Source organism: Williamsia maris (assembly GCF_024171815.1).
Classification (GTDB): Bacteria; Actinomycetota; Actinomycetes; order Mycobacteriales; family Mycobacteriaceae; genus Williamsia_A; species Williamsia_A maris.
In genome coordinates this window covers 342,962-400,632 of record NZ_JAMTCJ010000004.1, presented here as the reverse complement: position 1 = coordinate 400,632, position 57,671 = coordinate 342,962, and the positions used below count along the sequence as shown (strand labels likewise).

Sequence of the window (57,671 nt, the reverse complement as noted above, 5' to 3'; positions counted from 1 at the left end):
TCGTGGACCCGGTCCGGATCCAGGTCGTCGACGGGGCGAGCTATCTCGAGGGCTGGTGCCGCGAGAGCGAGGGCATCCGACTGTTCCGGCTCGACCGGATCGACGACGCCCGTCTGCTCGACGAGAAGGCCGTGGTCCCCGCGTCCCCCGATTCCGGCGCGACCCTGGCGTTGTTCAACGCTGACCCGCAGTTGCCGACGGCCGAGATCGAGATCGACCCGTCCCTCGCCTGGGTCATGGAGTACTACCTGATCGACCCGGTGGCCGATCCCCACGACGCAGCACCGGATCCCGACGCACCGATCGCGGCGACCATGACCTACGGGTCGCCGGACTGGCTGACGCGATTCCTGCTCGGCTTCGGCGGTCGGATCCGGCTGCAGAACGCGCCCCAGATCGCCCTCGACGTGTCCGACCGTGCGTCGGCCGCCCTGGCCGCCTACGGCGACGACACCTGACCCCTGCGTGGCGACATGACGCCACACCGACGGCCCGGTCCGGTCCGGTAGCATCGAGAACAGTCAACTTCGGAGGTACGACAATGGGCGCCATCCAGCCGTGGCACATCATCATCGTGGTGATCGTGTTCCTGGTCCTGTTCGGATCGAAGAAACTTCCCGACGCGGCCCGCGGTCTCGGTCGGTCGATGCGCATCTTCAAGAGCGAGGTCAAGGAGATGCAGAACGACGGCAAGAAGTCCGACGCCGACACGAAGGACGAGACCGACGACCCGGCCTCCCGTCAGATCTCGGCGCCCGCACCCACGGACTCCGCGCACGTCACCGACAACGAACGTCGTAGCGCCTGATCCTCGCGGCATCGCGGCCGATCCACACCTCGCGTGAGGAACCGAGAACCACACTGTGCGCATATCCCTTGATCCGCGCCGTCGGCGGCAGAAAGTCAACCCCGAGGGCACGATGTCGCTCGTCGAGCATCTCTACGAGCTGCGGCGACGCCTGCTGATCTCCGTCATCGGCATCCTCTTCACCACCATTCTCGGATTCGTCTGGTACTCCTACGGGTTCTGGCATGTCGAGTCGCTGGGCAACCTGCTCCGCGGACCGTATTGCGACCTGCCGCAGAGTTCCCGCGCGACGCTGACCCCCGGCGACGAGTGCCGGTTGCTCGCGACCGGTCCGTTCGACCAGTTCACGCTGCGCCTCAAGGTCGCGGTCACCGCGGGTGTCGTGATGGCGTGTCCCATCTGGTTCTTCCAGATCTGGCAGTTCATCACGCCCGGTCTGCATCAGAACGAGCGGAAGTACGGCGTCTCGTTCGTCGCCGCGGCCGCGTCGCTGTTCGTCGCGGGCAGCATCCTGGCGTACCTGGTGGTCGCGAAGGCGTTCCACTTCCTGCTCACCGTCGGCGACAACGTGCAGGTGACCGCCCTCGACGGTGGGCAGTACTTCAGTTTCATCCTGCATCTGCTGATCATCTTCGGCGTCAGCTTCGAGGTGCCGCTGATCATCGTGGCGCTCAACCTGATCGGGGTTCTCAGCTACGCACGACTCAAGGCATGGCGGCGCGGCCTGACGTTCGGCCTGTTCGTGTTCGCCGCCGTGGTCACCCCGGGGTCGGACCCGTTCACCATGTTGGCCCTGGCGCTCGCACTGACCGTCCTGTTCGAGTTCGCGGTGCAGTTCGCCCGCATCCACGACAAGCGCAAGGCCCGGCGCCTCGGCGAGAACTGGGAGCACCTCTCCGACGACGAGGCGTCGCCGATCGAGCATCGCCCCGACACGGTGAGCGCGTCGACCTCGGTGGGTGCATCGAGCGGCCCGATCGCGACCCGTGTCGGCGAGTTCGATGACATCCTCTGAGACCGCGCCGACACCGACGCCCATCGACCGACCCGCGTTGCGGGAGTTCACCGATCGTCTCGACTTCGCGCTCGACCCGTTCCAGGTGGAGTCGTGCGCCGCGCTCGAGGACGGCCACGGGGTTCTGGTGTGCGCGCCGACCGGTGCGGGCAAGACCATCGTCGGTGAGTTCGCGGTGCACCTGGCGCTCGCGGCGGGCACCAAATGCTTCTACACCACCCCGATCAAGGCGCTGAGCAACCAGAAGTTCTCCGATCTGGTCGCCGTGCACGGTGCCGAGAACATCGGCCTGCTCACCGGTGACAGTTCGATCAACCCCTCGGCGCCGGTGGTCGTGATGACCACCGAGGTCGTCCGCAACATGATCTACGCGAACTCGCCTGCGCTGAACGGGTTGTCGCACGTGGTGATGGACGAGGTGCACTTCCTCGCCGACCGGTTCCGCGGCGCGGTGTGGGAGGAGGTCATCCTCCACCTCGAGCCGTCGGTGAAGGTGGTCAGCCTGTCGGCGACGGTCAGCAACGCCGAGGAGTTCGGCGACTGGATCAAGACCGTCCGCGGCGACACCACGGTGGTCGTCGACGATCACCGTCCGATCCCGCTGTGGCAACACATGATGGTCGGCAACCGGATCTTCGACCTGTTCGAGCGCACCCCGCGCAACGGTGAACGCCCGCAGGTGAACTCGGAGCTGACCCGCTACATCAAGCAACGCGAGATGGTCAGCGACCACGAGAGTCCCCACGGTCGTCGTGGGCGTGGCGGGCCGCCGCGTCGCGGACGTCCGGCCGGCATCATCTCCCGCCCCGATCTCATCGCACGTCTCGATCGCGACGGACTGTTGCCCGCGATCGGCTTCATCTTCTCGCGCGCCGGGTGTGAGGCCGCGCTCGACCAGTGCGTCCGGTCGGGGCTCAGCCTCCTGCAGCCGGCCCAGTCGGCGCAGGTCGAGGAGGTCGTGAACCGGTACGTCGGTGACCTCACCGAGGCCGATCAGGACGTCCTCAACGTGGACACGTGGCGCGCCGGGCTGATGCGTGGGCTCGCCGCCCACCACGCCGGGATGCTGCCCGCGTTCCGGCACGCGGTCGAGGAACTGTTCGTCCGTGGCCTCGTCCGAGCCGTGTTCGCCACCGAGACCCTCGCGCTCGGCATCAACATGCCGGCGCGGTCGGTGGTCCTCGAGCGCCTCGTGAAGTACAACGGCGAGGCCCACGTCGACCTGACCCCGGGCGAGTTCACCCAGCTCACCGGTCGCGCCGGTCGCCGCGGGATCGATGTCGAGGGGCACGCCGTCGTCGTCTGGATGCCCGAACTCGACCCGACCCGGGTCGCCGGGCTCGCCGGAGCACGCACGTTCCCGCTGCGCAGTTCGTTCGCGCCGGAGTACAACATGGCGATCAACCTGATCGGTCGCCTCGGTCTGGCCGGCGCGAAGAACCTGCTGGAACGCTCGTTCGCGCAGTTCCAGACGGACCGTTCCGTGGTGGGACAGCACCGCAAGATCGACACCGCGCGGCGGACGCTGGGCAAGATCGACGTCGAACTCTCGGGGCGGGCGTCGAGCGTCGGTGTGGAGCCGGGCGATCTGGCGACCGGAGACGCCGCCGCAGCCGACGATCACACACCCACCGACGACTACGACGGTTTCCTCGGGTACATGCGGCTGCGCGAGGTCATCCGGACCCGCGAACGCGAGCTGAAGTTCGAGAAGCGGATGACCGCGCAGGCGAACACCGTCGACGAGCTGTCCGCGCTCAAGCGCGGGCACGTCATCGCCCTACACGGCGGTCGGCACCGCGGGCTGGCCGTGGTCATCGAACCCGCCACCGACCGTCGCGACCCCAAGCCGATGGTGCTCTGCGAGGACGCCTGGTGTGGGCGTGTCGGCACCGCCGACTTCCTGAACCCACCCGAGGTGCTCGGCAACATGCGCCTGCCCCGACAGGTGGACCGTCGGACCGGTCGCGGCCGGCGCGACCTCGCGTCGTCGTTGCGGGCCACCGGGATCGACGTACCCCGCGGGCGGCAGTCGCGACGGTCTCCGGCCGCAGACGACCGCGAACTCGGCCTGCTCCGTTCCCGGCTGCGCGCCCACCCGGCGCATCAGCTGCCCGCAGGCGACGAGCTGTTCCGCCTGGCCGAACGCCGCAACCGCGTCGAGCGTGAGATCACCGCCCTGACCGAGTCGGTCAGCACACGCACGTCGACGCTGAGCATCACCTTCGACCGGATCGTCGGGGTGCTCACCGAGCTCGGCTACCTCGTCGACGGACCCGAGGGTGTCGTGGTCACCGATTCCGGGCGCACACTCAGTCGCGTCTACAGCGAGAGCGACCTGCTGATCTGCGAATGCATCCGCGCGCAGGTGTGGGACGCGTTGACCCCACCCGAGCTCGCCGCGGTGGTCTCCGCGGTGGTCTACGAGTCCCGACGCGATTCCTACTCCGGGCCCGATCTGGTCACCGGACACCGCGAGGTCCGTGACGCGCTGCAGGACACCCACCGGGCCTGGCGGACGCTCGCACATCTGGAGAGCCGACACAACGTCGGTGTCACCCGTGAGCCGGACGCCGGGTTCGCCACCGCGATGTACACGTGGGCGTCGGGCCGGTCGCTCGCCGAGGCGTTGGCCGCGGCCGGTGAACGTGGTCGGCCGTTGCCTGCGGGCGATTTCGTGCGTTGGAGCCGTCAGGTCATCGACCTGCTCGAACAGATCCGGATGAGTGCCGGGGGAGAGGGCCGTCTGGCCCGCTCGGCGAAGTCGGCGGTGGGGTGCATCAAACGCGGTGTGGTCGCGGTGGAACTGGGCTGATCCGGCCTCGGGACACGGCGCCGACGACGCCGATCACCCCCGGTGCGGTGCGGTATGTTCTCCTCACGAGAGCGGGCCGCGGCGCGGACGCCGACGGCCATCCTGATCCACGGAGGGAACCATGAGCGACCCCCACAACCCCGACGAACCCCGGCAGCAGGGGGACCAGGGCGCTCCCGCCGGCGGCCCGGACGCCGGCAGTCCGTGGTCGGGTGGATACCAGCAGCCCGATCAGACCCAGCCGCAGTACGGACAGCAGCCGTACGGTCAGCCCCAGTACGGACAACCGCCCGCGTACGGGCAGCCGCAGGCGGGTTCGTCCCCGTACGGTCAACCCGGTTCCGAGCAGCCCGGCCCGTACACGGGCCCCAGCCAGCCGCAATACGGACAGCAGCCCTACGGCGACCCGCAGTACGGACAGCCGCCGTACGGTCAGCCCGGCTACGAGCAACAGCCCTACGGTCAGCAGGCACCCGGTACCTACGGTCAGCCCGGGTACGGGGCGCCGGGCCAGCAGCCGTACGGACAACCGCCCGCCGGTGGGCCGGCAACCCCCGGCCAGGACCAGTTCGCCGCGATGAACCGCCCTCTGCGCGACCGGAAACCGTTCCGGATCGCGGTCGTCGGCGCAGTGGTGGCGATCGTAGTCGTGATCCTCGCCATCACCGCGTTCGTCGCCCCCGGCTTCGCGGTGAACAAGGAACTCAACCAGTCCGCGGTACAGGACGGCGTCAAGTCGATCCTCGAGAAGGACTACCAGGCAACCGAAGTCGGCAACGTGAGCTGCCCGGACGGTCAGAAGGTGGAGAAGGGCAAGACCTTCGACTGCACCGCCACCGTCGCCGGCGCGCAGCAGAAGGTCACGATCACCTTCCTCGACGACAGCGGACGCTACGAGGTCGGTCGACCCACCGCCAACTGAACCGGGTCGCGGGTCACCACCGCTCGTTCCATCCGAGTGCCGTGGCCAACCGGTTCACCGACGAGCCGATCCCGAGTTCGGCGACCAGCGCGGCGATCCGGTCCGGGTCGGCGGGTCCGGCCGGGATGATCCCCTCGCCGTCTCCCTCGATCTCGGCGTCGGTGCGTACGAAGACCACGGTCCGGGCGGCCTGCAGGTAGTCCGCCGAATCGACGATGGACGCCCGGATGCGCGGACTGATGGACTTGTCACCGGATCGTGCCGCGGCCTCGATGTCGTCCAGGGTCCCGAACTGCGCCAACAGTTTTGCGGCCGTCTTCTCGCCGACACCGGTCACACCGGGCAGCCCGTCGGACGGGTCGCCACGCAACATCGCCAGCTCCGCGTACGCGGTGCCGGGTCGCGCAGGCGGGACATCGTATCGCTCCGCGACCTCCTCGGGACCGAACATCTCCGCACGATTGACGCCCTTGCCGACGTAGAGGACGCGCACCTCGACGGGGTCGTCGACGACCACCTGCAGCAGATCCCGGTCGCCGCTGACGACGACCACCCGATCCCGCGTCTCCGAATCGGCCAGGGTGCCGATGACGTCGTCGGCCTCACATCCGTGCGCCCCGGCGCTCGCCAGACCCGCTGCGGTCAGGAAGTCGGCGATCATGTCCACCTGCGGGGTGAGGGTGTCGGGCACCTCTTCCACGGAGTTGCCGTCCGCGACCACCTCCGCGACGCGTTGCGCCTTGTACGACGGGATCAGGTCGGTACGGAACTTCGGGCGCCAGTCGTAGTCGAGGCAGACCACCAGTCGACGCGGGTGCTCGCGGTTGACGAGCACGGCGATCATGTCGACGAACCCGCGGATCGCGTTGACCGGGCGGCCGTCGGGGGCGGTGATCTTCTCGGGGATCCCGTGGAAGGCGCGGAACCAGAGGCTCGCGCCATCGAGCAACATCACCGGAGCTGTCATAGCTGATCACTGTGCCAGATGGTCGCGGGCACAGATCGCCTACGGTGGAAGCCATGACTGAGCAACGGTTTTCGAGTCAGGTGTACGCCGACCGTCTCACCAGGGCGGCCGCGGTCGCAGGCGAGGCGCAGGTGGAGGCGTTGATCGTCGGCCCCGGGCCTGATCTGGAGTACCTCACCGGGTCGACGGCCAGCACGTTCGAGCGCCTGACAGCGCTGGTCGTGCCCGCGTCCGGCGCACCCTGGGTGGTGGTCCCGCGTCTCGAACTCGCCGCGCTGCGGGCGTCGGCGGTCGGCGAACTCGGCATCGACACCCGCGACTGGGTGGACGGCGAGGACCCGTACGCGCTGGCCCTGGACGGGATCGCCACCGGTGCGGCCGTGGCCGTCTCGGATGCATTGCCCGCCCTGCACCTGATCCCGTTGGCCGACCGGCTCGGGTCCGCACCGATCCTCGCGACGCCGGTGCTGAGTCGGCTGCGGATGATCAAGGACCCGGCCGAGATCGACGCCCTGCGACGGGCGGGAGCGGCCATCGACCGGGTGCACGCCCGGATGGGTGAGTTCCTGATCGCCGGCCGGACCGAACGTCAGGTCGCCGACGACATCACCGTCGCGATCCTCGCCGAGGGCCACACCGAGGCGGCGTTCGTCATCGTCGGTTCGGGTCCGAACGGTGCCGACCCTCATCACGAGGTGTCCGAGCGCGTGATCTCCTCGGGCGAAGTCGTCGTCATCGACATCGGTGGACCCGTTGCGCCGGGCTACAACTCGGACTCCACCCGCACCTATGCCGTCGGTGCGCCGTCGGAGGACATCGCGGCTCAGGTCGCCATCCTGGAGCGGGCCCAGCAGGCGGCGGTCGACGCGGTCCGTCCCGGTGCGCGGGCGCACGACATCGACGCCGCCGCGCGCGATGTCCTCGTCGACGCCGGACTCGGTGAGCAGTTCATCCATCGGACCGGTCACGGGATCGGTCTGTCGGTCCACGAGGAGCCGTACATCGTCGCCGGCAGCGACGTCACGCTCGAGACAGGGATGGCGTTCAGCATCGAACCGGGCATCTACTTCGCGGGGAAGTGGGGAGCGCGCATCGAGGACATCGTCGTGGTGACCGACAACGGGTGCGAGCCCGTCAACACCCGGCCCCACGGACTGACTACGCTCTAGCGGGGAGTCACAGATCCGGACGTGCGGTGACCTCGTCGACGAGGTTCTTGGCGTCGAGTAGCCCGAGGCCGGGGTGGTTCTCCCGCAGCAGGCGGATCGAGTCGATCCGGTCCTCACCCTCGGCCATGGCCGCGACGACATCGTCGAAGGGGACCGTTGCCGGATTCTTGCGCGGGTAGGTCATCGCCGGCCGTTGACGGCCGGTGACCCTGCGGTAGGTCGACCAACACACGCTGATCGACAGACCGACCCCGACGATCGCGAGACTGACGCGGTACACCGACGGGTGGTCGAACGCTTCGCTGACGTAGCCGACGGTGAGCACGACGATGGCCACGTTGGCGATGCAGCCTGCCCATGTCTCCAGTCGTTCCCGACGCTGTGACACGCGGTCAGTTCTCGGTCGAGAGCAGGCTCTGCGACCCCAGGATGCGGGTGACGCTGATCTCGATGACCACGCGACGCGGGTTCACCTTGGGCTGGCGGTAGCGCAGCGCGTAGCGGCGAACCGCCTCGGCGATGTCGTCGGCGTCGCGGCTGATGCGAGCCGGGCCCTCGAGGGTGAGCCACCGCGGGCCGTCGACATGGGTAACCGAGGCGTACTGACCGCGGTCGGTGTTGCGGACCTTCTGGCTGCCCTCGAAGGTGATGACGCGCGCCAACTGGCGTTCGGCATCGTAGGTGACGCCGACCGCGACCGAGTGCGGCGTGTTGTCCGCGCGCAGCGTCGTGAGGCTCGCGAGATGTCGGTCGGTGAGGAACTCCAGGGCGGCAGGGGTCAGATCACTCGCGGTACGGGGCACGAACCCAGCGTATCCGCGCTCCGCGGAGCGCGATCCCACCCCCGCCGACCGTGCCGAAACCACCCGCCCACCGTGCCGAAACCACCCGCCGAGTGGGCCGAAACCACCTCTCGACCGTGCCGACACCGACGACCTACCGCTCAGATGCGCATGGCGCAGTCGGTTGGGCACGGTCGGTGCGTCGCTTGGGCACGGTCGGTGCGTCGTTTGGGCACGCTCGGTGCGCTGTAAGGGCACGGTCGGCGTTGGTCGCGGGTCTGAGATGCGGGGTGGAACAATGACCTCCGTGAGCAGAGCCGGACGACCCACGACCCCCGACGGTGTGATCCTCCTGTTGGGTGGGCGCAGCGAGATCGGCCTGGACGTCGCTCGCCGCCTCGCCGACGGAGCGGTCGTCGTCCTGGCGGCACGACGTCCCGACGACCTCGACGCGCAGGTGCGGGTCATCCGCGACGCGGGAGCGACCGCCGTGCACACGGCCGGGTTCGATGCGGATGACATCGCGAGCCACACACCGTTCATCTCCTCCATCGTCGCCGAACACGGCGCCATCGGGGTCGCGATCGTCGCGTTCGGGATCCTCGGCGACCAGGAGCGTGCCGAGACCGACGTCGCCCACGCCCTGCAGATCGCCCACACCGACTACATGGCCCAGATCAGCGTGCTCACCCCGCTGGCGCAGGTGATGCGGGCCGCCGACGCCGGGTCGATCGTCGTCTTCTCGTCGGTGGCCGGGATCCGCGTCCGCCAGGCCAACTACGTCTACGGCTCGACGAAGGCCGGCCTCGACGGATTCGCGTCCGGACTCGCTGATTCCCTGCACCACACCGGTGTCCAGGTCCTCATCGCCCGGCCCGGTTTCGTCATCGGGGCGATGACCAAGGACCTCATGGACTCCGGCGTGAAACCCGCACCCCTGTCCAGCACACCGGAGCAGGTGGCGGCTGCCGTCGTGACGGCGCTGCACCGCGGCCGACGCACCGTCTGGATTCCCTGGGCCATCCGTCCGGCGATGTTCGGCATGCGGCTGCTGCCGCAGGCCGTGTGGCGGCGGATCCCGCGGTGACGCAAACGTGAGCGAAGCAGCTGTCGTCGTCATCGGTATCGGTGCGGACGGGTGGAACGGGCTCGGCGACACCGCCCGTGACGAACTGCGACACGCGACCCTCATCGCGGGGTCGACGAGGCAGCTCGACCTGCTTCCCGAACTCGACGCACGACGTCACGCGTGGAGTTCGCCGATGCTCGACGACCTCCGCGCGGTCCTCGACGCGCCGCCGGAGACACCCGTGCACATCCTGGCCAGCGGCGACCCGATGTTCCACGGCGTCGGGACGACGATCATCCGCCACGTCGGAGCCGACCGCGTCCGGGTCGTCCCCACCGTGTCGAGCGCGTCCCTGGCGGCCGCACGACTCGGATGGGACCTCACCGACACCCGCATCGTCAGCCTGGTCACGGCTCCGGTCACCTCGCTGGCCCGCGACGTCAGCGACGGGGTGCGGCTGCTGATCCTGAGCCGCGACGCCACCACCCCGGGCGCGATCGCGGACCACCTCACCCGGTCCGGGCACGGGGAGTCGCACGTGACCGTGCTCGAACAACTCGGCGGCGCCGACGAGACGATCGCGGACGGAACCGCGAACACCTGGAGCCGAGCGCCCGGGGACCGGCTGAACATCGTGGCGGTGGAGTGTGTCGGCCCGGCATCGTCGCGGCAACCGGGTCTGCCCGACACCGACTTCGACAACGACGGGCAGTTGACCAAGACCGCCGTCCGCGCCCTGACGGTCACCGCGCTACGCCCCGCGCCCGGGCAGCTGCTGTGGGACATCGGCGGCGGCGCGGGTTCGGTCGTCATCGAGTGGCTGCGCACCGAGAACAGTTGTCGCGCTGTGGTGTTCGAGACCGACCCCACGCGTCGCGAACGAATCCTCGGCAACGCCGACCGTCTCGGCGTCGGCACCACGATCACCGTGGCCGGCGAGGCACCGCAGGCCCTGCACGGCGCACCGACACCCGACGCGGTCTTCATCGGGGGCGGGCTGTGCACCGACGGCATCGTCGAGGCGAGCTGGTCGGCGCTGCGCCCCGGCGGCATCCTGGTCGCGAATGCGGTCACCATCGAATCCGAAGCCGCGGTGCTGCACTGGCATCGAACACACGGTGGTGAACTGCGGCGAGTACACCTCGAGCACGCCGCCCCACTGGGGTCCATGACGACGTGGCGCCCGGTACTGCCGGTCACGCAGTGGATCGTCACCAAGGAGCAGTCATGACCGTTCACTTCATCGGTGCCGGCCCCGGTGCCGCCGACCTGATCACCCTGCGGGGTGCACAGACCCTGGCGCGGTGTCAGACCTGCCTCTACGCCGGGTCTCTCGTCCCCGACGAGATGCTCGAGCACTGTCCGACGGACGCGGTGATGATCGACACCGCGCGGATGCCTCTGGACGAGATCATCGGGCACATCCGGACCGCGGACGCCGCCGGTCACGACGTGGCGCGACTCCACTCGGGTGACCCGTCGTTGTACTCGGCGGTCGCCGAACAGATCCGGGCCCTCGACGCCGTCGGGATCGGTCACACCATCGTTCCCGGCGTGCCCGCCTTCTCGGCGGCCGCCGCGGCGCTGGGACGGGAACTCACGGTTCCCGGGATCGGCCAGTCGCTGCTCATCACTAGGGTCTCCACATTGTCGACGGACATGCCGGCGGGGGAGACGCTCGCCGAACTCGCCGCGACCGGCGTCACGCTCGCGTTGCACCTGGCGGCGCACCGCGTCGACCAGGTCCAGGCCGACCTCATCGAGCACTACGGACCGCAGTGTCCCTGTGCGGTGGTCGCTTTCGCCAGCCGCGACAACGAACAGATCCTCCGGTGCACACTCGACCGTCTCGCCGCCGAGACCACGGCCGCCGGCATCGTGCGGACCGCGGTGATCTTCGTCGGACCGGTGCTGGCGGCCAGCGGGTTCCCCGACAGCTACCTCTATTCACAGGCGAGGATGACCAAGGTCGCCGGCGAGAACGGTTCCGCCCGAACATGAACGGTCGGGGTCCGGTACTGATCCTCGGCGGCACGGCCGAGGCGCGTGCACTCGCCGCCGAACTGGACGACCGCGACGTTCCGTACATCTCCTCGCTCGCCGGGCGGGTGCAACAACCCCGACTTCCAGTCGGGGAGGTACGCATCGGTGGATTCGGTGGCCCGACGGCGCTGCGTGCATGGATTGTCGACCACGACTGCCGCGCCGTGATCGACGTCACCCACCCGTTCGCCCAACAGATCTCACGCAATGCCGCGGACGCCACCACACCGCTGGACGTACCCCTCATCGCGTTCCGCCGTCCGGAGTGGGTCCCCACGGCCGCTGACCGCTGGACGATCGTCGACGACATCACCGCCGCCGCGGCCGCGGTGTCCGGTCACGGCCGTCGGATCCTGCTGACCACCGGGCGTCAGGACGTGACCGCGTTCGCCGGTGACGACTCCGCCCTCTACCTGATCCGCGTGGTCGACCCGCCCACCGGTGACCTGCCCCCGCACCACCGGATCATCCGTAGTCGCGGCCCCTACGATCTCGATTCCGAGCTGACACTGCTGCGCGACAACGACATCGACACGCTGGTGACGAAGAACAGCGGCGGGGAACACACGCGGGCGAAACTGGTCGCCGCACGGGAACTCGGCGTGGCGGTGGTGATGGTCGCACGACCGCCGTCGCCGGTCGGGGTCGATGTCCTCGACACCGTCGACGCCGTGATCAGTCGGCTGCTGGACCGTAGCGCCGAGAGGTGAAGACGGCCGCGCCGCCGGCCCGGTCGACCACACGGGTGGTCGACGACCCGACGATGATCAGGGTGCGCATGTCGACCTGAGCCGGGATCAGCGCACCCGCGCTCGTCACCGACACCGCCTCGTCCGGCCCTCCGACATCGCGACCGAGGACCACGGGCCGATCGACACCGACGATCTCGACCAGAATGCGTTGCAGCGCCTCGACCTGCCACGTGCGGCTCGCCGATCCCGGGTTGTAGATCGCGATCACCAGGTCCGCCTCGAGCGCAGCACGGATACGCCGTTCGATCGTCTCCCACGGCTTGAGTCGGTCCGAGAGCGAGATGACGGCGTAGTCGTGTCCGAGCGGGGCTCCCACCGCCGCGGCCACCGCATTGGCCGCGGTGACGCCCGGGACCACCCGCACACCGACGTGCTCCCATGCCGGTTCGGCCGCCATCTCGACCACCGCCGACGCCATGGCGAACACCCCGGGATCACCCGACGAGACGACGACGACGCGCGCACCGCGGGCGGCGAGATCGAGTGCCATGCAGGCTCGTTCGGATTCCACCTTGTTGTCACTGGCGTGCATCCGCTGGCCGGTGCGGGGCGTGACCCGCGCCAGATAGGTCTTGTACCCGACTATGTCGGTGGCCCGGGCGAGCTCGCCCGCGACCTCCGGCGTGGTCCACCGGTCGGCGCCGGGGCCCAGGCCCACGACGACCACCTCACCGACCGCGACATCGCCCCCTGCGTCACCGCCGGTCACGGATTCGCTGACGGGACGGTTGAGTGCACCGGGGACGACGACCATGGAGAAGTAGGGGACCGACGTCGGATCGACCTCACGGACCGGGATGACCCGCTGGGTGCCGGTGGACGCGCGTTCGACATACCAGGCCACGTCGGCGAGACCTGCGGTCTCCAGCGCATCGAGCACCCGGGGGAACGTCCGACCCAGCTTCATGATCGCCACGGCGTCGCTGTCGCGCAGTCTGCGAACCAGTTCGTCGTCGGCCATCGTGCCCGGCAACACGGTCACGGTCTCGTCGGCCTCGACCCACGGGATACCCACCGCCGCGGTGCTCGCGCTGACCGACGTGACCCCGGGGACGATCTCGGCCTCGAAGTCGGCGGACAGGCGTTTGTGCATGTGCATGTAGCTGCTGTAGAACAGCGGATCACCCTCGGCGAGCAACGCGACCGAGCGCCCGGCGCGCAGATGCACGGCCAGCCTCTGCGCCGCCGCGGTGTAGAACTCCTCCAGCGCGCCCCGATAACCACCGGGGTGGTCGGTCGTCTCCGTGGTGACCGGATACATCAATTCCTCGAAGACCTGCTCGTCTTCCCGCACATAGGGTTTCGCGATACCCAACGCCACGCTGCGACCGTGCCGCGCACAGTGGTAGGCGACCACATCGGCCTCACCGATCACGCGAGCGGCCTTGACGGTGACGAGTTCGCTGTCACCGGGGCCGATGCCGACACCCCAGAGTTTCCCGGCCACGTCGCTCATTCCACCGGGCTCGCCAGAGCATTCACCGCGGCGGCGGTGATGGCCGAACCACCGCGTCGGCCCAGCACGGTGATGAACTCCAGATCGGCACGCTCGGCGAGTGCCGCACAGGATTCCGCCGCACCGATGAACCCGACCGGCGCACCGACCACGGCCGCGGGACGGGGACCACCGGCGTCGATCTGTTCGAGCAACGCGAACAGCGCGGTGGGCGCATTGCCGATCGCGACGACGGCACCCTCGAGCATCGGTTCCCACAGGTGCACCGCGGCAGCGGTTCTCGTGGTGTGCAGTTGCTCGGCCAGCCCCGGGGTGCGGGGATCGCCGAGCAGACACAGGACGTCGTTGTCGGCGGGCAGGCGACGCCGGGTCACCCCGGAGGCGACCATGGTCGCATCGCAGAGGATCGGTGCGCCTGCGTCGAGTGCCGAGCGCGCCGCACGGACGAGGCCCGGGGTCGCGACGACATCGGCGGGCAGGTCGGTCTGTCCGCACGCATGGATCATGCGGACGACGACCCGCTCGACGTCGTCGTCGTAGGACGACAGGTCGGATTCGGCCCGGATGGTGGCGAAGGACTGCCGGTAGATCTCGGCGCCGTCGTGGATGTAGGAGTACATGTCGGGACTCACGATAGCGGCGTATCGCCGATGCTCTGACGCTCGTATCCGTCGCCGACCGCCTGCACCTGCACGTGCGGGGTGTGCGGGGTCCCGCACGCGCGCTCGCAACCGACCCAGTGCTGACGCTCACCGGCGACGACCTCGCCGTGCTCGACCGCGCGTTCGAGGTCGGCCCGGACATCGGCGTGGGACTTCGCGCAACCGGGGGACCCGACGCACGACGTCGCGCTCGCCCAGGGGGAGTTCGCGTCGAAGATCAGGCCCATCGGGGCGAGGACCCGCACCACGGCCTCGGCCTCACCCTCGGTCAGGTCGACCAGCACGATCGACCGCCACGGGGTCACGATCACCGGCGCACCCACCGCCGCGACGACCTCGGCGACCCGGGCGGGCAGCAGGCCGTGGGCCAGCACCGCACCGAGCGCGACCCGTCCGTCGGCCTGATCGAACCACCCCACCGGCGCCGCCCCGACGACATCGAAGTCGATCTTCTCCGCGGTGGGCGTTCGGCCGGTGTGCGACAACACCGCGTCGACCCCGCCCGGGATCTCCGCGATCCGCCACTGCGTCGTCCGTTCCCGACCGAAACCGCGGGCGACGTCGAGCATCGTCTCGACGGCGTCGCCCGGACGGACCCGTACGCCGCTGTCGGCACCGGCCACGACCAGCGCGAAGTCGTCGCCGGTCGCGTGCACCCCGATGTCGGCGTCGAGACCACTGACGTCGCCCCGCCCGTCGTCGACGGTGAACAGGATGCGTCCGGGCAGGTCGGCGAGGTCGGGATCAGCACGCAGCGCCTCGTCGAGTCCGGTCACGATGTCCGTCACGTCCGGACCGTCGCCGACCCGACCGGCCAGCGGCGAGGCCAGGATGTTGCGGACGCGCTCGTGGGTCTCCGACGGGAGCAGGCCGGCCGCGGCGAGGCGTACCGCGAGGTCTTCGGCGTCGGTCACCGCCCGGAACTGCACGTTGCCCCGACTGGTGAGCTCGAGGTCGCCGGTCGAGAGTTCACGCGACGCGGTGGCCAGTACCGACAGCTGTTCGGGGGTGAGCATGCCGCCCGGGAGTCGGACCCGGGCCAGCGCGCCGTCGGAGGCCTGATGCAACTGCAGCGCGCCGGGGCAGGCGTCGGCCCGCGTCCTGCGGGGCTCCTCCGGCGACGTATCCATGCGCTCCAGGTTACGACCGGGCGGCGACGGCACCGTACGATCGCACCTGAGCGGTGCGGAAACCGGTGTGATTCCGGTGCGGTCGCGCCACTGTGACCTGCGGCGACGCGGGAAGTCAGACCCGAGCCGCTCGCTGCGCACGTCCACCGAACCACCGGGGCGCGAAACCCCAAGGGAGGCACCACCCGTGATCCTGCTGCTGTCCACATCGGACACCGATCTCTCGAGTGCGCGTGCCAGCGGCGGCGACTACCGCTACGCCAACTGCAACCGCATCCTCGTCTCCGAGGACCTACCGACGATGCTCGACGGCGTCGACCTGGTCGTGGTGCGCATCCTCGGTGGTCGGCAGATGTGGGACAACGGCGTCGACGCGGTCCTGCGGTCAGGGTTGCCCGTGGTGATGCTCGGCGGCGAGATGGCCCCCGACGCAGCACTCATGGAACTCTCCACGGTGCCCGCGAACGTGGCGTCGCAGGCCCACACCTACTTCGCCGAGGGCGGACCGGAGAACCTGCTGCAGCTGAGCTGGTTCCTGTCCGACACGGTGCTGCTCACCGGCCACGGCTTCGATCCGCCGTTCCATGCCCCGACGTGGGGCGTCCTGGACCGTCCCGCGCCGGTCACCGACGACGGCCCGACCGTCGCCGTTCTCTACTACCGAGCCCAACACCTCTCCGGCAACACCGGATACATCCACGCGCTGTGCGACGCGATCGAGACCGCAGGCGCCCGCCCGCTGCCGATCTTCTGCGCCTCGTTGCGCTCGGCCCCACCCGAACTCCTCGACGCACTGCGCCAGGCCGACTCGATGGTCGTGACGGTCCTCGCGGCCGGCGGGACCAAACCGGCCGGAGCAACCGCCGGCGGTGACGACGAGTCGTGGAATGTCGCCGAGCTCGCCGCGCTCGACGTCCCGATTTTGCAGGGCCTGTGCCTGACGAGCAGCCGGGCGACGTGGGCCGACGGAGACGACGGCATGACCCCGCTGGACGTCGCGACGCAGGTCGCCGTCCCCGAGTTCGACGGCCGCATCATCACGGTCCCGTTCTCGTTCAAGGAGATCGACTCCGACGGCCTGAGCACCTACGTCCCCGACCTCGAGCGCTGCGCCCGGGTCGCGGGCATCGCCACCCGACATGCGCGTCTGCGACACATCGAGCCGGCGGACAAGCGTGTCGTGCTGATGCTCTCGGCGTACCCGACCAAGCACGCCCGTATCGGCAACGCCGTGGGTCTCGACACCCCGGCCAGCACCATCCGCATCCTCACCGCGATGCGCGCGGCGGGGTACGAGATGGGTCCGGAGGAGGGCGAACACGCCATCCCCGGGCTCGCCGCGCGCGACGGCGACGCCCTGATCCACGCACTCATCGAGGCCGGCGGCCAGGACCCGGACTGGCTCACCGCCGAACAGCTCGAGCGCAACCCGATCCGCATCTCCGCGGCGCTGTACCGCGAATGGTTCGACACGCTGCCCGATGACTTCCGCGCGCAGGTCATCGACCACTGGGGTCCGCCGCCCGGTGAGCTCTACGTCGACCGGTCGTCGGATCCGGACGGCGAGATCGTCATCGCCGCAATGCAGTTCGAGAACGTGCTGCTGATGGTCCAGCCCCCTCGCGGGTTCGGCGAGAACCCGATCGCCATTTATCACGACCCGAACCTGCCGCCGAGCCATCACTACCTCGCGGCGTATCGCTGGGTCGCCGCGCCGCGCGAGCGGGGTGGGTTCGGTGCCGACGCGATCGTGCACATCGGTAAACACGGCAACCTCGAGTGGCTGCCCGGCAAGACCCTCGCGATGTCGGCGTCGTGTGGCACCGACGCCGCACTCGGCGACCTCCCGCTGATCTACCCCTTCCTGGTCAACGACCCGGGGGAGGGCACCCAGGCCAAGCGTCGGGCGCACGCCACCCTGGTCGACCACCTGATCCCGCCGATGGCGCGGGCCGAGAGCTACGGCGACATCACCCGCCTCGAGCAGCTGCTCGACGAGCACTCGAACATCACCACCCTCGACCCGGTGAAGCTGCCCGCGATCCGGCAGCAGATCTGGACGCTGATGACCGCCGCCCAGATGCACACCGACCTCGGGCTCGAGGAACGTCCCGCCGAAGAGGTCTTCGACGACATGCTGCTGCACGTCGACGGCTGGCTGTGCGAGATCAAGGACGTCCAGATCCGCGACGGTCTGCACATCCTGGGCGAGGCGCCCGAGGGCGAGTCCGAGATCGACATGGTCCTCGCGATGCTGCGCGCCCGACAGATGTGGGGCGGCGAACGCAGCGTCCCCGGCCTGCGGGAGGCGTTGGGCCTGTCCGAGGACGGCGACGAGGTCCGTGACCGCGTCGACGAGATCGAGGTCCGTGCCCGCGGTCTGATCGCCGCCATGGCCGAGCACGACTGGTCGGTCGACGCCGTCGAGGCCGTGACCGCCGGCATCGAGCACGACGAACAGCGCGAGACCGTCGCCCGCATCCTGGAGTTCGCCGCGACCGAGGTGGTGCCGCGTCTGCGCGGAACCAACGGCGAGGTGAACCGGATCCTGCACGCGCTGAACGGTGGGTTCATCCCGTCCGGCCCCAGCGGGTCACCGCTGCGCGGGCTGATCAACGTGCTGCCGACCGGGCGCAACTTCTACTCCGTCGACCCCAAGGCCATCCCGTCGCGCCTGGCGTGGGAGACCGGCCAGCTGATGGCGGAATCGCTCATCGAGCGCTACCAGAAGGACCACGGCGAGTACCCGCAGTCGGTGGGCCTGTCGATCTGGGGAACCAGCGCGATGCGCACCTCCGGCGATGACATCGCCGAGGTCTTCGCCCTGCTCGGCGTCCTGCCGGTGTGGGACGAGGGATCGCGGCGCGTGGTCCGTCTCGAGGCCATCGGCCTGGACGAACTCGGCCGACCGCGCATCGACGTCACCGTGCGCATCAGCGGGTTCTTCCGCGACGCGTTCCCACACGTGCTGGCCATGCTCGACGACGCGGTGCGCCTCGTCGCCGATCTCGACGAACCGCACGAGTCGAACTTCGTCCGAGCCCACGCGCAGGCCGATTTCGCCGACCACGGCGACGAACGCCGCGCCACGACCCGCATCTTCGGGTCCAAGCCCGGCTCCTACGGCGCCGGGTTGCTCCAGCTGATCGACAGCAAGAGCTGGCGCAGCGACGAGGACCTGGCCGAGGTGTACACCACCTGGGGTGGGTTCGCGTACGGTCGCGGACTCGACGGGATCCCGGCGGCCGACGACATGCGGACCGCGTACCGGCGAATCGCGGTGGCGGCCAAGAACACCGACACGCGCGAGCACGACATCGCCGACTCCGACGACTACTTCCAGTACCACGGCGGCATGGTCGCGACCGTGCGTTCGCTCACCGGGAAGTCACCGGAGGCATACATCGGCGACAGCACCCGACCGGAGTCGGTGCGCACCCGCACCCTGTCGGAGGAGACGGCGCGTGTGTTCCGTGCGCGCGTCATCAACCCCCGCTGGCTCGACGCGATGCGCCGCCACGGATACAAGGGCGCGTTCGAGATGGCCGCGACCGTGGACTACCTGTTCGGCTACGACGCCACCACCGGCGTCGTGCAGGACTGGATGTACGAGAAGCTCACCGAGACCTACGTGCTCGACGAGACCAACCGCAAGTTCATGAACGAGTCCAACCCGTGGGCGCTGCACGGCATCGCCGAGCGGTTGCTCGAGGCCGCGGGCCGCGACCTGTGGCACGAGCCGCCGCCGGAACTCCTCGCGCAGCTACAGCAGGTGTTCCTCGAGACCGAGGGCGACATCGAGGGCGGCTGAACGGTCGGCTCGTCGGGCCCCGGGAGAAAATCGGGCACCTCGTTCGTTGACCAGTCGAACACAACGAGACCGACAAGGACTGATGGCCATGAAACTGCTGATATTCGCCGCTTACCCGCTCGTGGAGATCGGGGCGTTCATCGGACTGGTCTACGGCATCGGTTTCTGGTGGACGCTGCTGGCCACGTTCGCCGCCGTGGTCGTCGGCTTCGTGATGCTGCGCAGGCGCGGTGCCCGGGTGTTCGCCGAACTGCGCACCGCGGCCGAGGGAACCGGCGACACCGCCCGGCCGCTGGCCGACAGCGCACTGCTCGCCGCGTCGACCCTGCTGCTGTTCATCCCGGGCCTCGTCACCACCCTGCTGGGGATCCTGTTGATGCTCAGTCCGGTTCGCGCCGCGGCACGTCCCCTCGTGGCCGCGATGGGTACACGTCGGGTGGTCGCGCGCATGAACACCTTCTCCCGTGCCGGCCGTCCTTTCACGGTGATCGACGGCGAGGTCGTCGAACCGGGCGGTCCCACGCCTGCTCCCGGGTGGCGATCCATCAACTGAGCGCCTGCGACGACCGCCACGGCACCGACTCCGCCGACGGTCCCGGCGCACTGACAAGGCAGACTGATCCGTCGTGGGAACACAACTCTTCGTCGGCGGTCACGTGTACTCCTCGACCACGCCCGATTCCACCGCCATCGCGGTCACCGACGGCGTCGTCGCCTGGGTCGGTTCCGATCACGTCGGACACGCACTGCATCCCACCGCACAGGTCGAGGATCTCGACGGCGCGTTCGTCGCACCGGCGTTCGTCGACTCGCACGTCCACCTGACGTCCACGGGGTTGTCGCTGGACGGCCTGGACCTGTCCGACGCGACGAGCCGCGAGGACTGCCTCGCCCGCCTACGCCGCCATGCCGCCGACGTACCGCGCGGCGACCTCATCTGGGGGCTGGGGTGGGACGACTCGGCGTGGGCCGACCACGGCAGCCCGACCACCGACGAGGTCGACGCCATCGTCGGCGACCGCCCCGTGTACCTGGCCCGCATCGACGAACACTCCGCCGTGGCGTCCTCGGCACTCCGCGTCATCGCCGGACACGCCGCCGACGCCGCCGGATTCGACCCCCAGCAGCCGCTCACCGCCGAGGCCCACCACCTCGTCCGCGGGGCTGCGCGCGGTCTGCTGAGCTCCACCCAGCGCACCCGGGCCCAGATCCGGGCACTCGACGAGGCCGCCGCCCACGGGGTGGTGTCGGTGCACGAGAACGGCGGCCCGGACATCAGTGGGCTCAACGACTTCGCCTCGATCGCCGACCTCGACCACCGCGTCGGGGTCCGGCGGTACTGGGGGCAGGCCGCTGCGACCGCCGACGACGCCCGCAACCTCATCGCCGCGACCGGCGCCGACGGACTCGCGGGTGACCTGTTCATCGACGGTGCGATCGGCTCGCACACCGCGTGGCTGTGCCGCCCGTACTCCGACGACCCGGAGAACACCGGCGTCACCTACCTCGACTTCGACACCGTCCTCGCGCATCTGCGGGCCTGTACCGAGGCCGGCATCCAGGCCGGGTTCCACCTGATCGGCGACGGCGCGACCGAATGCGTCGTCCGTGCCTTCACAGCCCTGGTCGACGAGTTCGGCAGCGCGGCGGTCGCCCGCTGCGGGCACCGCATCGAGCACGCCGAGATGGTCGACGCCGCGGCGGCGCAGGTGTTGGCGGGCGCAGGCATCACCGCGAGCATGCAGCCGGTGTTCGACGCCCTGTGGGGCGGCCCGGGCCAGCTGTACGAACAGCGTCTGGGTCTCGGCCGCGGCACCTCGCTGAACAACTTCGCCGCGCTGGCGCGCGCAGGGGTCACCCTGGCGTTCAGCTCCGACGCGCCGGTCACCTCGATCGACCCCTGGCAGCAGATCCGCGCCGCGGTCCATCACCACAACGCCGACAGCGCCGTGTCGCCCCGCGCGGCGTTCGCCGCGTGCACCCGCGGTGGATGGCGCGCCTCGGGCGTCGTCGACAGCGCATTGGGGACGCTCAGCCCGGGCGCGCCCGCAGACTTCGCGATCTGGCGCGCCGACTCCCTGGTCACCGCGGGCTCGTCGGACCGGGTTCAGCGGTGGTCGACCGATCCGCGGGCGCGGGTCCCGGCGCTGCCCGACGTGTCACCGGGTGTCGCACTCCCGACCTGCCTGCGCACGGTGCGCGGGGGAGAAGTCATCTACTCCAGGCCGTCCCTGTGAGCCGACTCCTGTCCGTCCGTGAGCTGACGCGGAGCCACGTCGTCGCACGGACGGTCGTCTCGGTGCTGGGCGGAGTCGCCATGTGGGGCTCGTTCCCGCCGCGCAGCCTGTGGTTCCTCGGCGTCGTCTCCCTGGCGCTGCTCGCCGGGGCACTCGGCGTCGGGCGGCCCTCACTCAAGGTCGGCGCCTGGTGCGGGCTGGTCTACGGTCTCGCGTTCTGGTTGCCGTTGCTGCCGTGGATCGGTGTCTACGTGGGCCCGTTGCCCTGGGTGGCACTGTCCGTCGCGCTGTCGATCTACCTGGTGTTGTTCGGGGTGATCGCGACCGCCACCATGCGGCTACCGGTGGCCCCGCTGTGGTTCGCGCTGTCCTGGGTCACCGTCGAGTGGGCGCGGTCGTCGTTCCCGTTCGGCGGATTTCCCTGGGGTGCAGCCGCATTCGGCCAGGTGAACAGTCCGTTGATCTCGGTGGCCGCGCTCGGTGGCGTGCCGACCCTGTCGTTCGCGGTGGCGCTGACCGGCGCTGCGCTCGCCGGTCTGGTGCTGCTGGTGATCACCGCGGTCCGCGCACCGCGCACGCACCGCCCCGTCGTTGCGATCGCCGGCGCTCTCGCGCTGTTCCTGATCGCCCCGATCTGTGCGGCGGCGATGTGGCCGTCGGTCGACGCCGCCACCGACATCGGTGACCGTCCCGGTGACAGCGTCACGATCGCGGCGATCCAGGGCAACGTCCCGCGCCTCGGGCTGGAGTTCAACGCCCAACGACGTGCGGTGCTCGACAACCACGTGCGGGAGACGTTCCGGCTCGCCGACGAGATCCGCGCCGGGCGTCAACCCCGACCCGACGTCGTGCTGTGGCCGGAGAACGCCTCCGACATCGACCCGCTGGCCAACTCCGACGCATCCGAGGAGATCACCGCCGCCTCGCGGGCGGTCGGCGCCCCGATCCTGGTCGGCACCCTCGTCGAGAACCCCGACGGCCGTCCGACGAACACCGTCCTGGTGTGGGACGGATCGAACGGCCCGATCGGGCGCTACGACAAGCACATCGTGCAACCGTTCGGCGAATACCTGCCGTGGCGGTCGTTCTTCCGCAAGTTCTCCTCCTACGCCGACCAGGCGGGCAACTTCCGCGCGGGCACCGGAAGCAGCGTGCTGCAGGTCCCCACCGCCGCCGACGGGACGGTGGCGGTCGGGGTGTCGACGTGCTGGGAGGTCGCCTTCGACCGGTCGGCGCGGGCAGCCGTGCGCGACGGCGCGCAGATGATCTACGTGCCCACCAACAACGCCACGTTCGGTCGGACCGAGATGACCTACCAGCAGCTGGCGATGTCGCAGGTCCGCGCGGTCGAGCACGGCCGCAGCGTTGCGGTCGCCGCGACCAGCGGCATCAGCGCGATCGTCGCCCCCGACGGCAGCCTGGTGTCCCGGACCGGCTTCTTCGAGCCGGGGATGCTCGTGGAGCGCATCCCGCTGCACACCGCGCAGACGCCCGCCACCCGCGTCGGCGCGATCCCTCAGGTCATCGCGATCATCGTCACGCTGATCGGTTTTTTGGTGGCGCTCGCCCTACGTATTAGGTTTGATCGACGTTTGCGCGACGCGCCGACGACATCCGAGAACGCACCAGACGAGCGCACCCAGTCGAAGGAGACCGATGGCATCGCGGAGACCTGAGGCCTTCGGCAGGTCCGACGGCGACCCGTCGCAGCCGGTGGGACCCGCCGGCGAGGGCACCCTCGTCATCATCCCGACCTATGACGAGCGCGAGAACCTGCCGCTCATCATCGATCGCCTGCACGCCGCGCTGGGCGCCGCGCACGTCCTCGTCGTCGACGACGGCAGCCCCGACGGCACCGGTGACCTCGCCGACGCCCTGGCGGCCGCCGACGACCGCATCCACGTGATGCACCGCGCCGAGAAGAGCGGTCTCGGTGGTGCCTACATCGCCGGCTTCGGATGGGGCCTCGAACGCGATTACGCCGTGCTGGTGGAGATGGACGCCGACGGCTCGCACGCCCCCGAACAGCTCCATCGACTTCTGGACGGCATCAACGCCGGTTCCGATCTCGTGATCGGCTCGCGGTACGTCGCGGGCGGGTCGTTGGTGAACTGGCCAAAGCGACGCAAGTACCTGTCCCAAGGAGCCAACACCTACTCACGGTTGGCACTCGGGGTGAAGATCCGCGACATCACCGCCGGGTACCGGGCGTACCGACGCGCGGTCCTCGAGAAGATCGACCTCGGATCGATCGACTCGCACGGCTACTGCTTCCAGATCGATCTGGCCTGGCGCTCCATCCAGGCCGGGTTCGTCGTCTCCGAGGTCCCGATCACGTTCACCGAACGCCAGATCGGTGAGTCCAAGATGAGCGGCGATGTCATCGGCGAGGCCTTCTTCAAGGTCGCCGAGTGGGGCATGCGCCACCGGCTGGACCGGCTCGGACTCCTCAAGCGCTGAGGGCACGAAAAAGGCACCGCGTGCATCGATGATCCGATGCACGCGGTGCCGACCCCTCGGGGGTGTGACCCGTTCTAGGTGCTGACGCCGCGACGCTTCTGCTTGAGCAGGTCGAGACGCTCGGTCAGCAGGTCCTCGAGCTCGGACTCACTACGACGCTCCAACAGCATGTCCCAGTGGGTACGCGGGGGCTTGACCTTCTTCTCGTCGGGCTCGGCGCCCTCGAGGATGGTGCCCTCCATGCCGTTCTTGCACGGCCACTTCGACGGGATCTCCGCGTCGTCGGCGAAGGGGACGTCGAAGAGCTCGCCGTTGTCGGTCCGGTACTGCACGATCCGCCGGGGGGCGAGGTCGTGGTCACGATCGGTCTCGTAGCTGACGGCGCCGAGACGGCTTCCTCGTAGTACACGATCTGCCATGGGTGTGTCCTCTCTGCTGTGTGCTCGTCGTACCCGCCCGCACATCGGAGCGTCCGGGGTGGGGACCGGCGGATTCCCTCATCAGGGCATGCGCTGCCGATCGTTGTCGAGCCAGAACGTGTCCATGCTACTCGTGTCGCGCGATGTGGTCATCCCACGTTCGCGGCCCGGTCATGTCGGGCGTCGGGAGGACGGCGGTAACCTGCGACGATGGAGACCGCACGCCGCCGCCGGCCATACGCATGCGCCTGGTGCGGGCGTCCGATCGTCGATTCCGAGACCGGTCGACGTCGCAAGTACTGCAAACAGGCCTGCCGTCAGCGTGCCTACGAACAACGTTCACAGGTGAGCGGGACCGCGGTACCCGCCGACGCCGTCATCCTGAGCACCGCGGAGGCCGAGCAACTCGTGGACCGTCTGTTCGAGCTGCGGTGCGCGGCCGAAGACGTCGCCACCGCCGTCGCGGAGAGGGCCTCGCACGACGAACTGACCGGGCTGTGTCGGCGACTGCTCGACCAGGCCGCCGACGCCGACCGGCTGCGCTGATCGGCTGGGGATCGTCTACAGGAAGCGGTCGACCTGCTTGGCGGCCTCGCCGGGGTGGCGGGCGGCCATGCCCTCGCCCATCGCCTGCAGTTTCCAGCCGGACCCCTCGCGGAACACCTTGGCCATCACGATCCCGGTGAACGGCATGCCGCCGGCCAATGTGTAGCGGGCGAGCTCGGACCGGTTGGTCTGGTCGATGAGCCGACAGAAGGCGTTGTCGACCTGCTCGAACGTCTGCCCCTGATACGAGGTGACGATGAACAGCACCTGCGTGATGTTCGGCGGGATGCGGGTCAGGTCGACGTTGATGACCTCGTCGTCGCCGTCGCCCTCGCCGGTGAGGTTGTCGCCCTCGTGGTGGATGGAGCCGTCTTTGCTCTTCAGCTGGCCGTAGTAGGCGAGGTCGGCGAGCTGCCTACCCGCGAACATCATGGCCGAGGCGTCGAGGTCGATGTTCGAGCCGCCGCCCCCGCCGAACAGTCCGCGCTTCTTGGTCACCACCGGGTCCCAACCCAGACCCATGGTGATGCGGGTCAGTGCGACACCGCCATCCTTCTTCAGCGACACCTGCTGGCCCTTGGTGAGGCTGACCGGACGGTCCTTGCTCAGGCTGACCTCGCCGGTCGAGGCCGTCGGCCACGACGATGCACTCGGTGCCGCCGGGGCCGGGGTCGGGGGCGCCTGCGGGGCGGCCGGCGCGGGCCGCTGGTACGACGGGGCTGCGGCCGGCGGCGGCGGTGTGGGGGCGACGGGCGCGGCAGCCGGGGCGGGCGCGTCGTCGACCGACACGCCGTGGTCGGTGACCAGGGCGGCGAAACCACCGGCGTAACCCTGTCCGACCGCCCGGACCTTCCAGTCGGTGCCGCGGCGGTACACCTCGATCGCGATGACGATGGATTCCGAGGACAGTCCGTCGATCGGGTAGTCGTAGGCGTCCTGCCCACCGACGCGCACATGCGCCACGGGCGCGGCGATCGGCCCGAACGTGCCGTTCTCCAGGGTGATGACCGCGCGGATCTGGGCGATGTCGGCCGGAACCGATCCGAGGCTCAGCGCCAGGGTGCCGATGCCCGCGCCGGTCACCAGCGTGACGCCGGGCCCGGACGGCTGGTTGAAGAAGACGAAGTCGGCGTCGGTGCGGACCTTGCCGGAGTCGGTCACGAGGAGTGCGGACAGATCACTGGCCGCGGCCAGGTCCACCGAGATCTCCACCTCGGTTCCCGCGAGGGGGCCGTTCTGTCCCTTGGTCAGCGTCGTCGCCATCAGTCACGTTCCTCTGTCGGTCGTTCGGTGGTGGTCATCTCGGTCGTGTTCACGATTGTCGGGTCACCGCGGTCTCGCGAGACCAGATCAGCAGGCAATCCAGGATCTCCTCGGCCGCGGCGATGCCCGAAGCGCTCGTAACGGACAACGTCGGATGGTGCCACGAGAGTTCCTGCAACTCACCGTGCCGGGGTCGGATCGCTCGATCGGCCGACATCAGCAGGGGCCGGTCCAGCACGCCGTCCCCCGCCGCGAACAGGCGGTCGGTGGGGTGCGGGAGGTACTGGTCGCGGACCGCCGCCACGGCCGCGGACTTGGTCACCGGGTCGGGCATCACATAGATCTTGCGGCCCTGTCGGGACACGTTCCATCCGCGGGGTCGGGCCCACTCCCGCCACCGGTCGACCAGGTCGGTCGGCATGGTGGCGAGTTCGACGACGGCGTAACAGAACAGACCGTCGGCGACGCGCAGCGACCGCAGCCAGCCGGGATCGGCGTCGGCGGAGAGGTGGTCGTGGACGTCCGAGACGGGTGTGCAGGCCGCGGCCAGCCGCCGCTCGACCTCGGCTCGCCACACGGGGTCGGGCACACCGTCGACGAGGATCTCGCCGCCGTTGGCCGCCACCGCGAACCGGCGACGGGACGGGTCCGGTGTGAACGGCAGCTCGACGCGGCGGAACTGTTCGACGCTGCGAGTGGTCACCGGGACCACCGTCGCGACGTGGTCCAGCTCGTCGAGCAACTCGACCGCGCGGTGGGACATGAACGACTGCGGTCGGCCCTGATAGATCTCGACACACCGCAGCGTCGTCGCGCAGGCGTAGTCGTCGGCCTCGACACCGAGTTCGGCGGCGGCCGTCGAATAGATGAGGGTCCGATCCAGATCGGTGGCGACGAGCGCGGTCACTGCTGCCTCTCGCTCATTCGAGCTCCCTGATGAGCCCCATGCACGAGTACGCGAGGTCGTCGACGACCTCCACCGGCACACCCCGACTCTCGGCGAGGGCGTGGATGTGGTGCAGCTCGGGGGCATCGGGATCGCGTACCAGGATCCGCCACGGGACCCGTCGCAACAGCACGCGCGTCGTCTCACCGACGCCGGGCTTGACGAAGTTGACCGTGGTGATGCCGTACCGCGCCCGGATGTCCTCCACCGAGCGCCACCCGCTCCATGTCGGTGTCCGGTCGGAGGCGACGAGGTCGGCGACGGCATCGTCGATCCCGCCCGCGACGTCGGGGAAGGCGCCGGACACCGCGTCGAGCAGACGGTTCGACACGTCCGAGTCGGCGAGTTCGCGGTAGAACTTCGCGCCATGGAAATCGTTGCGCCCGATCAGATCTGCGTTCAGCACCGTCCGCGACACCAGTCCGGAGACCGTCGAGTTCAGGCAGGCCGAGGCGATGAGGAAGTCGTCGCGGGTGCCGTAGGTGCGGACGCAGTGTCCGGGATCGGCGAGAACGGCCAGGTCGGGGTTGCACCGCGGCCCCCCGGCCGCCGCGGTCTCGTCGAGTGCGGCCCTCAGCTCGCGGGCGATGGCGCCCTTGCCGGTCCACCCGTCGACGAACACCACCGACGCCGGGTCGTGATGAGCGGCGAGGTAGTCGATCGCGGTCCGGTCGATGCCCCGGTCGCGGACGATCGACACCGCGTAGTGCGGGAGCTCGAGACCGTGCCGGTACCGCGCCCACCGACGCATGAGGATGCCGACCGGGGTGCCCGCCCGGGCGAGTGACGCCACCACGACGTTCTCGCCGCGTTCGGCGATCACCAGTTCGGTGACCGTCGCGACCGCCGCGGCCAGCGTCTGAGCGGTCTCGGCGAGCACGGTGTCGAACAGGGCCCGGTACCGCTCGTCGGGTTGGAACTCGATGGGCAACGACTCGGCGTAGTGCGCCGTACCGGCCTGGATCGCGCGCTCGCGGATCTCGATGTCGGCCTCGAGATCGACATCGGACAGGTCGGTCAGCAACCATGCGACCTCGTCGGGGGCGTAACTGCCGAAGTCGGGCCCGTACAGCGGGGTCGGCAGGCTCATCGTCCGACACCCCGGGCCGCGGCCAGCGCTCCGAACCGTGTGTCGCCGACGACCAGGACCACGAGGTCGCGGCCGGACCCGGTCAGCGCGGCGATCACCGAGTCGTCGGCGACCAGGGCGTCGGTGTCGGCGGCGGCGTCCACGACGAGCACCCGCTGGGTGAGGGGGTCTGCCTCACCGGCGTTGTAGAGGTACCGCAGCGGGGCATCCGGCGACGTCCGCACCTCCGGCGCCGTGAAGGCGAAACCGTGGCGCAACGGATAACCGTCCACGTTCCGCACGTGCGCGGGGGAGCGGGTAGTCGTCTGCGACAGCACGATCCGGCCCTGGGTCTCCAGCACCGCCGCGATCCGCAGCGGCAGGTACATCAGCTCCTCGTGCCCGATCACGACCACGGGGCGCCGCGGATCGAGATGGGGCGCGAGCGCGTCCGCCGCGGCGTCGACGAGCACGGCGAACGCAGGCTCGTCGGTGGACAGGAACCCGTGTCGGCCGCCGTCGGGGACATGGTGCGACCACGGGACGTCGACGCGGATCACCTCGCCGTCGCCGGCGGTGTCGCGGTGGTGGGCGGCGGCGGGTTGCGGATCGGGCAGCGCCGCGACCTGTGCGACGAGATCCGCGGGCACGGTTGCGACACCGCGCGCCAGGCTGACGAAGTCCACGGTGATGTAGAGCTCTGCCGCAGCCGCATCACAGGTCGCCACATCGGCCTCCGATCGCATGTCGACCAGTGCGGCCACGATGTAGCGACGCTGCGGCACGAGTCGGTGCAGCGATCGAATCGCGTCGAGGGCGGTTGCGCCCGTGGAGATCTCGTCGTCGACGAGCACCAGCACGTCCGCGGTCTCCATCAGTTCGGGCGACGAGGGCTGGATCAGATGGTCGGTGGCGTGGGAGTGCCCCTCGGAGAACCGCGCCCACGTGGCACCGACCGGGCCGGGACGCCGGGTGGAGTGCAGGTACACCGGCGCGTCGAGCCGTCGGGCGACGACGTGGCCCAGCCCCGTCGCCGTCTCGGCGAACCCGAACACGATGACCGAGTCGGCGCCGCGGAGATCCACCAGATCGGCGAGGTCGGAGCCGGCGCGGACGATGGTCGACGGGGCCACCGGGATGTGTTTGCCGAGGACACGCGACACCCAGAGGTGCGCCCGTTTGGGATTGCGTCGCAGACCCGGTTCGATCAGTGCGTCGACGGTCCATCCGGCGGCGCCGTCGACATGCGACGCCACCAGTCCGAGTTCCGTTCCGGCCCAGGGCGTCACGGCGGATGTCGGGTACGCCGTCACCGATCGACCACCGCGGTCAGCAATTCGATGACCGCGACGTCGGGACGGGTGACCCCGAAGACGGTGGCACGTGTCAGCGTGCGTTCGGCCCAGGCACGGTGCGGGCGACGTTCGTTCATCTTGTTGCGGTACTCCGACGGGAGAACGCCGCCGATGTCGCCGGCCGCATCCGGACCGGCCTGTTCGTCGTCGACCCCGAGGACGGCGAGCGCGTCGACGTACTCCTCGTGCGAGACCGTGCACATCGAGTGGACCACGTTGACGTGTGTCGGGTGGATGACGGTCTTGCCCTGTAGGCCGTTCGCGCGGTCGAGCACCAGCTCCCGCAGCAGTCCGTCGAGGTCGCGGCTGACCAGATGCGTGCGGAACCGGACGGCGTCGATCTCCTTGAACGGCGTGTTGCGCAACAGCGGTCGGAACATGCGTTCGTGCGCGTTGTAGTACTCCCATACCGGTCCGGTGATCACGAACCCGGTTCCGTCGCGACGACCCAGGATGTTGACCACCGCGGCGATCACCGAGGCGACGGGGTGGACGTCGTAGATCGTCAGATCGGGATCGCGACGGATGCCGAAGGTGCCGCACAGGTCGGTGGCGCCGATCCGCACAGTTAGGACACTCTCGCGGAACTCGGCCAGCAGTTCGGCGATGGCGCGCAGTTCGTCGCCGCGTGTCTCCAGGTGCAGTACATCGGGCGTCTCGATGATCGGCATCGCGTAGAGCCGACGCCCGACGACGTCGGAGGCGCGGTCGATGCGGGTCAGGTAGTCGCGTCCGCAGGACGAGTCGAACTTGGGGATCGCGAAACCGGCGAGGATGTCCGCGCCCGTGGTCATCTCGGCGATCAGCGCGTCGATCTGGTCGGCGGAGCGGACGCGGACGAACAGCAGGGGACCGCCGCGACGGGCGAGGGTGTCGAGAGCGGTCACCACCGCGTGCAACCCCGCGGTGACCGCGTCGTCGGGGACGGCGTCCTCGAGGTCGATGACGATCGACACCGACCCCGCCGCGGCGGCGCGCTCGACGAGCGACACCAGGCCGTCGCGGATCGCCGGGATGTAGAGCGTGGCGCCCAGAGCGGTCGCGAGGAGTTCACGGTCGGAGTCCACCGGGATCGGCTGGGGCCGTCGATGGAAGAGACGAGCGAGTTCGCTCTCGTCGAGCATCGGGAAATGCGTCACCGTCCGACCCGTGGTCGCGGTGGAAGTCATCTCCGTCTGCCCTGACCTTTCATCTTCGCGACGACGTCCGCGACGAACGCGGCGATGTCGTTCATCTCGGTCACGTAGCCCCAGTAGTCGGGGTGGGTGCCGGTCAGACCGGCGGTGGCCCGATCCGCTCGGGCCGCAGCCGCGTCGAGAACCGTTCCCCACTGCGGCACCAGACCGCGGTCGACGGCGAGCAGCTGGGCATCGCGAATCTGGAATCGGACTCTACCCTCGACCGCCTGCGGGTCGGCCCGAACGTCACGCAGCGTGGTGAGGCGGTCGGTCACGCCGTCGATGAAGTGTTCCGCGTCGGCGAGGGACGACCTGGCCGCACCGACCTCGGCGCCGGCCTGGTCCGGGTCGGCGCCCAGCAGGCGTGCCGCGGAGTCGATGTGTCCGGAGGCCGCCCGCAGGGCCTCGTCGCCCCGTCGGTCGTGCCCGATCAGATCCTCCGAGCAGGCGGCCGAGAACTCCCGCAGCAGCGCCGAGTAGGTCTCGGGCAGACGTTCGGCGCGGGTGCGAACCGCCGACCATCGCGTCCGGACCGACGACAGTGCCCGACCCACCTCCACCGAACGATGGGGCGCGGCCCCGACCGCGGCGGTCAGTTCCTCTGCCGCAGCGGTCAGCTCGGCCGTGGCGGTGTTGAGTTCGGCCGTGGCGACGCCGTCGGCCGCGTCGCGTGCGCGGTCGAAGTCGGCCCGCACACGTGCGAGGTGGTCGAGGGCCGAGCGCACGGAGCTGTACACCGACAACTCGGCCGGCAGGGCGTCGACCGCCGCGATGGCCGCATCCGACGCGCCCATGGCGGCACCGGCGCGGTCGGGGACCGCGGCGCGCATGGTCCGGGCGCCCTCTATCGCCGTCGAGTGTTCGGAGTAGAACCGGTCGAGCGCCGCGATGGACTCGTGAATGTCTCGTGAACACTGCTCGTACTCGGCCTGACGGTTGGCCGGCGTCGCCGTGGGGGTCTCCGGGGAGTCGCTCAGCGACAGGTAGCGGTCGATGCTGACGTAGACCCGGGTGCGCACCGGCTCGAAGGCCTGCGCCAACGCTCGGTCGCCGCCCAGGGCCGTCGCGGCGTCGACACCGTCGGCGATGATGGAAAGCCGCTGGTCGAGCTGCAGGAAGTCGCGGACCATGGCCTCACGGGCAGCGTCGAGGGGCCCGGTCGGGGTGCGTGACCCCGAACGGGGACCGCGTCCGAACCAGCCAGTGACCACCTGCGCAATCGTACTGGGGAACCTTTGAACGGGTCGCGGCAGTTGTTCGGGTGCAGCCGGTCGGACACCTCGATCGCTCGCACCGGATGTCGGACTTCACGTACGGTGGCTGCAATGTATTCAGACTGGGTTGACCAGCTCTGACAGGCAACAACGGAAAGGACTGACATGGGCGTCAGCTTGAGCAAGGGCGGAAACGTTTCTCTGACGAAGGAGGCCCCGAACCTCACCGCGGTGGCCGTCGGCCTCGGCTGGGACATCCGTTCCACCACCGGCACCGACTTCGACCTCGATGCCAGCGCGATCGGCACCGGGACCGACAAGAAGGCGTTGTCGGACAAGCACTTCGTCTTCTTCAACAACCTCACCTCGCCGGACGGCTCCATCGAACACACCGGTGACAACACCACCGGTGAGGGCGAGGGCGACGACGAGGTCATCAAGGTGAACCTCGCCGCCGTGCCGCCGGAGGTCGACTCGATCGTCTTCCCCGTCTCGATCTACGACGCGGACGCGCGCTCGCAGTCGTTCGGTCAGGTCCGTAACGCGTTCATCCGCGTCGTCGACCAGTCGAACAACTCCGAACTCGCCCGCTACGACCTCACCGAGGACGCGTCCACCGAGACGGCCATGGTGTTCGGCGAGCTGTACCGCAACGGCGCGGAGTGGAAGTTCCGCGCGGTGGGTCAGGGCTACGCCTCGGGACTCGCCGGGATCGCACGGGACTTCGGCGTCAACGTCTGATCTCTCGTCGTGCAGTAACGTCAGACTGCCCATCCACGTGACCAGCACTCGGGAGTCGTGGCCGCCGATGTCGGCGGCACGACTCCCGAACTGCGTCCTCTAGCGGAAGGCCACATCAGTGGTTGTTCGTACCTTCGGGATCTCGGTCCTGGTCACCATCGCCGCACTCGTGGCGGCGTTCGTCTACGGCAGCTGGGAAGCCGTCGCGCTCTGCGCCATCCTCGGCGTCCTCGAGGTGTCGCTGTCCTTCGACAACGCCGTCATCAACGCCACCGTGCTCGAGAAGATGAGCGAGTTCTGGCAGAAGATGTTCCTGACCGTCGGCATCATCATCGCCGTCTTCGGCATGCGTCTGCTGTTCCCGCTGGTCGTCGTCTGGGTCACCGCGGGCCTCAACCCGGTCCAGGCCTTCGACCTCGCGCTCAACCCGCCCGCCGAGGGATCCGGGCAGGAGTCCTACGAGCAGATCCTCACCGACGCCCACCCGCAGATCGCGGCGTTCGGCGGCATGTTCCTGTTCATGCTGTTCCTCAACTTCATCCTGTCCGAGCGCGAGACCAAGTGGCTCTCGTGGTTCGAGAAGCCGCTGGCCACCATCGGCAAGCTCGACCAGCTGTCGGTCATCATCGCCGGCCTCAGCCTGACCCTGGTCGCGGAGTTCCTCGCCGACGACCAGCACCGCGCGACGATCATGATCGCCGGCGTGCTGGGCATGATCACCTACATCGCGGTCGACGGACTCGGATCGCTGTTCCACACCGAGCAGCTCGAGGAGGACCACGAGCGCGACGTCGCCTCGCGCGCCGCAGGCGGTCCGTCCACCCTGGTCAAGGCCACCGGCAAGGCCGCGTTCTTCCTGTTCCTCTACCTCGAGGTCCTCGACGCGTCGTTCTCGTTCGACGGCGTCATCGGCGCGTTCGCGATCACCGCCGACCCGATCATCATCGCCCTGGGGCTCGGCTTCATCGGCGCGATGTTCGTCCGCTCGATCACCGTCTATCTCGTCCGACAGGGCACCCTGTCGGACTACCGCTACCTCGAGCACGGAGCGCACTGGGCCATCGGCGCGCTGTCGGTGATCCTGTTCATCTCGATCGAGTACCACATCAACGAGATCATCACCGGCCTGGTCGGGGTCGCCTTCATCGGCGCCGCCTTCCTCAGCAGCGTCGTCGCCAACCGACGCGAGGAGCGCTCCGACGGCGGTTCGACGCCGAAGGCGGGTGGGGGAGGCTCCCCGTCCGAGATGGCCACTGCGACCGACTGATCCGGAGACCGAAGTGGACCTGCTCAAGTGGAGTAAACACCCCGCGAAAGACGTCGAGGCCGCACGGCCGCAGATCAACATCGTGCGCGGACTGATCGCACGCGCGACGACCCCGCTGCTGCCCGACGACTACCTGCACCTGCTCAACCCGCTGTGGTCGGCGCGGGAACTGCGTGGACGCATCGTGTCGGTCACCAAGGAGACCGCCGACACCGCCACGGTCGAGATAGAGACCGGGTGGGGTTTCTCGCACACCTACGCACCGGGGCAGTACGTCGGCATCGGGTTGCAGGTGGAGGGGCGCTGGCACTGGCGCTCGTATTCGCTGACCTCGATCGGCGAGTCGCGACGCAAGCGCATCACCGTGACCGTGAAGGCCAACCCCGACGGTTTCCTCTCGACACACCTCGTCGACGGCGTGCAGCCGGGCGCCGTCATCCGACTCGCACCGCCACAGGGCGACTTCATCCTGCCGAACCCGGCCCCGGAGAAGCTGCTCTTCATCACCGCGGGCAGCGGCATCACACCGGTCATCTCGATGCTGCGCGGGTTGCGGGCCCGCGGCGACCACCCCGACATCGTCCACGTGCACTCCGCCCCCACCCGCGACGACGTCATCTTCCTCGACGAGCTCGAGGAACTCAGCGCCTCCGAGCACTACGTCCTCGATCTGCAGCTGACCCGGGAGATGGGCAAGGTCGACATGGCCGATCTCGGCAACCGCGTCCCGGACTGGCGGGAGCGGTCGGCGTGGGCGTGCGGCCCGGTGGCCATGCTCGACCAGGTCGAGGCCGTGTGGGCGGAGAACGGCATCGAGGACACCCTGCACATCGAGCGGTTCGCGATCGCACGCACCGACAAGGGCGGTGAGGGCGGCACCGTGACGTTCGCGAGGTCGGACAAGACCGCCGAGATCGACGGCGCCACAACGCTGCTCGAGGCAGGCGAGAAGCTGGGCATCCAGATGCCGTTCGGGTGCCGGATGGGCATCTGCCAGACGTGCGTCGTGCCGTTGAGCGAGGGCTACGTCCGCGATCTGCGCTCCGGGGACGAACACCGCGAGGGCGACCGCATCCAGACCTGCATCAGCACCGTCTCCGGACGATGCACCCTGGACCTGTGACGACGCACTCGGCACGGATGAGACACCAGGACCATGGCTGATCCCGACGACAACCGGCACCCCCATGGACGTGCGTTCCTCGACGGGCTGACCCGCGTCCGGGAATGGGCGGGCCGGGTGAACCGGACGGATTCGGTCGTCGAGGCCGCACGGTCGGCCCGCAAGGTCGCTCCGGGCGATCTGCCGATCCTCGAGGTGTCGAGCAATCCGACGCGTAACAGCGATCGCATCGCCCGACTGATCGGCGAGGCCGGCTCCGCCCAGCCCACCGCCCTGCGCGAACTGGGCCTGACCGCGGTCCAGCTGTGGCAGGCGCTGGTCGCGCGCCGACCGGCGGTGTCGGCGCCCAGTGAGTACGTGACGATCCTGTTCACCGATCTGGTCGGCTTCTCCACCTGGGCACTGCGGGCCGGGGACGACAAGGTCCTCACGCTTCTCCGCCAGGTCAACGCAGCGACCACCGACATCGTCACCCGCCGCAACGGTCGCGTGGTCAAGTCGTTGGGGGACGGGGTGATGGCGGTGTTCGTCGACGGCGCCGACGCGATCGAGGCGGCCCACGAAGCCGGCCTGGCGGTCAGCGCGATCACCATCGACGGCTACCGCCCCCAGCTACGCGCGGGGCTGCACACCGGCAAGCCACGGCGCGACGGCGACGACTACCTCGGGGTCGACGTCAACATCGCCGCGCGGGTGGCCGACGCGGCGTCCGGGGGAGAGGTCCTGGCGACGAGTTCCACTCTCGATGTCACCGATGCCGACAAGTACATCAAGCGGCGCAGGCGGTTTCGGGCGAAGGGCGCCCCGAAGGACCTGATCGTCTACGCCGTCGTCCCGAAGTACGACTCGGGACAGTGACGCGGCTCGATCAGCCGAGCACCCCGGTGCGGTCGGCCACGGTGTAGGTGTACGTCGAGACCACCGCGCTGATCACGGTGGCCGTGACGAGCATCTGCGGGTTGCTGATGACCAGGCTGACCAGTCCGCCGATCAGGGCGCCTGCGACGAACGAGAAGTACAGCAGGAAGTATCCGAGCCAGTCCGACGCCTTGCCGCCACTGATGTGGCGTTCGATTCCCTGTCCCATCTTCACCAGCGTGCCGGTCACGTAACTCAGCGGGATCGACACCTCACCGTCCTTGCAGAACGACGTGTTCAGCGCGCCGATACCGAAGGCCACGAACAGGATCGGGACGAACTCGACCTGCGGTGCGTCCCAGCCGGCCATGATCAGGTCGACCACGGACGCGACCACGAGGGCGAACGTGGTCAGAACGGTGGCGCCGTGCGGGTGGTTGACCCACAGGTGGCGTCGGCACAGCGACGCGACCACGACCCCGCCGACGAAACTCAGGGTGATGAAGATGGCGGCGCGCGCCATCGTCGGCTGATCGGTGAAGAAACCGAGCACCCCACGTTCGGCGTTGCCGGTCATGAAGGTCACGAAATATCCACCGGTGACGGTGAAAGCGGCAGCGCCGACCAATCCCGCCAGGCCTGCGAGCACCCAGGACAACCGGGCTTCGCTGTCTGCGATCACGTCCATGTGGCCGAGGTTAGCGAAAGTTCGCCGACCGCGCCGTGACCGAACTGCCCGATGTGCCGGACCACAACATCGGCAGCGTTCTGTTGTGTGATCGTTGTGCCGCTGTACATCTCACCGACAACGGCCCGTGTGATCCCCGACTCATACTGCGGCGATGCACATCGTTCAGGTCGCGAATTTCTACGGACCCCGCTCCGGGGGTCTGCGCACCGCGGTCGATCAACTCGGCTGGGGCTACACCGACCGCGGGCACACCGTGTCGGTTGTCGTCCCCGGCCGCCGAGCCCGCGAGGAGGTCCTGGCGTCGGGGGTGTGTCGCATCACCGTTCCCGCACTGCAGATCCCGTTCACCGGCGGCTACCGGGTGGCCGATCCCCATCGGGTCACTCAGGTGTTGCGCGGGTTGCGACCCGATGCGATCGAGGTGTCGGACCGACTGACGTTGCGTGGTCTCGGGCCGTGGGCTCGCCGCCGCGACATCGCCGCGGTGATGATCTCGCACGAGCGTCTCGATCGGCTGCTCGGCCAGGTCATGCCGACCCGATATGCCCGTGCCGCAGCTGATCTCGCGAACTCACGGACCGCAGCCGGCTACGACGCCGTGGTCTGCACCACGGAGTTCGCGCGCGCGGAGTTCGACCGCATCGGGGCGACGAACGTCCACCGGGTGCCGTTCGGCGTCGATCTCGACCTGTTCCATCCACGACGACGAGATCTCGATGCCGCCCGGACGTGGCGCGGGTCCGCACGGCACCTGATGGTGCACTGCGGTCGCCTGTCGGTGGAGAAACACGTCGAGCGCAGCATCGACTCGTGCGCGCACCTCGTGCGGTCGGGGATCGACACCCACCTCGTGATCGCCGGCGACGGACCCCGACGCGCCGCCCTCACCCGTCGCGCCGCGGGACTGCCCGTGACGTTCACGGGATTCCTCGAGAGTCGGACCGCGGTGGCCGGGCTCCTCGCCGCCGCCGACGTCGCCATGGCCCCCGGGCCGCACGAGACGTTCTGCCTCTCCGCGCTCGAGGCGTTGGCGGCGGGGACCCCGGTCGTCGCCTCGCGGACCTCGGCGGTCGCCGAGATGCTCACCGACCGCTGCGGCGCGGTGGTCCACAACACCGCCGAGTCGTTCGCCGAGGGGGTCCAGACCGTGTTCGGCCTCCCCGAGGGCGGCCGAACCGACGCCCGGCGACGTGCCGAGGTGTTCGGTTGGCCGTCCTCGGTGGACGGGATGCTCGACGTTCTGAGCGCCTGACCTACTTGGCGAGCGTGAACTGCATGACGTCGATGTAGCCGTTGCGGAAGTAGTCGGCGCACCCGGTCAGGTAGTGGATGTAGGTGTTGTAGACGTCTTCGGACGCGATACGGATCGCGTCCTCACGACGCTTCTGGAGAGCGTCGGCCCAGATGTCGAGGGTGCGCGCGTAGTGCTGCTGCAGCGGCTGGATCTTCTCGACCGTGAAGCCGGCGGCGGTCGACTCCCGCTCGACGTCGTGCGGCTCGGGCAGCTGACCACCGGGGAAGATCTCGTTGGCGATGAAGCGGGCGAACTGCAGGACGTCCCGGGTGATCGGCAGGCCCTTCTCCCGGATGACATGCCGGTTGAACGCGACGATCGTGTGCAGCAACATGCGTCCGTCGGCAGGCAGCAGGTTGTAGGTCTTCTCGAAGAACTGCGGGTACCGCTCGGCCCGGAAGTGCTCGAACGCGCCGATGCTGACGATCCGGTCGACGGGCTGGTCGAACTCCTCCCACCCCTGCAGCCGCACCTCGGCGGTCCGGCCCGCAGGGGTCGCCTCGGCGAGCGACGCGTTGACGAGCTCGTACTGGTTCTTGCTCAACGTCAGCCCGATCACGTTGACGTCGTAGCGCTCCATCGCGCGCTTGATGGTGGTACCCCACCCGCAGCCGACGTCGAGCAGAGTCATGCCCGGCTCGAGTCCGAGCTTGCCCAGGGAGAGATCGATCTTCGCGTACTGCGCCTGCTCCAACGTGAAGTCGTCCTGCTCGAAGTACGCGCAGCTGTACATCCGCGACGGATCGAGGAAGAGGTCGAAGAAGTCGTTGGAGAGGTCGTAGTGGGCCTGTACGTCCTCGTAGAACGGGTCGAGATCGGTCATGGGTGAGAGTTACCTTCCGTAGATGTCCCCCCGGACCGGCGTGGCCGGGGCCGCGGGTGCCCGGGTGACCCGGGTCACCACCTCAACAGCGGCGTCGGGCCACGATACCGCGCGCTCCGACGGCTACCGGTACCGTCACGTCAAGCACTGTGGAACCCAGAGCGACCGATCCGGTACCCACCGGCGACGTCGCGCATGCGGTGCACACGACACCAGAAACCCAGACATGCACCGTGCGTGCAGCAGGAGGAATCAACCGGTGGCAAGTGTGACTGTGACCGTCCGCTCCGACCTCGAACCCGCGGCCGCGTGGGCGCTGGCGTCGGATCTGCAGCGGTTCGACGAATGGCTGACCATCTTCGCCGGATGGAAGTCCGATGTCCCCACGACGATCGCGAAGGGCACGAAGGCCTCGTCGTTGATCAAGGTGAAGGGCTTCCGCAACACGATCAACTGGACCGTGACCGAGTACGACGAGCCGAAGCGCATCGGACTCAAGGGCACCGGTCGCGGCGGGGTGAAGATCGATCTGTCGATGACCGTCTCACCCGACGGGAGCGGATCCACCTTCGACCTGACGGCCGATCTCAGCGGCGGGCTGCTCAGCGGCCCGGTGGGCAAACTCGTCGCCCGGGTCATCGAGTCCGACGTACGGTCCTCGGTGGACAACCTGGCGGCACTGACCGCCTGACCCGCGACGCGGCAAGGAACCCACGATGGAGCGACTCGCACGCCTGGTCATCGGACACCGTCGTTGGGTGCTGGCCGCGTGGCTGCTCCTCGCGGTGGTCGGCGGGTACGCCGCGCCGCAGGCCACCACGGCCCTGAGCTACGACTTCAGCCTGCCGGGTCAGCCCGGGTACGAATCGAACCTCGACATCATCGAGCAGTTCGGCAACGGCGGCGGCAACCCGCCGATCCTGGTGGTCGTGGGCGACCGCGAGCAGCCGGTCCCCATCTCGGCAGGCGAGACGGTCGGCCGGCTCGCCGCGCAGGCGGCGCCGGGTGCCCGCGTCGCGTCGTTCGCCGACCAGCCTGCGCTGCTGTCGAAGGACAAGACGGTCGGGGTGGTGGCCGTGTACCCGCGCCCACTGCCGGGTTCCGACGTCTACGGCGCAGCACTGCCCGCGGTGAAATCGGTTGCCACGCAGGTGCAGGAGTCCACCGGGGTGCCGGTGACGGTCACGGGTCAGGAGGAACTCGCCAGCGGCGGCGGTGGGGGAGGCGTCGACATCCTCGCCGAGACACTGTTCGGCGGCGTCGGCGCCCTCGTCGTCCTCGCGTTGGTCTTCGGTTCGTTCCTCGCGATCATGCCGCTGCTCATCGCCGCGGCGTCGATCCTGACGACGTTCCTCATCGTCTGGGGTCTCACCGCGGTCACCGACGTGTCGTTCATCGTGCAGTACCTGCTCGCCCTGATCGGCCTGGGCGTCGCCATCGACTACGCCCTGCTGCTGGTGACCCGATGGCGGGAGGAACGCGGCCACGGCGCCGACAACGCCGAGGCGGTACGCCGCGCGATGGTGACCGCGGGACGGTCGGTGTTGTTCTCCGGCATCACCGTCGCGGTCAGCCTCGCCGCGCTCATCGCCCTACCGGTCCCGTTTTTGCGCAGCATCGGCTTCACCGGTCTGCTCATCCCGGTGGTCAGTGTGATCGCAGCGCTGACGTTGCTGCCCGCACTCCTGCTGACCGTGGGCCCGCGACTCGCGTGGCCCCACCGGCGATCGACGGACCCCGACAGCAGACTCTGGCACCGGGTCGGTGTCATCGTCGTCCGACACCGCTGGTGGTCGGCGATCGCCGCGATCGTCGTACTGATCGCGATGGCGGCCCCACTCGTCGGCCTGCAACTCGGCCAGCCGACCAACGACTCGCTCGCATCCACCGGCGGCCCGGCCGGAGCCGCGATCACCCACGTCGAGGAGTCCGGTCTCGGCGCGGGACTGACCGCACCGGTCGAGATCGTCACCACCGATCCCCAGCGGGTCATCGCCGCCGTCTCCGACGTCGACGGGGTCGCCGCCGTCATCGCGCCGGGATCGTGGACGGCCGGCGGGCGTTCGGTGGTCGACGCATGGACGACCGCCGACGCGTCCAGCGGGACCGGGGCCGACGCGGCGGCCGCGATCCGAACCGCCGCGGAGAAGACCGGCGCCGACGTGGGCGGGGCACCCGCGCAGAACGCGGACTTCATCGACGCCGTCTACGGCAACGCGTGGTGGATCATCCTCATCATCGTGATCGTCACGTTCGCACTGCTCGTGCGTGCGCTGCGATCGATCGTGCTCCCGCTGAAGGCGTTGCTGCTCAACGTGATCTCGCTGGCCGCCGCGTACGGGATCACGGTGCTCGTCTGGCAGGACGGCGTCGGAACGCAACTGTTGTTCGACCAGGACTCCTCCGGCGCCATCACCGTGTGGATCCCGATCGCGGTGTTCGCCTTCCTCTTCGGGCTGTCCATGGACTACGAGGTGTTCCTGCTCAGTCGCATCCGGGAGGAGTACGACTCCACCGGTGACACCGACGAGGCGACCGTGGTCGGACTGGCCCGCACGGGCCGACTCGTCACCTGCGCCGCGCTGGTCCTGTTCCTGGCGTTCATCTCGCTGTCCCGGGTGCCTGCCACCGACGTCAAGATCCTGGCGACGGCGTTGGCCCTCGGGATCATCATCGACGCCACGATCGTGCGGGGCGTTCTCGCACCGGCGCTCGTGGCAGCACTCGGACCCATCAACTGGTGGTTGCCCCGCCGGCTCCGGCCGTCGGCTCCACACGAAGGCGGACATCCATGACCGGCATCACCCACACCCGCATCCACGGTGAGCGTGTCGCCTACCGCGACGCCGGCACCGGCGACGCGATCCTGCTGATCCACGGCATGGCGGGCAACTCGACCACCTGGCGCGGGGTGATGCCGTCGCTGGCGACCCGGTATCGCCTGATCGCACCCGATCTGCCCGGCCACGGCGAGTCGGGAAAGCCGCGCGGTGACTACTCGCTGGGGTCGTTCGCCGCCTGGCTGCGCGACCTGCTCGACGAACTCGAGATCGACCGCGTGACCGTCGTGGGTCAGTCTCTCGGAGGCGGCGTGGCCATGCAGTTCACCTATCAGCACCCCGAGTACTGCGAGCGTTTGTCGTTGATCGGCAGCGGCGGCCTCGGACCCGACGTCAGTTGGACCCTGCGGTTGCTGGCCGCCCCCGGCGCAGAGTTGTTGATGCCCGTCATCGCGTCCAGACCGATCATCACCGCGGGCACGGCCGTGCACTCCTGGCTCACCGCCCGGGGACTCCGCGCCCCGCGGGCCAACGAGATGTGGCAGGCCCACGCCTCGCTCGGGGACCGCGAGACCCGTCAGGCCTTCCTCCGGACGTTGCGATCGGTGGTCGATCACCGCGGCCAGGCCGTCAGCGCCCTGAGTCGCCTCTACCTGAACACGGGACTGCCCACGCTGTTGATCTGGGGCGACGACGACGCGATCATCCCCGTCGAACACGGATACGCGGCGCACGAGGCGATGCCGGACAGTCGCCTCGAGGTCCTGCCCGGCGTCGGACACTTCCCGCAGGTCGAGGCACCTGAGACCGTCGCCCGACTCCTCGGCGAGTTCATGACCGAGTCGCCGGGGTCACTGCGCACCGGCGATCGCCGCTGACTACCGTCGACACATGGGACTGCTCACACCGCTCGCCGTCAAGATCGGCGCCATCTCGTGGATGCCGAAAGCGCTACCCCAGATCGAGAAGTGGGACAGTCGGCTGCAGCGATTCACCTCCGGACGCGTCAGCGTCCTCGACATCGCCGGTCTGCCCAACCTGATGCTGCGGGTGCCCGGCCGCAAGAGCGGCGCGATCCGGTCGACACCACTGCTGTGCGTGCCGCACGAGGGCGGATGGTTGATCGCCGGTTCGTATTTCGGCGCACAGAAGATGCCCGTCTGGGTGCTCAACCTCCGGGCGACCGAGAAGGCCGAGATCGTCGTCGACCGCGAGACGGTGCCGGTGGCGTGGCGGGAGATCTCCGGGGCCGAACGCGCACGCCTCTGGGACGTGATGGTGCGCACCTGGCCCAACTTCACGCTGTACGAGAAGCGCACCGATCGCGAGATCCCGGTCTTCGCACTGACCCGTCGTTGACGGCTCGCCGCGCCGAGCACACCGCGCGGCAGGCATAGTGGTGTCATGGCTGACGACACCCCCACGGTCTTCGTTCTCTTCGGTTCGACCGGAGATCTCGCGAAGCGAATGGTCTTGCCCGCGTTCTTCGAACTCGCGCAACGAGACCTGCTCCCCGCACGCTGGCGACTGATCGGCAACGGCCGCGGGAAGCGGACCGACGACGAGTTCCGCAACCACGTCAAGGACGCGCTCGACGAGTTCGGTCCGGGCACCGACAACGACACGTGGAAGACGTTCGCCGAGAACCTCCGGTTCGCCGGTGGTGGTTTCACCGCCGAGGACCCGGGCGCGTTGCCCGACGTCATCGACGAGGTGCGCAACGACGACGACTTCGACGGCGACGACGTGCAGCTCGTGCACTACATCGCGCTGCCGCCCGCGACCTTCACCGATTACACCAAGGCACTGGGCGAGCACGGCCTCGCCGAGGGATCGCGTGTGGTGTACGAGAAGCCTTTCGGCACATCACAGAAGGCGTTCGAGCAGCTCGACGCCGCGGTGCACGAGGTCTTCGACGAGCAGCAGGTCTACCGGATCGATCACTTCCTGGGCAAGGAGAGCACCCAGAACCTGCACATCCTGCGTTTCGCCAACGGGATGTTCGCCGGGTTGTGGAATCGCGAGCACGTGGAGCAGGTCCAGATCGACGTGCCCGAGACCCTCGACATCGACGACCGCGCCGAGTTCTACGACGCCACCGGTGCCGTCCTCGACATGCTCGTCACCCATCTGTTCCAGGTCGCGGCCGAGGTGGCCATGGAGCCGCCGATCAGCCTGGGTGCCGACGATCTGCAGAGCGCCCGTGAATCGGTCATCGCCGCCTTCCGGCCCATCGACACCGCCGAGGTCGTCCTCGGGCAGTATCGGGGGTTCCGTGAGACCGAGGGCATCGCAGACGATTCCAACACCGACACCTACGTCGCGGCCCGCATGTGGGTGGACACCGATCGCTGGCGCGACGTGCCGTTCGTGATGCGCACCGGCAAGATGCTCGGCGCCTCCGCGCAGCGGGTGACGCTGGTGTTCCGACGGCCCGACGACGGCCCCATCAAGCACCTGCCCGCCGACGGCGCCGCGCTCACGTTCGACCTCTCCGGCGACGGCGCGATCGACGTCACCGTGACCGTGAAGAAGCCCGGACCGGGCGAGGATCTGACCGTGGCGCATCTCGATCTGCCCCTCGACACCGTCGCACCGACCGATGGCGGTGGGCTGTCCCCGTATTCGCGACTGCTCTACGACGTGCTCGACGGCGACCGGTCGTTGTTCACCCGGCCCGACGGTCTCGCCCACGTCTGGGAGGTGGCCGCGCCGCTGCTCGACAACCCGCCTGCGGTCCAGCCGTACGAGGCGGGATCGATGGGTCCCGGCGCGGCCGACGACCTCGCCGCACCGGTCGGATGGTTCACCACCGCGTCCTGAAAAACGCTGTGCGGCCGGGTCAGTCGCCGCTGACCCAGTCGTAGGGCAGGAACTTGCCGTCAAGGGTGATGACGACACGGTCCCCGGTCGGGTGCGTCTTCCTGTCGATGTCGACGCTGAAGTTGATGGCGCTCATGATGCCGTCGCCGAAGTTCTCGTGGATCAGTTCCTTGATCGCGGGGCCGTACACCGCCAGCGCCTCGTACAGGCGATAGATCGTCGGGTCGGACATGGCGACGTCACGGTCGGTGCCCCGCACCGGGACCGCTCCGAGCAGTGGGATGACGTCGGTGTCGAGTCCGAGCTTCTCGACGAGGATCTCGGCCTCCGGACGCGGGATCGGGTGCTGGCCCAGCAGCGCCGCGGTCGTCCACACGACCGGCCGGTCGATCGCGTCGGCCAGCTGCTGCCAGGTCAGCCCGCGGCTGATCCGGTTCGCCGTGATCACCTCGGTGAGTTCGATTCTGTTCATCCGTCATCACTACCGCACCGCACCGGCTCCTGCAGGACGGTCAGGCGCCGAGTTCGCGGTCCAGGTTGAACGCGGCCGAGATCAACGCCAGGTGGGTGAACGCCTGCGGGAAGTTGCCGAGTTGTTCACCGGTCAGACCGACCTGCTCGGCGTAGAGACCGAGATGGTTGGCGTGGGTGAACATCTTCTCCAACGCCAACCGTGCGTCGGCTCGACGACCCACCCGGGTCAACGCCTCGACGTACCAGAACGAACACAGCGAGAACGTGCCCTCGGTGCCGCTGAGGCCGTCGTCGTGATCGCTCGCGTCGTACCGGAACACCAGTGAGTCGCTGACCAGTTGACCCTCGATGGCCTCCAGGGTGGACAAGAACCGGGGATCGGTGGGGGACAGCAGCTTCACCGCTGGGATCAGCAGCAGCGACGCATCCAGGTGATCGGACTCGAAGGTCTGGGTGAACGCCTGGCGCTTGTCGTTCCAGCCCTTCTCCATGATCTGGTGGAATATCTCGTCGCGTGTCGCCATCCAGGTGCCGACGTCGCCGGGCAGTCCGCGCTGCCTGCTCATCCGGATCATCCGCTCGAAGGCGACCCAGCACATCAGGCGGGAGTAGACGAAGTTCTGGGACTCCGACCGCACCTCCCAGATGCTCTCGTCGGATTGATCCCAGTTGTCGACCAGCCAGGACATGACCTCGCACAACTGATTCCACGAGTTGTAGGAGATACCCGCGCCGTACTTGTTGAACAGATAGACCGAGTCGATCAGTTCGCCGTAGATGTCGAGCTGCAGCTGATTGGTGGCGCCGTTGCCCACGTTGACCGGCGTTGATCCCCGATACCCCTCCCAGTGCTCCAGTGAGTGCTCATCGGGCGGGGTCTCACCGTCGATCGTGTACATCAGGCGCAGCGGGCGGCCGTCCTCGTCGCCTCCGTCACTGAACCGATCGGTGAGCCAGCTCATGAAGGCCGCGGCCTCGTCGTTGAACCCCAGACGCAGCAACCCGTACAGGGAGAAGGCCGCGTCGCGGATCCACACATACCGGTAGTCCCAGTTGCGTTCGCCGCCGATCTCCTCGGGCAGCGCCGTGGTGACCGACGCCACGATGGCCCCGGTCGGCTCGTGCGTCATCAGCTTCAGGGCGAGCGCCGAGCGGTGCACCATCTCGCGCCACCGGCCCTTGTAGTTCGATTGCGCGAGCCACGACTGCCAGAACCGCACCGTGGCGTGGACGATGTGGCCGGATGCGACGGAATCGACCTCGTCGTCCGGGATCTCGTCGACCCCGAGGGAGAACGTGGCCGTCTCGCCGACGCCGAGTTGCACCGTGGCGGTCACGGTGTCGTCGTCGGCGAGCTCCAGCGGGACATCGGCGGCGAGGTGCAGCGTGAGGTCACCGCCGGACAGGGTGAACCGGCGGTCGCCGTCGGCCTCGACGGTACGTTCGGCGCGGCCGTAGTCGAACTGCGGATCCAGGCGCATCGACATCGTCACCCGCCCACGGACGCACTCGATCCGACGCACGATCCGGGTGCGGTGGTCGGGGTCCTTGGGCTTGGTCAGTGGCATCAGGTCCTGGACCTCGGCGACACCGTCCTCGCTCATGAAGCGGGTGACGAGGACGTTCGAGTCCGGCAGGTAGAACTGCTTCGTCGACACCAGTCCGTCGACCATGGCGACGTCCCACGAACCGCCCTTGCCCGAGTCGAGCAGCGCGCCGAACACGCTGGGGGAGTCGAAGCGGGGGCAGCAGAACCAGTCGATCCGACCGTTGATGCCGACCAGTGCGGCCGTCCGGAGGTCGCCGATGACGCCGTGATCGGCGATGGGGAGATAGCCGTTGGTCGAGTCGTCGGTGATCGGGATCGTGGTGGCGTCGTTGCGGGTCACACTCCCCATACTGGCAGTACGCCGCGGATCAGCCGGTCAGAGGCCTGATCGGCGTCGCGAGTCGATCACACCGGTGTCGAAACCGGCCAGGTGCAGCCCGCCGTGGAACCGTGCGTGTTCGATCTTGATGCACCGGTCCATCACCACCGTCAGGCCCGCCTCCTCGGCCCTGTGTGCGACGTCCTCGTGCCACAGCCCCAGCTGCAGCCAGATCGCCCGGGCACCGACCGCGATGGTCTCGTCGAGCACCGAGGGCAGGTCGTCGTGTCGGCGGAACACATCGACGAGGTCGGGCGTCTCGGGGAGATCGGCGAGCGTCGGGTAGACCGGCGTCCCGTCCACGTTGTCGATGGTCGGGTTCACCAGGTAGATGGTGTAGTCCGACGTCGACGACAGGTAGCGGTTGACGAAGTAGCTCGCCCGCGCCGGGTTGGCCGAGGCGCCGACGATCGCGATCGTCCTGGTGTCGAGGAGCAGTTCACGCCGGCGTTGCGCCGACGGACCCTGCCAGGTGCGTTGTGCGGTCATGCGTCGACCCCTGACTGCGACGTCGCCTGTGTGAGGGCCTGATCGAGATCCCAGATGATGTCGGCCGGGTCCTCGATGCCGACGCTGATCCGGATCAGTTCCGGACCCACGCCTGCCCCCTCGAGCTGGGCGTCGGTGAGCTGGCGGTGGGTGGTGCTCGCCGGGTGGATGACCAGGGTGCGGACGTCGCCGATGTTCGCGACGTGGCTGGCGAGCCGGACGCTCTCGACGAACTTCTGGCCGGCGACACGACCGCCCTCGATGCCGAACGCGAACACCGCACCCGGTCCGGCCGGGAGATACTTCGCGGCGCGTTCGGCGTGCGGGTGGTCCGGCAGACCGGCCCACCGCACGTAGGAGACGCGGGGGTCGGCGTCCAGCCATTGCGCGACGGCGCGGGTGTTGGCGATGTGCGCGTCCATCCGCTGGGGGAGCGTCTCGATCCCCTGGATCAGTTGGAACGCCGAGGTGGGCGCGAGGCTCGCACCGAGATCGCGGACCTGTTCGCTGCGGACCTTCGTCAGGAACCCGTACTCACCGAAGTTGCCCCACCAGCTCAGCCCGCCGTACGCCGCCACCGGGTCGGTCATGGCCGGGAAACGGCCCGAACCCCAGTCGAATCGGCCGGACTCGATGATCACACCGCCGAGCGTGGTGCCGTGACCGCCGAGGAACTTGGTGGCCGAGTGCACGACGATGTCGGCGCCGAACTCCAGCGGACGGCACAGCCACGGGGTCGCCATGGTGGAGTCGACGACGAGGGGCAGGCCGTGCTCGTGGGCCACGGCGGCGAGTCCCTCGAGGTCGGCGATCTCGCCGGACGGGTTGCTGATCACCTCGGCGTAGATCAGTTTCGTCGAGTCGGTGATGGCCGCCGCGTAGTCGGCCGGGTCGGTGCCGACCACGAAGGTGGTGTCGACACCGAACCGGCGCAGGGTGACGTCGAGCTGGGTGACGGTGCCGCCGTAGAGGCCGGCTGCGGCGACGATGTGATCGCCCGCGCCGGCGAGGGTCGCGAACACCGCGAACTCCGCGGACAGGCCGCTCGCGGTGGCCACCGCGCCGATCCCGCCCTCGAGGCTGGCCATCCGTTCCTCGAACGCGGCGACGGTGGGATTGCCGATGCGGCTGTAGATGTTGCCGTACTTCTGCAGGGCGAAGAGATCGCCCGCGTCGGCGGCATCGGCGAAGACATAACTCGCCGTCTGGTAGATCGGGACGGCGCGCGCACCTGTGTGCGGATCGGGTCGGGCACCTGCGTGAATCGCTTTCGTGCGCAACCCGAATTCGTGTTCGGTCACCCGCGCGAGACTATCCGATCTCGACCGACGTGTGGACGGGCCGGGTCCCACCCGGCACGCCACATCGGCAGAGTTGCAATCGCGATGGTCCGATGTGTCCGGACCCGGTCTCACGACGCCAGATCACCCTCGGTGAGGAGATCGTCACCTCGGACACACAGCCATGTAATCGCTCAGATCCGCGGGGTCGACACAGTGGGGGCATGGTCAGATCGGTGTGCGCGTACTGCGGCGTGGGCTGCGGCATGGTGCTGCAGATCGGGTCGGCGCCCTCCGGAGCCCCCACCATCACCAAGACCGTCGGCGACCGGGATCACCCGAGCAACTTCGGTCGCCTGTGCACCAAGGGCAGCACGACCGCGGACATGCTGGCGGCACCGGGCCGACTCGCGACGGCACGTACCCGCACCGATCGCACCGCGCCGCTCGAGCCCGCCGACACCGCCGCCACCATCCGCGCCACCGCGAGCCGCCTCCGCGCGATCATCGACGAACACGGGCCCGACGCGGTCGCGCTGTACGTCTCGGGCCAGATGTCGATGGAGGCTCAGTACCTCGCGAACAAGCTCGCGAAGGGCTTCATCGGCACCAACCAGATCGAGTCGAACTCGCGTCTGTGCATGGCGAGTGCGGGAACCGGGTACAAGCAGTCGCTCGGGGCGGACGGGCCGCCCGGGTCGTACGAGGACTTCGAGCACGCGGACGTCTTCTTCGTGACCGGCGCGAACATGGCCGACTGCCATCCGATCCTGCACCTGCGGATGCTCGACCGCGTCAAACAGGGCGCGAAACTCATCGTCGTCGATCCCCGCCGCACCGCGACCGCCGACAAGGCCGACCTGTTCCTGCAGATCGCGCCCGGCACCGATCTGTGGCTGATGAACGGCATCCTGCATCTCCTCGTCGCGCAGGACCACATCGACCGCGACTTCATCGACCGGTTCACCGACGGTTGGCAGGAGATGCCGGAGTTCCTCGCCGACTACGGCCCGGCCGAGGTCAGCGAGGTGTGCGGGATCGCCGAGGCAGACCTTCGGACCGCGGCGCGGTGGATCGGCGAGGCCGACAACTGGATGAGCTGCTGGACGATGGGGCTGAACCAGTCGACCCACGGCACCTGGAACACCAACACCCTGTGCAACCTGCATCTCGCGACCGGCGCGATCTGTCGGACCGGGAGCGGCCCGTTCTCGCTCACGGGGCAGCCGAACGCGATGGGCGGTCGCGAGATGGGGTACATGGGCCCGGGGCTGCCCGGTCAACGCGCAGCCACCGTCGACGCCGATCGGGCCTTCGTCGAACAGAAGTGGGGGCTGGCCCAGGGGACGATCCGCACCGACGTCGGGGGTGGGACCATCGACATGTTCTCCCGGATGGCCGACGGACAGATCCGGGCGTGCTGGATCATCTGTACCAATCCCGTTGCCAGCGTTGCGAATCGATCCACCGTCATCGCCGGTCTGGAACGGGCCGAACTCGTGATCGCCCAGGACGCGTTCGCCGACACCGAGACCAACGCCCACGCCGACGTCGTGCTGCCCGCGGCGCTGTGGACCGAGTTCGACGGTGTGATGGTGAACTCCGAGCGCACGGTGACGCTGTGCCAACCGGCGCTCGACGCCCCCGGCGAGGCCATGCCGGACTGGCAGATCATCGCCATGATGGCCTGCGAACTCGGCTACGCCGACGCGTTCGACTACACGTGTGCCGAGGAGATCTTCACCGAGATCACCGAGTTCGCCAACCCCCGTACCGGATACGACCTGCGTGGCATCACCTACGAACGGTTGCGGCAGAACGCGATCCAGTGGCCCTGCCCGCCGGACTCGGAGAGCACCCGGCACCCGATCCGCTATCTCAACGACGGCGTGAGCCAGACCCTGCGGATCGCCGAGGACGGCTCGACCCCGCGGCTGTCGTTCCCCACCCCGAGCGGTCGCGCCCAGTTCCTCGCGCGCCCGGCCATGGCGCCCGCCGAGATGCCCGACGACGACTTCCCGTTCGTCCTGAACACCGGCCGACTCCCGCATCAGTGGCACACGATGACCAAGACCGGGAAGGTCGCGAAACTGACCAGACTCAACCCGGGCCCCTTCGTCGAGATCCACCCCGACGACGCCGCCGAGCGCGGTATCGCGGCCGGCGACCCGGTGGAGATCGCGTCCCGTCGCGGCCGGGCGGTGCTGCCCGCGCAGCTCAGTGATCGCGTCCGTCGCGGCAACTGCTTCACCCCGTTCCACTGGAACGACGTGTTCGGCGCCGATCTCGCGATCAATGCGGTCACCAACGACGCGGTCGACCCGGACTCGCAGCAGCCCGAGTTCAAGGCGTGCGCCGTACAGCTCGTGCGTGTCGCGGCCGCAGGCACCGACCACGACCACGAGCACGACACCGACACCGGTTCGACACCCGCACGGTCTGCGGCGCCCGACCGGATCGACGCGCTCGCCGGTGCGCTGGGCGTGAGCGCACAGGCGGTGGAACTGACCGACACCGAGCAACTGTGGGTCGCCGGGCTCCTCTCCGGGCTGCGCGCCGCGGCGACGCGCGGGAGCGTCGGTGTCCCGACCGTCCCCACCACCGCACCCCTGCGACCGGAGACACGAGCCTGGGTCGACGGGGTTCTCGCAGGCATGTTCGCGCGCGCCGATGTCGACGGCTCGGGCGGTGCGACGCCCGCGATCGGTGAGGAGTCCGAGGCCGCAGCCCGGACCGCGGTGGTGCTGTGTGCCTCGCAGACCGGCACCGCGGAGGAGTTCGCCGAAGCGGCCGCCGAACGTCTCCGCGCCACCGGCGTAGGGGTGTCGATGCACACGATGGACGAGTTCCCGGTCGCCGCGCTCGCCGAACACGATGCCGCGCTGTTGATCACGAGTACCACCGGCGACGGCGACGCCCCGGACAACGGAGGCGGGTTCTGGGAGCACGTCAGCTCGTCGGATGCCCCGCCGCTGACCGGCGTGAAGTTCTCGGTGCTGGCGTTCGGCGACTCGAACTACGCCGACTTCTGCGGCCACGGTCGCAAACTCGACGAGCGGCTGGCCGAACTCGGCGCCGACCGCATCATCGACCGCGCCGACTGCGAACCCGACTACGAGGAGACCGCCAATGCGTGGCTCGATTCGGTCAGCGCGCATCTCGGTGACGACGCGGCGGCGACCGGGCCCATGGACCGACCGGACGCGGGCACTACTCGAGCGGTGAACCGAGCCCCGGCCGCGACCGTGGAGTACGGCAAGAAGTCCCCGCTGATCACCTCGCTGGTGCGTAACACCCCACTCAATGCGGCGGGATCGAGCAAGGACGTCCGACAGTTTGGGTTCCATCTGCCCGAGAACACCCTCACCTACGCGGCCGGCGACGCGTTGGGGGTGTGGCCCCGCAACAGCCCCCACCTGATCGACGAGTGGCTCGAGGTCACGCACCTCGACGGCGACACCGTCGTCGAGATCGGCGACACGGGCGCCCGCCCGCTGCGGCAGGCGCTGCGCGAGGACCTCGAGATCGCCCGGATCACGCCGGACCTGCTGCGGTTCGTCGTCAAACGCACCGCCGACGTCGATCTCGAGGCGATGATGCTGCCGGAGAACCGTGAGACCCTCGCCGACTGGACCTGGGGCCGGCAGTCGGTGGACCTGCTCGCGATGCACCCCGTGCACGCCTCGGTCGACGAATGGCTCCGGGTGCTCAAGCCCATGCGGCCGCGTCTCTACTCCATCTCGTCGAGCCCACGGGAGAGTCCCCACGAGGTGCAGCTGACGGTGGCCGCGGTGCGGTACAACGTGCACGGCGTCGCCCGCCGCGGGGTGTGCTCGACCTACCTGGCCGACCACGCCGACGGTGACGACATCGGCATCTTCGTGCAGCGGTCGACGCACTTCCGACCGCCGGCCGACCCGGAGACACCGATGATCATGGTCGGGCCCGGCACCGGTGTCGCGCCGTTCCGCGCGTTCCTCCACGAGCGCCGGGCGCTGGGCCACACCGGCCCGAATTGGCTGTTCTTCGGCGAACAGCACATCGGCAGCGACTTCTACTACCGTGACGAACTCGCGGACCTGCTCGGCGAGGGACACCTGTCCCGGCTCGACGTGGCCTTCTCCCGGGACCAGTCGGACAAGGTCTACGTGCAGGACCGGATGCGCGAACACGGCGCCGAACTCTGGGAGTGGCTCAATCGCGGGGCGTCGTTCTACGTGTGCGGGGACGCCACCCGGATGGCCAAGGACGTCGACGCCGCCCTCAAGGGAGTCGTGGCCCAGTTCGGCAAACTCGCCCCCAGCAGTGCCGACGCCTACGTCAAGGCGCTCGCGGCCGACAAGCGATATCTGCGCGACGTCTACTGAACGGTCCGGGGTGGCCCCGGCGACGGCTAGCCTGAACCGGTGACAGTGATGAGCACGGTGTTCTTCGCTGTGGGCGACTCGGTCGTGGTCGGTGGATGGATCTGGTCGCTGGTGCGTGCCTGGAAGGCCGGGCACGACCCGGATCTGGAACTGGCCATCGAGGCGGCCCGTCACGACCCGCGGGAATCGCAGGCTCAGCTGCGCCGCGACGCCGTCGACTGGAAGCACCGTCTGGAGAATCGCGCGTCCTACCCCGCGTTCGCCTCGGCCGTCGTCAGTGGCATCACCCTGGGCTTCAGCGGCAACGCGGTCGGCCGCGGCACCGGCTACACCGACACCTGGATCATCAGCGCCGCGTTGCTGATCGCGTCGCTCGCGGTCGCGTTCTCGGCGCGGTTGATCACCGCCAAGCGCATCCAGCGGCGCCTGCCGCGCCTGCTCGGTCGATGAGGATCAGTGCGTCGGCAGGACGCAGGCGGTGTCGAGTCCCAGCACCCGGTTGAGTCGGCCGAAGGCGAGCCACGAACCCAGGCACATGCTCAGTTCGACGATCTCGTTCTGGGTGTAGTCCGCCTTCATCCGCGCCCAGAAGTCGTCGTCGATGCCGTGGTGGTCGGTCGCGTACCGCTCGGCGTACTCCGCGGCGAGCCGCGTCCGGGTGTCGAAGGCGTCGGTGGTCCGCCACTGCGCCACCGACCGGTCGAAGTCGGCCTCGACCTTCTGGCCGTCGCGTTCGGTGCGCCAGTCCTGGCAGAAGACGCATCCGTTGATCTGCGCGATGCGCAGCCGCGCGGCCTCGAACTCCCGGAGCCCCAGGGTCGAGTCGAAGTAGACCTTCAACGACAGTGTTGCGGCGGCCGGCCCGATACCGGGCACCATCTCGCCCCAGACGTAGCTGATGGGGTCCTTGCCGTCGGGTACGTCGACGATCATGCCGGTGCCTTCCGTGAGAGTTTTCCGACCGCCGGGGACAGCGGTATGTCGAGGGCGTCGTACAGGCCCGCCGACGCATCGCGTAACCACGGCAACGCGTTGACCAGGCGTCCGACCGCGGTCGCGTTCCCGCCGGCGGCGCGGTTGCCGTCCTCGTCGGTGGCCTCGACGGTGATCGCGATCCGGGGCCGTCCCTCGACGATCACGATGTGGGCGCCGTCGCCGCCGTCCGGGGGAGTGGGCCAGTCCGGCGCGCAGGACGGATGGATGCGGGTGACGTGTTCGATGACGATCAGCGGCCTGCCGTCGACGATCCCCTGTACCTCGAACCGCAACGCGCCCTGCGTACCCCGCTCGAAGGTGCCCATTCGGGCCGTCTCGATGGTGTCGTCGAGGGCGCGACGGTCCAGGGTCTCGCGGATCTCGTCGAGCTCCACCCCGAGCGCCCGTGCGATGAGCCGGATCTGACCTCCCCACACCATCGTCGGGACCGTTGCCGCCACCATCGGCGGCTCGTAGTCCATGGGCTGACCCATGCCGATGAGGTACCGAACCGAGTCCGGCTGGTCGTAGGTCGTGTAGTCGAAGATCTCCTGGCAGCGGACCTCGTCGACGGTGGAGGCGAGACCGGTGGCGAGGACGGGCAGGATGTCGTTTCCCCACCCGGGGTCGACCCCGGAGACGAACAGGCTCCCGCCGCCCGCGGTGATCGCCGCGTCGACCGGTTCGCGGATCTCCGGCGGCGCCGACGCGGGGTCGTAGAGGGCGTAGAGCGACGGGGTGACCACGATCAGCCCTCGTCGCAGCGCGCCGACGATGTCGGCGAGGGCGTCGTCGGGACGGATGTCGCCGGACGCCGCGTAGACCACCGCTGTGGCACCCGCGAGCGTCGTGTCGACGTCGTCGGTGGCGATCACGCCCAGCGATCGACCGAGATCGGCCAGGTCCCCGGCGTCGCGGCCGACCTTCGCGGGGCTGTGCACGATCACCCCGGCCAGCTCGAGGTCGGGATGCGCATCGACCGCGCGTATCGAGGCCCGTCCCACGTTTCCCGTACCCCAGACCACGGTGGGTATCGCCTGTTGCGAGCTCATGTCGGAAAACTGTATAGAACACGTTCTAGTTCTGCGGCGGTTCCGACCAGTCGGACGCCTCCGGACATCTCGCCACCCGTCGGCCCTGTGTGATGTGACAGATCACAACACGGGACGGTAACGGGCGAGCGCGGTCCGGCGATAGGTAACCGAACCACCCGATCCACCGCGGACCGGGCGTCCCTGGTGGAAGGACTTCGGATGACCGACGTCCCGACCGCGCCCCCGCGCTTCGACGATGCCTCCGACGATGTCCTCGCCTATCTCCGTCGGGTGATCCCCATCGGGACATGGACGGTCACGCGATTCGACGGCGAGCGACAGATCTACCTCTCCGTCGACGACACCGATCTCGGGCTGTCATCGGGTGACTCGGTGGCGTGGTCGGATTCGATGTGTCAGTACTCCGTGACCCGTACCCGCCCGACCTTCATCGACGACCCACACGCCGTCGCCGAGTACGCCGCGATCGTGGAGAAGTCCGGGCTCGGAGTCGAGTCGTACGTCGGCTATCCCCTGACGACGTCCGACGGGAAACTGTTCGGCACGCTGTGCGGGTTCGGTCGCAGCCGGCTCCCCGAGACGGCCGAGATCAACGAGGAGCTGATCGTGCTGCTCGCGTCGCTGCTCGCACGGATCCTCGAGGCGGACCTGCAGGCGACCGCCGTCGCCCGCGCCCTCGAGGCAGCGCAACGCAACGCCGACACCGACGCCCTGACCGGTCTGGTCAGCCGTAACGGGTGGCAGCGACTCCTCGAGACCGAGGAGGCCCGGTTCCGCCGGTTCGGCGACCCCGGCGCGGTCGTGATCATCGATCTCGACGATCTGAAGAAGGTCAACGACCGGCACGGTCACCACGCCGGCGACGATCACCTGCGACTGATCGCCACGATGCTGACCGACACGGTCATCGAACCCGGGATCATCGCCCGCATCGGCGGCGACGAGTTCGCGATCCTGCTCACCGACGTCACCGCCACTACGGTCGAGGCGGTGGTGGACCGACTGCGGCGGACGATCTCGAGGAGCGACGTGTCCGCGTCCGTGGGGTTCGGGCTGTACTCGATCGCGGAGGGACTCGACGGAGCCTGGCGCGCGGCCGACGCCGCGATGTACATCGAGAAGATGTCCAAGCGCCCGTTCCGGGAGCACTCCCGAGGTCGCGCCGTCGTCGACTGAGATGACACCGCGGCGATCCGTTTGTGTTTCGTGTCCGGACTTCGACACAGTTGTGCGGTGAGAACAGAACCGACACGACGCAGCGGAGGCGCACACGCATGGGGACACTGATCATCGTGGTGACCGCTGTCCTCGCCGTCTTCGTGCTCCTCGGTGGGGCGTGGTTCGCCGTCGACTCGACGATGCGTGTCCGCCGCTTCGCCCGATCCACCGACCTGGTTCCCGGCCGCGCCGGCCGGGCGCCTGCCGAGTGGACGACCTCCGACGTTCCCGAGGCCGTCACGCACCGACGGATTCGCTACGCGATCGCCACTGTGCACGAGAACCCGACCCTGACCTCCACACCGTCGGTGTCGGCGTCACTGACCCGACTCGACGACGAGGTGTTCGCACTCGACGACCGCCTGATCGCCGCGGCGTCCGCTTCGGAGAACGCAGAAGCCGTGCGTCGCATCGGTTTCGCCGTCGACGAGCTCGAAGCGTTGGCCGGCCGACTCGCCTATGCCTCGCCGCAGGCGGCCGAGCCGATCATCGACACCGCGATCGCGTATCTCCGCGACCCCGTCGAACGTCCGGACGCCGGGGACGACCCGGACAACGACTGACCAGCGTCGTCGCGCCCGCCGCCCGTGCGGGTCAGCTGGTGAAGTAGCGCGGCGGATCCGGGACCGCAGGCGGGATCAGCGTGCCGCCGGCGGTCGGGTCGCCGGGCGCAGAGTCGTGGCCGGCCACGATCGCGGTCGCGTGTTCGGTGGTGGTCACGTCATGGGCTCGGGCCAGACGGGTCAGCTCGTCGCGTGCGGCGTCGGCGTCGATGTCCCGGGCCGCGGCGACGATGCCGATCGCGATGGCCATCGATGCGCTGCCCTCCAGTACCCGCCCGACCGCGGTCGACGCGTGCTCACGGCGCTCTCGTGCGGTGCCCACGGTGAGGGCGAGAGCGGTCAGATCCGCCAGCATCTGACCGAGTCCGTTGGGCCGCGTGACACCCCACGGTTCCGACGTGTGGATGACGACCGATCCGAGGACGACCGACAGCGCGTTGATCGGATAGGCGCGGACCGAACGCATCCCCAGCAATGCGGCGCGTTCGCGGTACGCGGGCCAGCGGGTGTCGTCGGCGATCTCGGCCATCATGGTCGTCGCCCCGCCCAGGGCGCTCTCCAGGCCGGGGCCCGTCGAGTTCAGCATCTGGTCGGCCTCCCGCCGGTCGACCACGGATTCGGCCACGATGTGCGCGACGCGCGACGGCGCTCCGAGCACATAGGGGTCCACCAGGACCACGGTCGCGGAGTACGCCGTCAGACCTTCGCGCGCGTACCGGGCCACCGTCTGCATCACGACCGGCAGATCGAAATCACCGGTCAGCGTGCTCGCCAGATCTGCGATGGCCACCCGTGACTGTTCAGCGGTCACCGCGACCGCCCGCTGACACCGAC

Annotated in this window: 52 protein-coding genes and 1 riboswitch (1 of these 53 cut by a window edge); of the genes, 30 read left to right on the top strand and 22 right to left on the bottom strand. The window is 69.0% G+C overall.

Annotated elements, in window-relative coordinates; all coding sequences use genetic code 11:
• The 5 genes from LX13_RS20525 to LX13_RS23345 all read left to right on the top strand — a co-directional run.
• Positions 1-458, top strand: partial view of a helix-turn-helix transcriptional regulator gene (locus LX13_RS20525; protein ID WP_253663184.1) — the final stretch only. The gene continues 553 nt to the left of window position 1, outside the view; only the last 458 of its 1,011 coding nucleotides appear in the window; its start codon lies off the left edge, out of view; its stop codon occupies positions 456-458.
• An 83-nt stretch (positions 459-541) separates the two neighbouring features.
• Positions 542-808, top strand: coding sequence for a Sec-independent protein translocase subunit TatA (gene tatA / locus LX13_RS20520; RefSeq protein WP_253663183.1), 267 nt, complete (start codon positions 542-544; stop codon positions 806-808).
• 55 nt (positions 809-863) lie between these two features.
• Positions 864-1,823, top strand: a complete 960-nt coding sequence (gene tatC, locus LX13_RS20515; RefSeq protein WP_253663182.1) for a twin-arginine translocase subunit TatC — start codon at positions 864-866, stop codon at positions 1,821-1,823.
• A complete protein-coding gene (locus tag LX13_RS20510; protein ID WP_253663181.1) occupies positions 1,810-4,638 on the top strand; it encodes a DEAD/DEAH box helicase in 2,829 nt (942 codons plus the stop codon). Before tatC ends, LX13_RS20510 begins: the two co-directional genes overlap by 14 nt.
• A gap of 121 nt (positions 4,639-4,759) precedes the next feature.
• Entirely contained in the window at positions 4,760-5,560 is an 801-nt protein-coding gene (locus LX13_RS23345) for a DUF4333 domain-containing protein (RefSeq protein WP_301301523.1), read from the top strand.
• A gap of 13 nt (positions 5,561-5,573) precedes the next feature.
• On the opposite strand, the gene LX13_RS20500 is transcribed toward LX13_RS23345, so the two are convergent.
• The gene (locus tag LX13_RS20500) at positions 5,574-6,512 is read right to left on the bottom strand and encodes a 5'-3' exonuclease (protein ID WP_253663621.1); all 939 of its coding nucleotides are present in this window, start codon (positions 6,510-6,512) and stop codon (positions 5,574-5,576) included.
• Positions 6,513-6,580: 68 nt separating this feature from the next.
• Here LX13_RS20500 and LX13_RS20495 point away from each other — a divergent pair, with 68 nt between their 5' ends.
• A complete protein-coding gene (locus LX13_RS20495) occupies positions 6,581-7,696 on the top strand; it encodes a M24 family metallopeptidase (protein ID WP_253663180.1) in 1,116 nt (371 codons plus the stop codon).
• 7 nt (positions 7,697-7,703) lie between these two features.
• On the opposite strand, the gene LX13_RS20490 is transcribed toward LX13_RS20495, so the two are convergent.
• Together LX13_RS20490 and LX13_RS20485 are read right to left on the bottom strand one after the other, a co-directional pair.
• A complete protein-coding gene (locus LX13_RS20490; protein WP_253663179.1) occupies positions 7,704-8,084 on the bottom strand; it encodes a hypothetical protein in 381 nt (126 codons plus the stop codon).
• A gap of 4 nt (positions 8,085-8,088) precedes the next feature.
• Positions 8,089-8,499 carry a pyridoxamine 5'-phosphate oxidase family protein gene (locus LX13_RS20485; protein WP_253663178.1) on the bottom strand — a complete coding sequence of 137 codons (411 nt, stop codon included), beginning with the start codon at positions 8,497-8,499 and terminating at the stop codon, positions 8,089-8,091.
• Between the two features lie 277 nt (positions 8,500-8,776).
• Between LX13_RS20485 and dprE2 the strand changes: the two genes are divergently transcribed.
• Genes dprE2 through LX13_RS20465 form a run of 4 tightly spaced genes read left to right on the top strand, consistent with a single transcriptional unit; the run spans position 8,777 to position 12,300 of the window.
• Positions 8,777-9,565 (top strand): decaprenylphospho-beta-D-erythro-pentofuranosid-2-ulose 2-reductase, encoded by a 789-nt coding sequence (gene dprE2 / locus LX13_RS20480; RefSeq protein ID WP_253663177.1) that lies wholly within the window; start codon positions 8,777-8,779, stop codon positions 9,563-9,565.
• 7 nt (positions 9,566-9,572) lie between these two features.
• Positions 9,573-10,778, top strand: coding sequence for a precorrin-6y C5,15-methyltransferase (decarboxylating) subunit CbiE (gene cbiE / locus LX13_RS20475; RefSeq protein ID WP_253663176.1), 1,206 nt, complete (start codon positions 9,573-9,575; stop codon positions 10,776-10,778).
• Positions 10,775-11,548 (top strand): precorrin-4 C(11)-methyltransferase, encoded by a 774-nt coding sequence (gene cobM / locus LX13_RS20470; RefSeq protein ID WP_253663175.1) that lies wholly within the window; start codon positions 10,775-10,777, stop codon positions 11,546-11,548. Before cbiE ends, cobM begins: the two co-directional genes overlap by 4 nt.
• Positions 11,545-12,300, top strand: a complete 756-nt coding sequence (locus LX13_RS20465) for a cobalt-precorrin-6A reductase (RefSeq protein ID WP_253663174.1) — start codon at positions 11,545-11,547, stop codon at positions 12,298-12,300. Before cobM ends, LX13_RS20465 begins: the two co-directional genes overlap by 4 nt.
• Here LX13_RS20465 and LX13_RS20460 read toward each other — a convergent pair.
• Genes LX13_RS20460 through cobG form a run of 3 tightly spaced genes read right to left on the bottom strand, consistent with a single transcriptional unit; the run spans position 12,266 to position 15,590 of the window.
• Positions 12,266-13,798, bottom strand: a complete 1,533-nt coding sequence (locus LX13_RS20460) for a precorrin-2 C(20)-methyltransferase (protein WP_253663173.1) — start codon at positions 13,796-13,798, stop codon at positions 12,266-12,268. The two genes, LX13_RS20465 and LX13_RS20460, sit on opposite strands and share 35 nt — an antisense overlap.
• The gene (locus LX13_RS20455; protein WP_253663620.1) at positions 13,795-14,418 is read right to left on the bottom strand and encodes a precorrin-8X methylmutase; all 624 of its coding nucleotides are present in this window, start codon (positions 14,416-14,418) and stop codon (positions 13,795-13,797) included. The genes LX13_RS20460 and LX13_RS20455 overlap by 4 nt, the downstream gene beginning before the upstream one ends.
• Positions 14,419-14,426: 8 nt before the next feature.
• The gene (gene cobG, locus LX13_RS20450) at positions 14,427-15,590 is read right to left on the bottom strand and encodes a precorrin-3B synthase (protein ID WP_253663172.1); all 1,164 of its coding nucleotides are present in this window, start codon (positions 15,588-15,590) and stop codon (positions 14,427-14,429) included.
• A 10-nt stretch (positions 15,591-15,600) separates the two neighbouring features.
• A riboswitch (cobalamin riboswitch) is annotated at positions 15,601-15,736 on the top strand.
• Positions 15,737-15,777: 41 nt separating this feature from the next.
• Between cobG and cobN the strand changes: the two genes are divergently transcribed.
• From cobN to LX13_RS20425, 5 genes are all read left to right on the top strand, one after another.
• Complete coding sequence (cobN, locus tag LX13_RS20445; protein ID WP_253663171.1) at positions 15,778-19,401, top strand: cobaltochelatase subunit CobN; 3,624 nt, start codon at positions 15,778-15,780, stop codon at positions 19,399-19,401.
• A gap of 88 nt (positions 19,402-19,489) precedes the next feature.
• Positions 19,490-19,954, top strand: coding sequence for an FxsA family protein (locus LX13_RS20440; RefSeq protein WP_253663170.1), 465 nt, complete (start codon positions 19,490-19,492; stop codon positions 19,952-19,954).
• Between the two features lie 73 nt (positions 19,955-20,027).
• The gene (locus LX13_RS20435; protein WP_253663169.1) at positions 20,028-21,638 is read left to right on the top strand and encodes an amidohydrolase; all 1,611 of its coding nucleotides are present in this window, start codon (positions 20,028-20,030) and stop codon (positions 21,636-21,638) included.
• 80 nt (positions 21,639-21,718) lie between these two features.
• On the top strand, positions 21,719-23,314 hold the full coding sequence (gene lnt / locus LX13_RS20430; RefSeq protein ID WP_253663619.1) for an apolipoprotein N-acyltransferase: 1,596 nt from the start codon (positions 21,719-21,721) through the stop codon (positions 23,312-23,314).
• Positions 23,295-24,098: a polyprenol monophosphomannose synthase gene (locus tag LX13_RS20425; RefSeq protein ID WP_253663168.1), complete on the top strand. Its 804-nt coding sequence runs from the start codon at positions 23,295-23,297 to the stop codon at positions 24,096-24,098. Before lnt ends, LX13_RS20425 begins: the two co-directional genes overlap by 20 nt.
• A gap of 74 nt (positions 24,099-24,172) precedes the next feature.
• Here LX13_RS20425 and LX13_RS20420 read toward each other — a convergent pair whose 3' ends face one another.
• Entirely contained in the window at positions 24,173-24,517 is a 345-nt protein-coding gene (locus LX13_RS20420; protein ID WP_188492762.1) for an RNA polymerase-binding protein RbpA, read from the bottom strand.
• A 210-nt stretch (positions 24,518-24,727) separates the two neighbouring features.
• Between LX13_RS20420 and LX13_RS20415 the strand changes: the two genes are divergently transcribed.
• A complete protein-coding gene (locus tag LX13_RS20415) occupies positions 24,728-25,063 on the top strand; it encodes a hypothetical protein (protein ID WP_253663167.1) in 336 nt (111 codons plus the stop codon).
• Positions 25,064-25,078: 15 nt separating this feature from the next.
• On the opposite strand, the gene LX13_RS20410 is transcribed toward LX13_RS20415, so the two are convergent.
• The 6 genes from LX13_RS20410 to LX13_RS20385 are packed head-to-tail and all read right to left on the bottom strand — an operon-like array spanning position 25,079 to position 32,085.
• Entirely contained in the window at positions 25,079-26,326 is a 1,248-nt protein-coding gene (locus LX13_RS20410) for a TerD family protein (protein WP_253663166.1), read from the bottom strand.
• Between the two features lie 49 nt (positions 26,327-26,375).
• Positions 26,376-27,233, bottom strand: coding sequence for an HAD family hydrolase (locus LX13_RS20405; RefSeq protein ID WP_253663165.1), 858 nt, complete (start codon positions 27,231-27,233; stop codon positions 26,376-26,378).
• A gap of 13 nt (positions 27,234-27,246) precedes the next feature.
• On the bottom strand, positions 27,247-28,356 hold the full coding sequence (locus tag LX13_RS20400) for a cysteine protease StiP family protein (protein ID WP_308214783.1): 1,110 nt from the start codon (positions 28,354-28,356) through the stop codon (positions 27,247-27,249).
• Between the two features lie 2 nt (positions 28,357-28,358).
• Positions 28,359-29,654, bottom strand: a complete 1,296-nt coding sequence (locus LX13_RS20395) for a phosphoribosyltransferase family protein (protein ID WP_253663163.1) — start codon at positions 29,652-29,654, stop codon at positions 28,359-28,361.
• Positions 29,651-30,865, bottom strand: coding sequence for an HpcH/HpaI aldolase/citrate lyase family protein (locus LX13_RS20390; protein WP_253663162.1), 1,215 nt, complete (start codon positions 30,863-30,865; stop codon positions 29,651-29,653). Before LX13_RS20390 ends, LX13_RS20395 begins: the two co-directional genes overlap by 4 nt.
• Positions 30,862-32,085, bottom strand: a complete 1,224-nt coding sequence (locus LX13_RS20385; RefSeq protein ID WP_253663161.1) for a hypothetical protein — start codon at positions 32,083-32,085, stop codon at positions 30,862-30,864. The genes LX13_RS20390 and LX13_RS20385 overlap by 4 nt, the downstream gene beginning before the upstream one ends.
• A gap of 168 nt (positions 32,086-32,253) precedes the next feature.
• On the opposite strand from LX13_RS20385, the gene LX13_RS20380 reads away from it, so the two are divergent.
• The 4 genes from LX13_RS20380 (at position 32,254) to LX13_RS20365 (ending at position 36,077) form a co-directional block, all read left to right on the top strand.
• Positions 32,254-32,829 (top strand): TerD family protein, encoded by a 576-nt coding sequence (locus LX13_RS20380; RefSeq protein WP_253663160.1) that lies wholly within the window; start codon positions 32,254-32,256, stop codon positions 32,827-32,829.
• 118 nt (positions 32,830-32,947) lie between these two features.
• Entirely contained in the window at positions 32,948-34,096 is a 1,149-nt protein-coding gene (locus tag LX13_RS20375) for a DUF475 domain-containing protein (protein ID WP_253663159.1), read from the top strand.
• Between the two features lie 13 nt (positions 34,097-34,109).
• Positions 34,110-35,219 (top strand): ferredoxin reductase, encoded by a 1,110-nt coding sequence (locus LX13_RS20370; RefSeq protein ID WP_308214771.1) that lies wholly within the window; start codon positions 34,110-34,112, stop codon positions 35,217-35,219.
• A gap of 33 nt (positions 35,220-35,252) precedes the next feature.
• Positions 35,253-36,077, top strand: a complete 825-nt coding sequence (locus LX13_RS20365; RefSeq protein ID WP_253663158.1) for an adenylate/guanylate cyclase domain-containing protein — start codon at positions 35,253-35,255, stop codon at positions 36,075-36,077.
• A gap of 10 nt (positions 36,078-36,087) precedes the next feature.
• Here the strand turns inward: LX13_RS20365 and LX13_RS20360 are convergent, their stop codons facing one another.
• A complete protein-coding gene (locus LX13_RS20360) occupies positions 36,088-36,765 on the bottom strand; it encodes a YoaK family protein (RefSeq protein ID WP_253663157.1) in 678 nt (225 codons plus the stop codon).
• A 154-nt stretch (positions 36,766-36,919) separates the two neighbouring features.
• On the opposite strand from LX13_RS20360, the gene LX13_RS20355 reads away from it, so the two are divergent.
• Positions 36,920-38,020, top strand: a complete 1,101-nt coding sequence (locus tag LX13_RS20355) for a glycosyltransferase (protein ID WP_253663156.1) — start codon at positions 36,920-36,922, stop codon at positions 38,018-38,020.
• Position 38,021: 1 nt separating this feature from the next.
• On the opposite strand, the gene LX13_RS20350 is transcribed toward LX13_RS20355, so the two are convergent.
• Positions 38,022-38,885 carry a cyclopropane mycolic acid synthase family methyltransferase gene (locus tag LX13_RS20350; RefSeq protein WP_253663155.1) on the bottom strand — a complete coding sequence of 288 codons (864 nt, stop codon included), beginning with the start codon at positions 38,883-38,885 and terminating at the stop codon, positions 38,022-38,024.
• Between the two features lie 259 nt (positions 38,886-39,144).
• On the opposite strand from LX13_RS20350, the gene LX13_RS20345 reads away from it, so the two are divergent.
• Genes LX13_RS20345 through LX13_RS20325 form a run of 5 tightly spaced genes read left to right on the top strand, consistent with a single transcriptional unit; the run spans position 39,145 to position 44,488 of the window.
• A complete protein-coding gene (locus LX13_RS20345) occupies positions 39,145-39,576 on the top strand; it encodes a type II toxin-antitoxin system Rv0910 family toxin (protein WP_253663154.1) in 432 nt (143 codons plus the stop codon).
• A 25-nt stretch (positions 39,577-39,601) separates the two neighbouring features.
• Positions 39,602-41,680: an MMPL family transporter gene (locus tag LX13_RS20340; RefSeq protein ID WP_253663153.1), complete on the top strand. Its 2,079-nt coding sequence runs from the start codon at positions 39,602-39,604 to the stop codon at positions 41,678-41,680.
• Positions 41,677-42,543, top strand: a complete 867-nt coding sequence (locus LX13_RS20335) for an alpha/beta fold hydrolase (protein ID WP_253663152.1) — start codon at positions 41,677-41,679, stop codon at positions 42,541-42,543. Before LX13_RS20340 ends, LX13_RS20335 begins: the two co-directional genes overlap by 4 nt.
• Before the next feature lie 13 nt (positions 42,544-42,556).
• Positions 42,557-43,024 (top strand): nitroreductase family deazaflavin-dependent oxidoreductase, encoded by a 468-nt coding sequence (locus LX13_RS20330; protein ID WP_253663151.1) that lies wholly within the window; start codon positions 42,557-42,559, stop codon positions 43,022-43,024.
• Between the two features lie 45 nt (positions 43,025-43,069).
• On the top strand, positions 43,070-44,488 hold the full coding sequence (locus tag LX13_RS20325; protein ID WP_253663150.1) for a glucose-6-phosphate dehydrogenase: 1,419 nt from the start codon (positions 43,070-43,072) through the stop codon (positions 44,486-44,488).
• A gap of 19 nt (positions 44,489-44,507) precedes the next feature.
• Here the strand turns inward: LX13_RS20325 and cynS are convergent, their stop codons facing one another.
• From cynS to LX13_RS20305, 4 genes are read right to left on the bottom strand one after another with little or no spacing between them, the layout of a single operon-like run.
• A complete protein-coding gene (gene cynS, locus LX13_RS20320; protein ID WP_253663149.1) occupies positions 44,508-44,960 on the bottom strand; it encodes a cyanase in 453 nt (150 codons plus the stop codon).
• A 40-nt stretch (positions 44,961-45,000) separates the two neighbouring features.
• Positions 45,001-46,860: a glycoside hydrolase family 15 protein gene (locus LX13_RS20315; RefSeq protein ID WP_372499977.1), complete on the bottom strand. Its 1,860-nt coding sequence runs from the start codon at positions 46,858-46,860 to the stop codon at positions 45,001-45,003.
• Positions 46,861-46,887: 27 nt separating this feature from the next.
• Complete coding sequence (locus LX13_RS20310) at positions 46,888-47,379, bottom strand: CoA-binding protein (RefSeq protein ID WP_253663147.1); 492 nt, start codon at positions 47,377-47,379, stop codon at positions 46,888-46,890.
• Positions 47,376-48,680 carry an O-acetylhomoserine aminocarboxypropyltransferase/cysteine synthase family protein gene (locus tag LX13_RS20305; RefSeq protein WP_253663146.1) on the bottom strand — a complete coding sequence of 435 codons (1,305 nt, stop codon included), beginning with the start codon at positions 48,678-48,680 and terminating at the stop codon, positions 47,376-47,378. Before LX13_RS20305 ends, LX13_RS20310 begins: the two co-directional genes overlap by 4 nt.
• A 203-nt stretch (positions 48,681-48,883) precedes the next feature.
• On the opposite strand from LX13_RS20305, the gene LX13_RS20300 reads away from it, so the two are divergent.
• Entirely contained in the window at positions 48,884-53,026 is a 4,143-nt protein-coding gene (locus LX13_RS20300) for a bifunctional nitrate reductase/sulfite reductase flavoprotein subunit alpha (RefSeq protein WP_253663145.1), read from the top strand.
• A gap of 39 nt (positions 53,027-53,065) precedes the next feature.
• Entirely contained in the window at positions 53,066-53,476 is a 411-nt protein-coding gene (locus tag LX13_RS20295; protein ID WP_253663144.1) for a hypothetical protein, read from the top strand.
• A 3-nt stretch (positions 53,477-53,479) separates the two neighbouring features.
• On the opposite strand, the gene LX13_RS20290 is transcribed toward LX13_RS20295, so the two are convergent.
• A complete protein-coding gene (locus tag LX13_RS20290; RefSeq protein ID WP_253663143.1) occupies positions 53,480-53,959 on the bottom strand; it encodes a carboxymuconolactone decarboxylase family protein in 480 nt (159 codons plus the stop codon).
• A complete protein-coding gene (locus LX13_RS20285; protein WP_253663142.1) occupies positions 53,956-55,053 on the bottom strand; it encodes an NAD(P)H-dependent amine dehydrogenase family protein in 1,098 nt (365 codons plus the stop codon). The genes LX13_RS20290 and LX13_RS20285 overlap by 4 nt, the downstream gene beginning before the upstream one ends.
• 201 nt (positions 55,054-55,254) lie before the next feature.
• On the opposite strand from LX13_RS20285, the gene LX13_RS20280 reads away from it, so the two are divergent.
• The gene (locus tag LX13_RS20280) at positions 55,255-56,232 is read left to right on the top strand and encodes a sensor domain-containing diguanylate cyclase (protein ID WP_253663141.1); all 978 of its coding nucleotides are present in this window, start codon (positions 55,255-55,257) and stop codon (positions 56,230-56,232) included.
• A gap of 98 nt (positions 56,233-56,330) precedes the next feature.
• Positions 56,331-56,837, top strand: coding sequence for a hypothetical protein (locus LX13_RS20275; protein ID WP_253663140.1), 507 nt, complete (start codon positions 56,331-56,333; stop codon positions 56,835-56,837).
• A gap of 31 nt (positions 56,838-56,868) precedes the next feature.
• Here LX13_RS20275 and LX13_RS20270 read toward each other — a convergent pair whose 3' ends face one another.
• A complete protein-coding gene (locus tag LX13_RS20270) occupies positions 56,869-57,648 on the bottom strand; it encodes a GAF domain-containing protein (RefSeq protein ID WP_253663139.1) in 780 nt (259 codons plus the stop codon).
• Between the last annotated feature and the right edge of the window lie 23 nt (positions 57,649-57,671).

Coding starts and splice junctions, on each gene's coding strand:
- tatA (WP_253663183.1), top strand. CDS start 542: ATGGGCGCCATCCAGCCGTGGCACATCATCATCGTGGTGATCGTGTTC.
- LX13_RS20510 (WP_253663181.1), top strand. CDS start 1,810: ATGACATCCTCTGAGACCGCGCCGACACCGACGCCCATCGACCGACCC.
- LX13_RS23345 (WP_301301523.1), top strand. CDS start 4,760: ATGAGCGACCCCCACAACCCCGACGAACCCCGGCAGCAGGGGGACCAG.
- LX13_RS20500 (WP_253663621.1), bottom strand. CDS start 6,512: ATGTTGCTCGATGGCGCGAGCCTCTGGTTCCGCGCCTTCCACGGGATC.
- LX13_RS20495 (WP_253663180.1), top strand. CDS start 6,581: ATGACTGAGCAACGGTTTTCGAGTCAGGTGTACGCCGACCGTCTCACC.
- dprE2 (WP_253663177.1), top strand. CDS start 8,777: ATGACCTCCGTGAGCAGAGCCGGACGACCCACGACCCCCGACGGTGTG.
- cobM (WP_253663175.1), top strand. CDS start 10,775: ATGACCGTTCACTTCATCGGTGCCGGCCCCGGTGCCGCCGACCTGATC.
- LX13_RS20465 (WP_253663174.1), top strand. CDS start 11,545: ATGAACGGTCGGGGTCCGGTACTGATCCTCGGCGGCACGGCCGAGGCG.
- LX13_RS20460 (WP_253663173.1), bottom strand. CDS start 13,798: ATGAGCGACGTGGCCGGGAAACTCTGGGGTGTCGGCATCGGCCCCGGT.
- LX13_RS20455 (WP_253663620.1), bottom strand. CDS start 14,418: ATGTACTCCTACATCCACGACGGCGCCGAGATCTACCGGCAGTCCTTC.
- cobG (WP_253663172.1), bottom strand. CDS start 15,590: ATGGATACGTCGCCGGAGGAGCCCCGCAGGACGCGGGCCGACGCCTGC.
- LX13_RS20440 (WP_253663170.1), top strand. CDS start 19,490: ATGAAACTGCTGATATTCGCCGCTTACCCGCTCGTGGAGATCGGGGCG.
- lnt (WP_253663619.1), top strand. CDS start 21,719: ATGTGGGGCTCGTTCCCGCCGCGCAGCCTGTGGTTCCTCGGCGTCGTC.
- LX13_RS20425 (WP_253663168.1), top strand. CDS start 23,295: ATGGCATCGCGGAGACCTGAGGCCTTCGGCAGGTCCGACGGCGACCCG.
- LX13_RS20420 (WP_188492762.1), bottom strand. CDS start 24,517: ATGGCAGATCGTGTACTACGAGGAAGCCGTCTCGGCGCCGTCAGCTAC.
- LX13_RS20415 (WP_253663167.1), top strand. CDS start 24,728: ATGGAGACCGCACGCCGCCGCCGGCCATACGCATGCGCCTGGTGCGGG.
- LX13_RS20410 (WP_253663166.1), bottom strand. CDS start 26,326: ATGGCGACGACGCTGACCAAGGGACAGAACGGCCCCCTCGCGGGAACC.
- LX13_RS20390 (WP_253663162.1), bottom strand. CDS start 30,865: ATGACTTCCACCGCGACCACGGGTCGGACGGTGACGCATTTCCCGATG.
- LX13_RS20380 (WP_253663160.1), top strand. CDS start 32,254: ATGGGCGTCAGCTTGAGCAAGGGCGGAAACGTTTCTCTGACGAAGGAG.
- LX13_RS20365 (WP_253663158.1), top strand. CDS start 35,253: ATGGCTGATCCCGACGACAACCGGCACCCCCATGGACGTGCGTTCCTC.
- LX13_RS20360 (WP_253663157.1), bottom strand. CDS start 36,765: ATGGACGTGATCGCAGACAGCGAAGCCCGGTTGTCCTGGGTGCTCGCA.
- LX13_RS20355 (WP_253663156.1), top strand. CDS start 36,920: ATGCACATCGTTCAGGTCGCGAATTTCTACGGACCCCGCTCCGGGGGT.
- LX13_RS20350 (WP_253663155.1), bottom strand. CDS start 38,885: ATGACCGATCTCGACCCGTTCTACGAGGACGTACAGGCCCACTACGAC.
- LX13_RS20340 (WP_253663153.1), top strand. CDS start 39,602: ATGGAGCGACTCGCACGCCTGGTCATCGGACACCGTCGTTGGGTGCTG.
- LX13_RS20335 (WP_253663152.1), top strand. CDS start 41,677: ATGACCGGCATCACCCACACCCGCATCCACGGTGAGCGTGTCGCCTAC.
- LX13_RS20330 (WP_253663151.1), top strand. CDS start 42,557: ATGGGACTGCTCACACCGCTCGCCGTCAAGATCGGCGCCATCTCGTGG.
- LX13_RS20325 (WP_253663150.1), top strand. CDS start 43,070: ATGGCTGACGACACCCCCACGGTCTTCGTTCTCTTCGGTTCGACCGGA.
- cynS (WP_253663149.1), bottom strand. CDS start 44,960: ATGAACAGAATCGAACTCACCGAGGTGATCACGGCGAACCGGATCAGC.
- LX13_RS20315 (WP_372499977.1), bottom strand. CDS start 46,860: ATGGGGAGTGTGACCCGCAACGACGCCACCACGATCCCGATCACCGAC.
- LX13_RS20310 (WP_253663147.1), bottom strand. CDS start 47,379: ATGACCGCACAACGCACCTGGCAGGGTCCGTCGGCGCAACGCCGGCGT.
- LX13_RS20300 (WP_253663145.1), top strand. CDS start 48,884: ATGGTCAGATCGGTGTGCGCGTACTGCGGCGTGGGCTGCGGCATGGTG.
- LX13_RS20290 (WP_253663143.1), bottom strand. CDS start 53,959: ATGATCGTCGACGTACCCGACGGCAAGGACCCCATCAGCTACGTCTGG.
- LX13_RS20285 (WP_253663142.1), bottom strand. CDS start 55,053: ATGAGCTCGCAACAGGCGATACCCACCGTGGTCTGGGGTACGGGAAAC.
- LX13_RS20280 (WP_253663141.1), top strand. CDS start 55,255: ATGACCGACGTCCCGACCGCGCCCCCGCGCTTCGACGATGCCTCCGAC.
- LX13_RS20275 (WP_253663140.1), top strand. CDS start 56,331: ATGGGGACACTGATCATCGTGGTGACCGCTGTCCTCGCCGTCTTCGTG.